This is a genomic window from Streptomyces sp. NPDC005303 (genome assembly GCF_040607335.1).
Lineage (GTDB): Bacteria > Actinomycetota > Actinomycetes > Streptomycetales > Streptomycetaceae > Streptomyces.
The window spans coordinates 112495-164816 of record NZ_JBEXGM010000001.1; the positions used below are offsets into that span (position 1 = coordinate 112495).

Here is a 52322-nt window from a genome sequence, read left to right on the forward strand (position 1 = left end):
CCATACCAACCGCAGGGGGGACCCGACCATGAGCGTGACCCGAAGACACTTACTGGCCGCCGGTGCCGGGGCGGCCGTCGCCGCCGGGGTTCAACAGGGCGCGAACGCCGCCGACCTGCCGCCTCTGGGGACGTACGACGTCGTCGTGATCGGTTCCGGTGCCGCCGGTATGACCGCCGCGCTGACCGCCGTGAAGCAGGGGCTCAGCACCGTGGTGCTGGAGAAGGCGCCCACCTTCGGCGGGTCCGCCGCCCGGTCCGGGGCCGGGATCTGGATCCCGAACAACCCCGTCCTCCTCGCCGCCGGTGTCCCGGACACCCCCGCCAAGGCGGCCGCCTACCTCGCCGCCGTCGTGGGACCGGACGTCCCCGTCGCCCGTCAGCGGGCCTTTCTCACACACGGCCCCGCGATGATCTCCTTCGTCCTGGCCAACAGCCCGCTGCGGTTCCGCTGGATGGAGGGGTACAGCGACTACTACCCCGAGCTCCCGGGCGGCCTTCCGGGCGGCCGCTCCATCGAGCCCGACCAGTTCGACGGCAAGCTCCTCGGCGCCGAACTCGCCCACCTGAACCCGCCGTACCTCGACGTCCCCGCCGGACTGGTCGTGTTCAGCGCCGACTACAAGTGGCTCGCCCTGTCCGCCGTGAGCGTCAAGGGCGCCGCCGTCGCCGCCGAGTGCCTGGCGCGGGGCACGAAGGCGGCCGTACTCGGGCAGACGCCGCTCACCATGGGACAGTCGCTGGCCGCCGGGCTGCGGAAGGGGCTCCTGGACGCGGGCGTGCCGGTCCGGCTCAACACGCCCCTCACCGAGCTCTACGTAGAGAACGGCACGGTCGCCGGGGCGGTGACCCCGGGCGGCCTCTACCGTGCCCGACGGGGCGTGATCGTCGGATCCGGCGGCTTCGAGCACAACGCGGCGATGCGGGCCCAGTACCAGCGCCAGCCCATCGGCACGGAGTGGACCGTGGGCGCGAAGGAGAACACAGGGGACGGTATCCGGGCCGGGCAGCGACTCGGCGCCGATGTCGCGCTCATGGACGACGCCTGGTGGGGACCGGCCATCCCGCTCCCCGGCGATCCGTACTTCTGCCTCGCCGAACGCACCCTCCCCGGCGGGCTCATCGTCAACGCGGCCGGCCGGCGGTTCGTCAACGAGGCCGCCCCCTACAGCGACGTCGTCCACACCATGTACGACCGGAACCCGACCGACCCCGACATCCCGGCCTGGCTGATCGTCGACCAGAACTACCGCAACCGGTACCTCTTCAGGGACATCGCGCCCACCTTCGTCCTTCCGGACGACTGGTACGGCTCGGGCGCCGCCCACAAGGCCTGGACCTTCGACGCCCTCGCCGCGTCCATCGGCGTCCCGGCCACCGCATTGCGCACCACCGTCGACCGCTTCAACTCCCTTGCTCTGAAGGGCGACGACACGGACTTCGGACGCGGTGACAGCGCTTACGACCACTACTACACGGACCCGTCCGTCCTCCCGAACTCCTGCCTGGCCCCGCTCTGGCTGCCCCCGTACTACGCCTTCCGGCTCGTCCCGGGAGACCTGGGGACCAAGGGCGGCCTGGTGACCGACGCCCGCGCCCGCGTCCTGCGGCCCGACGGTTCCGTCGTCCCCGGCCTGTACGCCGCGGGGAACGCCAGCGCGGCCGTCATGGGCCACGGTTACGCGGGCGCGGGCTCGACGATCGGGCCCGCGATGACCTTCGGGTATGTCGCGGCCCGGGATCTCGCCGGGGTGCTCTAGGGGCGGCGGACGATCAGGCACGCCTGTTGCGACACTTCCCCACGGTCCGGTTCGCGCACCGTCCGCGAGACGAGCGCGAACCCGGCCGCCCGGAGCAGTTCGACGACCTGCTCCGGCTGTCGCCTCTGGAACGTCAGCGCCACGGGGTGCCCCCAGGGCCCGTCGTGATGCCGGTCCTCGCCGCCGGCCTGGAAGGCGACGAGCAGGTGGCCGCCCGGTGCCAGGACCCGGTGGAACTCGGCGAAGAGACGCGGGAGTTCATCCACAGGGGTGTGGATGGACGAGTACCAGGAGAGGGCACCCGCGAGCGCCCCGTCGGGAAGATCCAGTTCCAGCATCGAGCCCCGTTCGAACCGCAGCCCCGGGTTTTCGCGCCGGGCGATCGCCAGCATCGACTCCGAGAGGTCGAGCCCGAAGACGGACAGCCCGAGTGCGGCGAGGTGTCCCGTGACGCGCCCGGGCCCGCACCCCAGATCGGCCACTGTTCCCTCGGTGCCCACGAGTTCGGCGAACCCGGCGAGCACCGCTCGGTCCAGTGGCGCGTCGTCGAGACCGTCACGGAACTGGGCGGCGTAGTCCTCGGCGACGGCGTCGTAGAAGGTGCGGGTGGCGGTGAGAAAGTCGGCGTCGGTCATGGCCGGGGACCCTAGTGGCCCCCACTGACACTCACGCGACTCCAGCCGACCGCAGTACGGCGGTTACGGCCGCCGCCCCCAGCACCACCACGACGAACGGCGCCCTCCGCCACGCCAGTACGGCCCCCACCAGGACCCCGGCCGGCCGCGCCCACCCCGCGAAACCGCCGCCCTCCGTCAGCGCGCCCGTGGCCAGCAGCGCCACCAGAAGGACGACGGCACCCGCGCTCAGCAGCTCCTGCACGCGCGGCGGCAGTTCGACCCGGCCGTGCAGCACCGGGCCGACCAGCCGGAAGGCGTACGTCCCGACCGCCAGTGCCAGGATCACGGCGGCCGTCGCGTTCACGCCGGCCTCCTGTCGCCGTGCAGGACCAGCCCGGCCAGCGCCACCAGCACCGGCACCCCCGCCGGGACCGCCGGTGTCACCGCGAGGGCCAGCCCGGCGCCGAGCAGCGCGGACCGGCGTGTCGCGGGGGAGTCGCGCAGCGCGGGCAGCACCAGGGCGACGAGCACGGCGGGGAAGGCCGCGTCCAGGCCGTAGGTGCCGGTGTCGCCCAGCGCGCCCCCGGCGAGGGCCCCGGCCAGGACGCCGAGGTTCCACACGGCGAACAGGCCGAGCCCGGAGATCCAGAAGGCCGCCCGGCGCCGGGCCGGATCCGGCTGGGCGAGCGCGAACGCCACGGTCTCGTCGGTGACCAGATGCGCTCCGAGGAGACGGGCGAGCCGGCCCCCGCCGAGGATGTCGGCGACGGCGAGGCTGAAGGCCGCCGTACGGGTGTTGAGGAGCAGGCCGGTGGCCGCAGCCGCGACCGGACCGCCCCCGGCCAGCAGGACACCCACCGCGCTGAACTGGGCGGAGCCCGCGTACACGACCAGGGACATCACCACCGGCACCCACACCGGCAGGCCGCCGGTGACGGCGATCGCGCCGAAGGAGACGCCCACGACCCCGCTCGCGAGCCAGACGAGCGCACTGTCACGGACCAAGGCTGTTCGCTCTGCCGTACGCATGTTCACTACAGTGGACGGTAGGAGTTGTGTTCGTCAAGGCGAACGATCGTACCGATGGAGCGAACAGCATGCCCGAACGCCCCCTGGACTGGATCGCCGCCGCGCTCCGCCGCGAACGCACGCGTGCCGGTCTCTCACTCTCCGAGCTGGCCAAGCGCGCCGGAATCGCCAAGTCCACGCTGTCCCAGCTCGAGGCGGCGAGCGGTAACCCGAGCGTGGAGACGCTGTGGGCGCTGGGGGTCGCGCTCGGGGTGCCGTTCAGCACGCTGGTGGAGCCGCCGGTGTCGTCCGTGCAGGTGGTCAGGGCGGGGCAGGGGCCGACCGTGGCCTCGGAGCGGGCCGATTTCGCGGCCACCCTGCTCTCCGCCAGTCCTCCCGGAGCGCGGCGGGACATCTACCACCTGCGGGCCGAGCCGGGGGCGGTGCGGGAATCCGAGCCGCACATTCCGGGGTCCGTGGAGCACCTGGTCGTGAGCACGGGGAGGGTGAAGGCCGGACCGGCCGGGGAGGAGGTCGAGCTGGATCCCGGCGACTACATGACGTATCGCGGAGATGTGGCCCATTCCTACGAGGCGCTCGACCCCGGCACGACGTTCGTCCTCGTCATGCAGCACATGTGAGGTCGAGTGCGGGAAAGGCAGGAGCCCCGCTGCCGTGCGGCGCGGGGCTCCTTGGGTACTGCATTCAGGTCCGGATCAGAGGCTGGAGCGCCTATGAGACGGGATCGCTCAGACGGGGGTGACGTTCTCCGCCTGCGGGCCCTTGGGGCCCTGGGTCACGTCGAAGGAGACCTGCTGGTTCTCCTCCAGCGAACGGAAGCCGCTCGCGTTGATCGCGGAGTAGTGGACGAAGACGTCGGGGCCGCCGCCCTCCTGGGCGATGAAGCCAAAGCCCTTTTCGGCGTTGAACCACTTCACGGTTCCGGTAGCCATAAGCCCTCCTTGGGCCCAAAAGGGTTGCCCTGCTCCAGAACCTGCAAGTGTGAAAACAGTGCCGCACAACTGCATTCTTCTGAAAACGACTAGAGCCCGCGGTTACATGCTCCGCAGGCTCTGTACTGCAAGGGAAACCAAACTGCAACTTGCGGCGAGCCTAGCACGCGGGCAGCCGAAAGCAATAGAGGCCAAGATCACGTCACCCGGATGTTTGAAGATCGCGGAGTGGTTGACTCAGGGGCCGAAGTCCGAAGCGTACCTCAAGGGGTCTAGTGTCGCGATGTGGACAATTCTCGCACCCGGCCGCGCGTCGGCCACATCCAGTTCCTGAACTGCCTGCCCCTGTACTGGGGGCTCGCGAGGACGGGCACGCTCCTCGACTTCGAGCTCACGAAGGACACCCCGGAGAAGCTCAGCGAGAAGCTGGTGCAGGGAGATCTCGACATCGGGCCCATCACCCTGGTCGAGTTCCTCAAGAACGCGGACGACCTGGTCGCCTTCCCCGACATCGCCGTCGGCTGCGACGGCCCGGTCATGTCCTGCGTCATCGTCTCGCAGGTCCCGCTGGACGAGCTGGACGGCGCGAGGGTGGCCCTCGGGTCGACCTCGCGCACCTCGGTCCGTCTCGCCCAGCTCCTCCTCGCCGAGCGCTACGGCGTCCGGCCCGAGTACTACACCTGTCCGCCCGACCTCAGCCTGATGATGCAGGAGGCGGAGGCGGCCGTACTCATCGGGGACGCGGCCCTGCGGGCGAACCTCCTCGACGGGCCGCGCTTCGGCCTTCAGGTCCATGACCTCGGCTCGCTCTGGAAGGAGTGGACCGGGCTGCCGTTCGTCTTCGCCGTCTGGGCCGCCCGCCGGGACTACCTCGACCGCGAGCCGGTCATCACCCGCAAGGTGCACGAGGCCTTCCTCGCCTCCCGGAACCTCTCCCTGGAGGAGGTCGGCAAGGTCGCCGAACAGGCGGCCCGCTGGGAGGCCTTCGACGAGAAGGTCCTGGAGAAGTACTTCACGACGCTGGACTTCCGCTTCGGTGGCCCGCAGTTGGCGGCGGTCACGGAGTTCGCGCGAAGGGTGGGGCCCACGACGGGTTTCCCCGGGGACGTGAAGGTGGAACTGCTTCAGCCCTAACCTGCATCTGAACCTTGTGGGGCCTTACGGGGGAGGCAGCATGCAGCCGCTCGGAGTCGACGAGCCCACCACCGTGGGCCCCTACCGGCTGCTCGGCCGTCTGGGCTCCGGTGGCATGGGCCGGGTCTATCTCGGGCGCAGTGCCGGGGGCCGCACGGTCGCGGTCAAGATCGTGCACCCGCACTTCGCGCTCGACGAGGAGTTCCGCGCCCGCTTCCGGCGCGAGGTGGACGCGGCGCGCAGAGTGGGCGGGGCCTGGACCGCTCCGGTCCTCGACGCCGACCCGGACGCGGCGGTGCCCTGGGTCGCCACCGGGTACGCGGCGGGCCCTTCCCTGACCTCGGCGGTCGCGGACGGGGGCCCGCTGCCCGAGCATTCCGTACGGGTCCTGGGCGCGGGGCTGGCCGAGGCGCTCACCGCCGTGCATGAACTGGGGCTCGTCCACCGGGACGTGAAGCCCTCCAACGTCCTGCTCACCGTCGACGGCCCGCTGCTCATCGACTTCGGCATCGCCCGCGCCACGGACGGCACCGCGTCCCTCACCTCCACCGGCGTCTCCATCGGCTCGCCCGGCTACATGTCCCCCGAACAGATCCTGAGCAAGGGGGTGTCGGGCGCGGCGGACGTCTTCTCCCTGGGCGCGGTACTGGCCTTCGCCGCCACGGGGGCACCGCCCTTCCCCGGGGACTCCTCGGCCTCCCTCCTCTACAAGGTCGTCCACGAGGAGCCCGAACTCGGATCGCTGAGCGGCGAGTTGCGGGAGGTCGTGGCGGCCTGTCTGGTCAAGTCGGCCCAGGAACGGCCGACTCCGGGCGAGGTGGCCCGGCGGCTGGCTCCGCAGGGCGCGGCGCGGTTGGTGGCGGCGGGGTGGCTGCCGGGGGCGCTGGTCGAGCAGGTGGGGCGGAGTGCCGTACAGCTGCTGAATCTTGACGCGGCGGGGGAACGGTCGGCGGAGCAGGCGTCCGGGCCGGTGGGGTTCAGCAGTCCTTCGGTGGGCGGCGGGCCGGCGGGCACGGTGGGCGCGTTCGGGCCCCCGCCGGTGATGCCGGCCGTGTCCGCGGGGGCGCCTCCGGCTGAAGCGGCCGGCCCCCCGGCGTATCCGGTCACGCCACCGACGCCCCTCGGTACTCCCTGCGGACCCTCCGGACTCTCTGTGCCCGAGCCCCGGGACGCGGTGCCGGACGAGACGGTCGTGCCCGCCGACAAGCGACCCGGGCGGCTCTCCGTCTCCGTGGCCGCCACCTCCGCACCCGGCACCAACGGGCGTGGCCGCCGGATGAGCTGCACCGTGGCGCTCGCGGTCGCGGGGGCGCTGGCCGCGGTGACCGTGGGCTCGGTGTTCCTGTTCGACCTGCTGCCGGGGCGGGGCCAGGACGACTCGGCGAGCTCCGGGCCCGGCAACGACGCGTACTCCTCGGCGCCCACCTCCGTACCGTCGGCCTCCCTGCCGTCGGCGTCCTCCCCGGTCTCCCCGTCGCTGTCGAGCGAGCCGTCGAGCGACGCTTCGAGCGAGCCGTCGAGCGGACCGGCCGGACCGTCCGAAGTCCCGGCCCGCTATCTCGGCACCTGGGAGGGCCAGGGCACGGGTCTCGGCGGGAGCCTGCCGATGGGGACCTTCCGGATCACCGTCAAGAAGGTGAGCGTCGGCGAGGAGTTGGGCCGTCTCCAGCAGACCGACGCGATCGGCGCGGTCTGCACCGACGTCCTCACCCTGAAGAAGGTCACGGACACGCAGCTCGTCACCACCGCCGTGGGCGCCGAGGACAACCACGCCGGCTGCAACCCCACCGCCCACACGGTCCGCCTCACCAGGGTGGGCGACGACCTGAAGTACACGTCGGAGAGCGAGGCCGAGGGATACCCCGAGGCACGGATGTCGAAGGTCGGGCGGTGACGCGGCTGCTCGTCGTCATCGCCGCCCTGTGGGGAGCGGCGGCGGGCGCCCTGCTGCCGCGCGCGGCCTACCGCTTCTCCGTCCCGCCCGAGGAACCGTGGCGGGAGGCCTGCCCCGGCGGGCACCCGTTGGGCGGATGGCTCGGCAGGGCGAGCTGCGGGGAATGCGGCCCACAGCGGTCGTACGGCCGGGGCGGCGCCCTCCTCCCCACCGTCACCGCTCTCCTCTGCGCGGCCCTCGCCGCCGCCACCGGCACCCGACCCGAGATCGCCGTCTGGCTGCTGCTCGCCCCCGTGGGCGTCCTGCTCGCCGTCGTCGACCTGCGGGTACGGCGGCTGCCCGACCCGCTCACCCTCCCCCTCGCGGCCGCCGCGCTCGCCCTGCTCGGGGCCGTCTCGTTCGTGCCGGAACACGCCGGGAGCTGGCTGCACGCCCTGTTCGGCGCGCTCGCGCTCGGCGTGGGCTACTGGGTGCTGTGGCGCATCAACCCCGGCGGCATGGGCTTCGGCGATGTGAAGCTGGCGCTCGGGGCGGGGGCGGTCCTGGGCTGGTACGGCTGGGACACCGTGCTGCTGGGAACCTTCGCCGGCTTCCTGCTGGGCGCGCTCTACGGCGGTGTCCTGGTCCTGGTGGGCAGGGCGGGCCGCAAGACGGCGATCCCGTTCGGGCCGTTCCTGATCGCGGGGGCGTACGCGGGGCTGCTGATCGGGGCGTACGCGGCCTGAGATCGGGAGCGGGGGCGGAGGCGCGGGCGGGAACGGGCGCGGGGGTGTACGGCGGCCCGGGCTGACACCCGGCCTGTCACAGGGCTGGCGTAGGCTGGCCGAGACCGCCCGAACCCTTGACGAAAGGCACGCCCCGGTGAGCGAGAAGGCCGACCTTCAGTCCGTCCTCGACCGTGCCGCCGAAGGTGGGCGTATCACTCCGGAGGAGGCGCTCGACCTCTACCGCGATGCCCCGCTGCACGCGCTGGGCTCCGCCGCGGACGCCGTGCGCCGCCGTCGGTACGCGGGCACGGAGCACATCGCGACGTACATCATCGAGCGGAACATCAACTACACGAACGTGTGCGTGACGGCGTGCAAGTTCTGCGCCTTCTACGCCCCGCCCACGGCCAAGGACAAGGGCTGGACCCGCGACCTGGACGACATCCTGCGCCGCTGCGCGGAGACCGTCGAACTCGGCGGCACCCAGATCATGTTCCAGGGCGGACACCACCCGGACTACGGCGTCGAGTACTACGAGAAGCATTTCGCCGCCATCAAGAAGGAGTTCCCCCAGCTGGTGATCCACTCGCTGGGCGCGTCCGAGGTCGAGCACATGGCCCGGATCTCCAAGGTGAGCGTGGAGGAGGCCATCCAGCGCATCCACGGGGCCGGCCTCGACTCCTTCGCGGGCGCCGGTGCCGAGATGCTCCCCGAGCGCCCCCGCAAGGCCATCGCGCCGCTCAAGGAGTCCGGCGAGCGCTGGCTGGAGATCATGGAGACGGCGCACAACCTGGGCGTGGAGTCCACGTCCACGATGCTCATGGGCACCGGCGAGACCAACGCCGAGCGCATCGAGCACCTGCGCATGATCCGTGACGTACAGGACCGCACGGGCGGCTTCCGCGCGTTCATCCCGTACCTCTACCAGCCGATGAACAACCACCTGAAGGGCCGCACCCAGGCCACGATCTTCGAGTACCTGCGAATGATCGCCATCTCCCGGCTCTTCATGGACAACATCGCCCACATCCAGGGCTCCTGGCTGACCACCGGCCAGGACGCGGGCCAGCTGACCCTGCACTACGGCGCGGACGACCTCGGCTCGGTCATGCTGGAGGAGAACGTCGTCTCGGCGGCCGGTGCCAAGCACCGTTCCAACCTCCAGGAAATGATCGACATGATCCGTACGGCGGGGCGGGTCCCGGCCCAGCGCTCCACGACGTACGAACACCTCGTCGTCCACGACGACCCGGCGAACGACCCGGTCGACGCGCGCGTCCAGTCCCACATCTCCTCGACGGCGATCGAGGGCGGCACGGCGCACCCCGAGCTGAAGATCCTCGCGTCCAACTAGGCCTGCGGTGCTGACGATCCACACCGCCGGCCTCCTGGTCCCGGGCGGCGAGAGGCCTTCGCTGCCCGGCGGGGCGGTACTGGTCGAGGGGCGGCAGATCGCGGCCGTGGAGGCGTACGAGGAGCTGGCGGCCGCCCATCCGACGGCACGAGTGCGCCGCTGGCCCGGTCGCATCACCCCTGGCCTGCTCCACCCGCACGGCCCGGAACTCCTGGAGCAGTCCTACCACCCGGACCCACGTGAGGACTTGGGCGACGAACCCCTCATAGGCGAGGCGCTGTCGGCCCTGTCCATGACGGACGCACGGTGGGGCGCGAGCGCGAGGCGGGGCGTACAGCGGTTGCTGGCGCAGGGGACGGTGGCGGTGGTGGGCCCACTGCGCCGCCCCACGGTGATCGACGCAGTGCACAGGTCGGGCCTGAGGATTCAGGACGCGGCCACGGAGGCGGTACTGCCCGCCTTGGTCCCGGGTGCGGACGCGACGTTCGCCGCCTTCGACACAACGGAATGCGTGGCCACGGTGATCAAGGGCCGCTTGCTGCACAGGCGCAGGTAGAAGCTGTCAGGGGCGCGGGGCTGTATCGATGTGCGGCTCCGCCGCGCGGACGCGACAAGCCCCCACCGAGCCGCACCCGGCACTCAACCCCCCAACGCCTCCCCGAACGCCCCCGAACTCTGAGAAACCCCACTGCAATTGGTCAACGGGTCATCCTCATCGGCATCCCCCGACTCACACCGCTGATCCCGAAACGTCGACCACATCGACACCCACGCCACCTCCTTCGACTCGGCGAACTCCCGCACCTGCGCCGCATCGGACAACGTGAACGTCTCCCCGTCCACATCATTCGTCCCGATCATCGAGGTGAGCGCCATGGCCCGCCACGCAGTGGAGTCGGACGTACCGAAGACCGACTTCAACTGGGCCTGCGCCGCCTTCGCCGAAGTGATCGCGTAATCCCCCATGTCCCCGTCGTACGACTCCCCGTAGTTCATCGTCATGATGTTGACCGTCGACACCTGGACCGACTTGTTGTTCGCGGACTCCAGCAACGCCACACTGTCGTCGTCGAGCCCGGACGGCATCACGGGAAGCGTGAACGAGACACGCAGATCGCTCCGTTCCTTCTGCAGCGACGCGATCGCCTCGGACCGCAGATCCACCGAGTCGGAGTCGGTCAGCGCGTCCCCCTCGATGTCGAAATCGGCGAGCGAGGAACCGGCGGCGTCCAGCGCCTTCCCGTAAGCGGCAGCCAGTTCCGCCGCACTGGAGCAGGTCTCGGCCAGTTCCTTCCCGGACGCCCCGCCGAAGGACACCCGCACTTGTGCGCCGTCCTCCTTGAGCGCGCTGATCCGGGACTTGACGGAGGAGTCGCCGACAGCGGACGTGCCGTTCCAGGACGGCGTGCAGTCACTCCCGTCGGCGATCACGAACGCGAGGTTGTACACCGAGGGCGAGCCCGCGGAGTCGTTGTCGGAGGACTCGGTCGCGCTGACGTAGGGCGCGTACGAAGTGACCGGCGCTGACGCCGACGCCGACGGTGACGTACTGCTCTGTTGCGGAGGCTCCGCGTCCGAGGTGCTGTCCGATTCGGCGGAACACCCGGCCGCCGTGGCCAGGGCGAACAGACAAGTGAGCCCGGTCATCGGCTTCAGGAAACTCCGCATTTCGCATGCACCCGCTCTCGTGATTCCGATTTCTGGAGAGCGAATGTCTCACACCCGCCTGAGGTTCATGAGGACAGTCTTTGAACAGCCCCCTCACAGACGAGACGGGTGGTAAAGAACGAACCGGTCGCGCAAGGCGGGCATTCGACCCTCTTCACCTCCCGGAGCGTCGCGCAGGGTTTCTGGGAACCTCTCAGGAAACAGACAGAATAAGAGGTTTCTCATATGCACCTCACAAGAACGCCAAAGGTGGGCACATAAAGTCTGCCTAACGTCTGGGGAATGCATTCCGAGCCTGCCACCGAAAACCGCGCCGACCCGCGCGGTCACCGCCGCAAACGCGGTAGTAACGGGTCCGCCGAGGGGCCCGTGTTCGTTGACAACTCCGGACGCCGCTCCAAGCTGCTGCGCCGGATCGGCCTTCTCCTCGGCGTCCTGTCCCTCGGGTACGCCGTCGTGCTGGGCCTGGCCTTCATGGGCATCGGCGTCTCCAGCACGACGCTGCTGCCCTTCGCGGGCGCCGGCCCCGGCGGTTCCTCGAACTCCGGTCCAGGCGGCATCCGGCCGCAGGGCGGTCTCGGCACCCCGCCGGCGCTGCCCACCGGTACTCCGCCCACCGGCACCGCCACGGGCGCTCCGCCGAGCGCCGCCCCGACCCCGACCGCCTCCGCGGCCTCCAACTGACCGGAACGGCCCACCACATGACCACGACGACGCCCTCCCGCGGCCGCCGGCGTGCCCCCACCCGCATCGAGCGGGCCGCGGGCAAGGCCGCCGCGCTGCAGAAACCGCGGGTCATCCTCGCCCTGCTGCTCCTGCTCGGCCTGACCAGCGTGATGCTGCTCGACGGCTATCTGCGCGCCGAGGTCGGCGGCGACGAGCGGGTGCGCGACGGCGCCAGCTCCAGCAAGGTCCCCGACAAGATCCTGGGCGGCGGGCCGATCATCAGCTTCCGGGGCGGCCGGGCGACCACGACCTCCGTACCGGCCAAGACGATCGCGCTCACCTTCGACGACGGCCCGAACCCGACGTACACGCCCCAGGTCCTGAAGATCCTGGAGAAGTACGACGTCCCGGCGACCTTCTTCCTGGTCGGCTCGATGGTCTCGCGCTACCCGGGGATCGTGAAGGACATGGTCGACCAGGGCAACGAGGTGGGTATCCACACCTTCACCCACGTCGACCTCTCCTACCAGAGCGACGCCCGCATCCGGCGCGAGATGACCCAGACGCAGCTCGCCCTCGCGGGCGCGGCCGGCATCACCACCACGCTGTTCCGGGCGCCGTACTCCTCGGAGACCGACGCGATCGACAACTACAGCTGGCCCGTCTACAAGAAGCTCGGCGAGGAGGGCTACACCAGCGTCTTCGTCGACACCGACAGCGACGACTGGAAGAAGCCGGGCGTCTCGAAGATCGTCAAGTGGGCCACCCCGTCCGGGACCTCGGGCGCCGCCGTACTGATGCACGACGCCGGCGGTGACCGCGAGCAGACGATCAAGGCGCTGCCGGAGTACATCGAGAAGATGCGGGCGAAGGGCTACACCTTCACCACCATCAGCGGGGTCATCGAGGCGCAGAACACGAACAGCGGCCCGGCGGACGGGCAGACGGGCGGGCAGCTCCGGGGGGCGGCGAACGGCCGGAACGCCGACGGCACCGACCGCCTCCAGGCAGCACACCGCGAGGCCACCGGCACGACCCTCTACGAGGGCAAGGCGCTCGTCGCGGCCGTCGCCGTCGCCGAGTACACCGTGCCCACGCTGTCGGTCGGCCTCGTGATCGTGGGCGTGGCCGTCATGGGACGGTTCGGGATGATGCTGATCCTCGCCCGACGCCACTACCGGCAGCGCAACAAGCGCCGCTTCAGCTGGGGACCCACGGTCACCCGGCCGGTGACGGTGATCGTCCCGGCGTACAACGAGAAGGAGTGCATCGCCAACACCCTGGAGTCGCTGGCGAGGAGCACCCATCCGATCGAGGTCGTCGTCGTCGACGACGGCTCCTCGGACGGCACCTCGGAGATCGCCCGCGAGGCGGCCCGCTCACTGGGCATGACGAACGTCCGGGTCATCCGCCAGGAGAACGCGGGCAAACCGGCCGCCCTCAACAACGGCGTGCGCAGCGCCGGCCACGACATCGTCGTGATGATGGACGGCGACACCGTCTTCGAGCCGGACACCGTACGGCAGCTGGTGCAGCCCTTCGCGGACCCGCAGGTCGGCGCGGTCGCCGGCAACGCCAAGGTCGGCAACCGCGACACGGTCATCGGCGCCTGGCAGCACATCGAGTACGTGATGGGCTTCAACCTCGACCGCCGGATGTACGACCTGCTGCGCTGCATGCCCACCATCCCGGGCGCGATCGGCGCGTTCCGCCGCGAGGCGGTCCTCCAGGTCGGCGGCATGAGCGAGGACACCCTCGCCGAGGACACCGACATCACCATCGCGATGCACCGCGCGGGCCGGCGGGTCGTCTACCAGGAGCACGCACGCGCTTGGACCGAGGCGCCGGGCTCCCTCAAGCAGCTGTGGTCGCAGCGCTACCGGTGGTCGTACGGCACCATGCAGGCGCTGTGGAAGCACCGGAAGTCCCTCACCGACAAGGGGCCCTCGGGGCGCTTCGGCCGGGTCGGCATGCCGCTGGTGGTGATCTTCCAGATCGTCACGCCGGTCTTCGCCCCGCTGATCGACGTGTTCACCGCCTACTCGATGATCTTCGTCGACTTCCGGGCGGCGCTGTACGCGTGGCTCGCGGTCCTCGGCGTCCAGCTCGTGTGCGCGGCGTACGCCTTCAAGCTGGACAAGGAGAAGTACCGCTATCTGCTGATGATGCCGCTCCAGCAGCTGGCCTATCGCCAGATGATGTACCTCGTCCTGATCCACTCCTGCATCACCGCTCTCACCGGCGGCCGCCTGCGCTGGCAGAAGCTGAAACGGACCGGCGAGGTCGGGACCCCGGCGGGGGTGGGCTGATGAGCTGGGAGCAGCAGAGCTGTGAACAGCAGGGGTATCAGCAGCAGAGCTATCAGGAGCAGGGGTACGGCTTTGAGTACGGGTACTCGGGCTACGCAGAGTGGCCGCAGCCTCAGTCGTATCCGCAGCAGCCGTATCCGCAGGAGTACGTCGACCACGGCCACCACGGACAGGGCACGGAGCTGGAACCAGAACCGGAGTCGCCGGTTCCCGCAGCCCCCGCTGACGCCGAGGCGGAGGAGGAGAAGCCTCCGTCTCGGCCCCCCGGTCGTGACCGCTACTTCGACACGCTGCGGGCCGTCGCCCTGATCCGGGTCGTCAGCTATCACACCTTCGGGTGGGCCTGGGCCGGCATGGTCTTCCCCTCCATGGGCATCATGTTCGGCCTGGCCGGGACGCTGATGGCGAGGTCCCTGGAACGCCCGGCGGCCAAGGTGATCAAGAGCCGGATGCGCCGTCTGCTGCCGCCGTTCTGGTTCTGGGGCGTCTTCGTGGTCCTCGCGATGCTGGTCCACGACTGGATGCCGGGCTGGCAGATCGTCTACTGGGTGGTGCCGCTCGGCGACCCGCCCGGCAACGCGTGGGGCGAGCAGGCCTGGGAGATCCTCTGGTACCTGCGGACGTACCTGTGGTTCGTCCTGCTGTCCCCGGTGCTGCTGAAGGTCTTCCGGCTCGCCCCGGTGCCGGTACTGCTGCTGTCCCTCGCCCCGATCGTGGCCTTCCACCTCCTGTGGGAGCCCCCGGACGACCGGCTCGGCAGCGCGCTGACCGACCTCGCGACCTTCCTGTTCTGCTGGCTCCTCGGTTTCGCCCACCGGGACGGGGTGCTGGAGCGGCTGAAGCCGGTGGCCGTCGTCCTGCTCTCGCTCGCCGCGATCGGGTTCGGCGGCTGGTACGCCTTCACCCAGGCCGAGACGGGCTCGTACGACCTCGACGACATCCCCCTCGCGCAGGCCTTCTGGTCCGCCGGGTACGTGACGCTGCTGATGTGGGCGAAGTCGTCCTTCGGGATCGACTTCGCCTGGCTCACCCGCTTCCGCCGGACCGACCGGGTCGTCACGGTCTTCAACTCCCGTGCGGTGACGATCTACCTGTGGCACGAGATCGCGCTGATCCTCGCCGTGCCGCTGATCGACCAGTTCTGGAACGTGCCCGCCTTCGAGAAGTGGCTGCCGCTGGAGAGCCAGTGGTTCATGTTCGGCGTCGGCTGGATCCTGATCGCGGTGTTCGTGCTGCTGTGCGGATGGGTGGAGGACGTGGCCGGGAAGAAGAAGCCGCAGCTTCTTCCGGGCGGGCGGCCTGCAAGAATGGGGACGTGACCCGCGCTTCCCTGAACAAGCAGCCGCACGAAGTCGCCTCGATGTTCGACGACGTGGCGGAACGGTACGACCTGACGAACGACGTGCTGTCGCTCGGCCAGGACCGGGTGTGGCGCAAGGAGGTCGCCAGGGCCGTCGACGCCCGCCCCGCCCAGAAGATCCTGGACCTGGCGGCGGGCACCGCCACCTCCTCGCTGCCCTTCGCCCGCACCGGCGCCTATGTCGTGCCCTGCGACTTCTCGCTCGGGATGCTCCAGGTCGGCAAGCGCAAGCACACCTGGCTGCCGTTCACCGCGGGCGACGCGACGAAGCTGCCCTTCAAGGACGACACCTTCGACGCCGTCACCATCTCCTTCGGGCTGCGCAACGTCCAGGACACCGACTCGGCGCTGCGCGAGATGTACCGGGTGACCAGGCCCGGCGGCCGGGTCGTGATCTGCGAGTTCTCCCACCCGACCTGGGCGCCCTTCCGTACGGTCTACACCGAGTACCTGATGCGCGCCCTGCCGCCGGTCGCCCGTGCGGTCTCCTCCAACCCCGACGCGTACGTCTACCTCGCCGAGTCCATCCGCGCCTGGCCGAACCAGCCGGCCCTGGCGGAGCGCCTCCAGAAGGCGGGCTGGTCGAAAGTGGCGTGGCGGAACCTGACGGGCGGGATCGTGGCCCTGCACCGGGGCGTCAAGGAGAGCTGAGCGGCTCGGCGCGCCGGCTCAGAGTCCCGTCACACAGCGGACCACATACGGATCGCCCGGCTCGTCCAGTTCGCGCTGGAGGCCACCGCTCGGGGGATGGGGGATACGGGGCTCCCGGCTGCCTCCGCCGCCCTCACCCGGGCCGAGGTCGAACCACACGTACACCACGGAGTCCCGCGGCACCTCCGCGCCGGCCTGCGGGTACTGGCGTACGACATAGTCGACGACGGCCTGGTGGAAGTCCCTGCGATCCGGCGCGTTGACGAACAGGCCCTGCGCCTGTGCCGTTTCGCGCGCGTCGATGGCCATGAGTCCGACCAGACGCGGTACGCGCACTTCGGGCGTCTTGGGTGTTATACGCACAGATGTCACCCCCAGCGGTACTGGCAGGGTAACTCCGTGCCGGTGGCGGCCGGAAGTGCCGGGTTTCTTTCTGTAGCAGACCGCTACTCCGGGTGACTGCCCTGCAGGGAGAGCCGGAAGCACAGCGCCTCTTCCGGGAGCAGGGGGTGCGGGAAGGTCTCCGAGAGTTCCATCCCGAGGCGCTTGGCGACCGCGATCGACCGTTCGTTGCCGGGTCTGATCATCGCCACCACGTTCGGGACGCCCGCCGCCCTGAGCCGCTCCAGCGTCATCTGCGCGGCCACCGTGGCGTATCCCTGCCCCCAGTACGCCCGCCCGAGCCGCCAGCCGATCTCGATCTCGCCCGTCGGCCCCCAGTCCCGCGGCCACGGCTGGGCACCGGTGAAGCCGATGACCTGACCGCGCTCGCCGACCATGGTCCACAGACAGAAACCGCGCTCGGCGTCGTGCCGGCGCTGCCGCGCGGTGAGCTCCTCGTAGACATACAGCTCCGCGGATCTGCCGCCGTGGAACTCCATGACGTCCGGGTCGTCGAAGACCCGGTGCCAGGCCACGGCGTCCTCGTCGGTGGGGACGCGCAGCCGTACTACGGGCAGAGCTCGGTTCACTGGGGGCAGCCCTTCAGCCGGGTGATCAATTCTGCTGAATAGACTGCCCATGTCCAGTGCCGGTCGGCACGCGGATTCAGAACTTGATTCCGAACTTGATTCCGAGCCTGGGGAGATCCCGCCGTGACCGAGCCCCTGTCCGAGAACACCGCCGATGTCATCGTCGTCGGCGCGGGGCCGGCCGGCTCCACGACCGCGTACCACCTCGCCAAGTCCGGACTCGACGTGCTCCTCCTGGAGAAGACCGAGTTCCCGCGCGAGAAGGTCTGCGGTGACGGCCTCACCCCGCGCGCCACCAAGCAGCTCGTGGCCATGGGCATCGACATCTCCGAAGAGGCCGGCTGGCTGCGGAACAAGGGCCTTCGCATCATCGGCGGCGGCGTGCGCCTCCAGCTCGACTGGCCGGAACTGGCCTCCTTCCCCGACTACGGCCTCGTCCGCAAGCGCGACGACTTCGACGAGCAGCTCGCCCGCCAGGCCCAGAAGGCCGGGGCGCGACTCTACGAGCGCTGCAACGTCGGTGCCCCGATCGTCGACGACCGCACCGGTCGCATCACGGGCGTCCACGCGAAGCTCGGCGAGGAGAAGCGCGAAGTCACCTTCCACGCGCCCCTCGTGGTCGCCGCCGACGGCAACTCCACCCGGCTCTCCCTCGCGATGGGCCTGCACCGCCGCGAGGACCGCCCGATGGGCGTCGCCGTACGGACGTACTTCGAGAGCCCCCGCCACGAGGACGACTACCTGGAGTCCTGGCTGGAGCTGTGGGATCGCCGCGGCCCCGGCGAGGACCGGCTGCTGCCCGGCTACGGCTGGATCTTCGGCATGGGCGACGGCACCTCCAACGTCGGCCTCGGTGTCCTGAACACCTCCGACTCCTTCAAGGAGCTCGACTGGCGCGAGGTGCTGAAGGCCTGGTGCGCCTCGATGCCGGAGGAGTGGGGCTACACCCCCGACAACATGACAGGTCCGATCCGGGGCGCCGCCCTGCCCATGGCCTTCAACCGCCAGCCGCACTACACCAAGGGCCTGCTCCTGGTCGGTGACGCCGGCGGCATGGTCAACCCCTTCAACGGCGAGGGCATCGCCTACGCCATGGAGTCCGGCCAGATCGCCGCCGACGTCATCGTCCAGGCCCACGCCCGCGCGACGCCCGCCCAGCGGGAGATCGCCCTGCAGCGCTACCCGCAGGTCCTCAAGGACACCTACGGCGGCTACTACACGCTGGGCCGCGCCTTCGTGAAGCTCATCGGCAACCCGAAGGTCATGAAGATCGCGGCCCAGCGCGGCCTGACCCACCCGCTGCTGATGAAGTTCACCCTCAAGATGCTCGCCAACCTCACCGACCCCACGGGCGGCGACGCGATGGACCGGATCATCAACGGGCTGAGCAAGGTGGCGCCGAAGGCGTGACGGGAGCCCTGCACCGGAGCACCGTGGAGGGATGGACGCAGGGATCGCGTTACCCGTGTTCGTCATCCTCATCGCGGTGTCGGTGTGGGCGCTGGTCCACTCCCTCAGGCGCTGACGGTGCCCCTCAGTCGTTGACGGTGCCCCTCGGGCGCTGACGGTGCCCCTCGGGCGCTGACGGTGCCCTGAGCGCCGTTCAGTGCCTGTCGAATGACGACGTGCCCGACACGCCGGACCCCGTCGTCGTCCACGCGGCGAGATCGGGCCCGAACTCGGTCACGTCCCGGCATCCAACCCCGCGCAGGAGAACGGAAGGGCCGCAGCCCCCGAGCGGCTGCGGCCCTTCCGTGCGTTCGTGCTGCCCCGGTGACCCATGTCCCCGGGTGTCCCGGTGTCAGAGCACCCGCACCGCTCCGGTCGGCGGGTCGTAGGACAGCGGCTTCTCGACGACGCCCGTCGAGGGGTTCTGCGCGCCGACGAACATGCCGTCGCCGACGTACACCGCCACGTGGTACGCGCTGCCCGCACCGCCCCAGTACAGGATGTCGCCCGGCTGGAGGTTGCTCAGCGAGACCTGGGTGCCCGCGGTCGACTGGTCCTGCGAGACGCGCGGCAGGTCGACGCCGATCTGGCTGAACGCGGCCTGCACGAGGCCCGAGCAGTCCCAGGAGTTGGGGCCGGTGCCGCCGGAGACGTAGGCGTCACCCACCTGTGCCTTGACGAAGGCGATGACGGCCGCGGCCGAACCGGTGGCCGTGGACGAGCTCGTGGAGACACTGGCGCTCGCCGAGGCGGACAGGGTGGTCCGCTCGGAGCTGCGCGAGGCGGCCTCCTCAGCGGCGGCCCTGCGTGCCTCCTCGGCCTTCTTCTTGGCCTCAGCCTTCTTCTTGGCCTCCGCGAGGTCCGCCTTGGCCTGCTTCGCGGCCTTTGCGGCGGCCGCGTCACGCTCGGCCTGCAGCTGGTAGTTGGCGGCCGCCTGCTGCATCGCGTCGGCGGACTCGGCGACCTGGCTGCCCAGGTCGGCCGAGAGGGTGGGCAGTTCGAGGGTCTGCGTCGTCGACTCGGCGGCGAACGCCGAAGCCGACGCGCCCGCCGCTGCCATGCTGAGCACGCCACCGGCGACTCCGGCACGCACGGCGATCGAAGTCGTCGCGCTGCGGCGGGGTTTCCGGTGGCTGCGTATGTGAGCGGTGTGGGACATGAGACCAACTGGTATCAGGGGCTCCTCCATACCTTCAAGAAACGTGGGCTGCGCCACAGTTGTTCAATCGGTGGCCCGAAAACCCGGTGGCTCACTCTTTATTGACGCCGTAACGGACATTGCGGACTCACGTGATCATGGCCGTGATCATGGCCTTTCGCTGTTACGCCCGAATTGCCCCGCAGCTACCACCGGTTGGGGCCGATGGCCAAGCCCCCTTCCTGGGAGGCTCCTGTGGATGTGGCGGAGGTCACGCAACGGTTACGGCGACGGCTGCGTCCGGAGCGTGCCGGCGCTCGTGAATGTGTGCACGCGTCCACACTCGTCCTCGCGCCTCCCTCTGACGTGTGAACGCGGTCCACTATCAAGCGGTCGCGCCCACCGCCAATTTGCATGCAGGGGAAGCTTCTTGATATGGAGACGCCTCTCCCGACCTGCGCCGACTAGCGAAAATGTCACCTCTGGTGATCACTCGGACGCTTCTCGTATGAAGATCACCGCTGATCCGACTTCATGATCCTTCGTCTGGTGGTGGAGATCACAAAGCTTGTGCAATACCCCGTGTCGCAGATCACAGACCGGCGGGCATAAGATGCGGGTCAGTTGGGCTTGTGACCTGCTTCACATGTTCGCGATCTTCGTCGGGACGGACGGAGGTCAGAGGGACGTATGAGCCGGGTGTGAGTCCGATGCCATCGCCAGCAGTCAGTGCCGACTGAGAGGAGCGAGGAGCGGTGAACGCTTATGCGCCCATCCTCGTACTGGGAGCCCTCGGGGCAGGCTTTGCGATCTTCTCCGTGGTCATGGCCACGCTGATCGGTCCGAAGCGGTACAACCGGGCCAAGCTCGAGGCCTACGAGTGCGGGATCGAGCCGACCCCCACGCCGGCCGGCGGCGGGCGCTTCCCCATCAAGTACTACCTGACGGCGATGCTCTTCATCGTCTTCGACATCGAGATCGTCTTCCTCTACCCCTGGGCCGTCACCTTCGACGCCCTGGGTGTTTTCGGGCTCGTGGAGATGCTGCTCTTCGTGCTCACCGTCTTCGTCGCGTACGCGTACGTATGGCGGCGCGGCGGCCTGGAATGGGACTGAGGGGCCTTTAACTCATGGGACTCGAAGAAAAGCTGCCGAGCGGCTTCCTGCTGACCACCGTCGAGCAGGCCGCGGGCTGGGTGCGCAAGGCGTCCGTCTTCCCGGCCACCTTCGGCCTCGCCTGCTGTGCCATCGAGATGATGACCACCGGCGCCGGACGCTACGACCTGGCCCGCTTCGGCATGGAGGTCTTCCGCGGCTCACCCCGCCAGGCGGACCTCATGATCGTCGCCGGCCGGGTCAGCCAGAAGATGGCGCCGGTGCTCAGGCAGGTCTACGACCAGATGCCGAACCCCAAGTGGGTCATCTCCATGGGGGTCTGCGCCTCCTCGGGCGGCATGTTCAACAACTACGCGATCGTGCAGGGCGTCGACCACATCGTCCCGGTCGACATCTATCTGCCCGGCTGCCCGCCACGGCCGGAGATGCTGATGGACGCGATTCTCAAGCTCCACCAGAAGATCCAGTCCTCCAAGCTCGGCGTGAACGCCGAGGAGGCGGCCCGAGAGGCGGAGGAGGCGGCGCTCAAGGCCCTGCCCACGATCGAGATGAAGGGGCTGCTGCGGTGAGCGACGCGAACGGCACCAACGGAGCCAACCCGGAGAAGGATCTGAGCGGCTCCAACCTCCCCGGCCAGCGCGGCGAGGGCGGTGAGGAGATCCGCGTCCAGCGCGGCATGTTCGGCGCCGACAACGGCGGCGACACCTCCGGCTACGGCGGCCTGGTCCGCTCCATCAGGCTGCCGGGGGAGGCCACCCGCCCCTACGGCGGCTGGTTCGACGAGGTCGCCGACGAACTGGAAGGCGCCCTGGAGGAGCAGGGACTGCTCCCCGGCAACGCGATCGAGAAGACGGTCGTCGACCGCGGCGAGATCACCTTCCACATCGAGCGCGAGCACCTGCTGCGCGTCGCACAGACCCTGCGCGACGACCCGGCCCTGCGCTTCGAGCTCTGCACCGGCGTCAGCGGGGTCCACTACCTCCACGACAAGGGCCGCGAGCTGCACGCCGTCTACCACCTGCGCTCGATCACCCACAACCGGCTGATCCGCCTGGAGGTCAGCGCGCCGGACGCCGACCCGCACATCCCCTCCCTGGTCTCGGTGTATCCGACCAACGACTGGCACGAGCGCGAGACCTACGACTTCTTCGGGATCGTCTTCGACGGTCACCCGGCCCTGACGCGGATCATGATGCCGGACGACTGGCAGGGCCATCCGCAGCGCAAGGACTACCCCCTCGGCGGCATCCCCGTCGAGTACAAGGGCGCCCAGATCCCGGCTCCGGACCAGCGGAGGTCGTACTCGTGAGCACTTCCCACGCCTCTCCTCGTGAGACCACCGAGGGCACCGTCTACACCGTCACCGGTGGCGACTGGGACGAGATCGTCCAGGCCGCGGCCCGTGCCGACGACGAGCGCATCGTCCTCAACATGGGCCCGCAGCACCCGTCCACCCACGGAGTGCTCCGCCTGATCCTGGAGATCGACGGCGAGACGGTCACCGAGGCCCGGTGCGGCATCGGCTACCTCCACACCGGCATCGAGAAGAACCTCGAGTTCCGCACGTGGACGCAGGGCACCACGTTCGTGACGCGCATGGACTACCTGACGTCCTTCTTCAACGAGACCGCCTACTGTCTCGCCGTCGAGAAGCTCCTCGGCGTCGAGGACCAGATCCCTGACCGCGCCACCCTCATCCGGGTGCTCCTGATGGAGCTGAACCGGCTCTCCTCGCACCTGGTGTGCATCGCCACCGGCGGCATGGAACTCGGCGCCACCACGATCATGATCTACGGATTCCGTGATCGTGAAATGATTCTCGACATCTACGAGCTCATCACGGGCCTTCGGATGAACCACGCGTACATCCGCCCCGGCGGACTCGCGCAGGACCTGCCGCCCGGCGCGGTGGACCACATCCGCGAGTTCGTGAAGAAGATGAAGAAGAACCTCCCGGAGTACGACAAGCTCGCCACCGGGAACCCCATCTTCAAGGCCCGTATGCAGGACGTCGGCTATCTGGACCTGGCGGGCTGCATGGCCCTCGGCGCCACCGGCCCCATCCTGCGCTCCACCGGCCTGCCGCACGACCTGCGCAAGGCACAGCCCTACTGCGGCTACGACACCTACGAGTTCGACGTGCCGACCGCCGACACCTGCGACTCCTACGGCCGCTTCCTGATCCGCCTGGAGGAGATGCGCCAGTCGCTCAGGATCGTCGAACAGTGCCTGGACCGGCTCCAGCCCGGCCCGGTCATGGTCGCCGACAAGAAGATCGCCTGGCCCGCCCAGCTCGCGCTCGGCCCCGACGGGCTCGGCAACTCCCTCGACCACATCAAGAAGATCATGGGCACCTCCATGGAGGCCCTGATCCACCACTTCAAGCTGGTCACCGAGGGCTTCCGCGTCCCGCCGGGACAGGCGTACGCGGCCGTCGAGTCGCCCAAGGGCGAACTCGGGGTGCACGCCGTGTCCGACGGCGGCACCCGCCCCTTCCGGGTCCATTTCCGCGACCCGTCCTTCACCAACCTTCAGGCCATGGCGGCGATGTGCGAGGGCGGCCAGGTCGCCGACGTCATCGTCGCTGTCGCGTCCATCGACCCCGTGATGGGAGGCGTCGACCGGTGACCACCAGTTCTTCCGAGCGGGGCGTCAGCCTGGGCATGCCCGAACTGCCCGCACCCGCTTACCCGGACGACGTCCGAGCCCGGCTGGAGACGGACGCGCGCGAGATCATCGCCCGCTACCCGGACTCCCGCTCGGCGCTCCTGCCGTTGCTGCATCTCGTGCAGTCGGAGGAGGGCCATGTCACGCGCACCGGCATGCAGTTCTGCGCGGACGTGCTGGAGCTGACCACGGCCGAGGTCACCGCGGTGGCCACCTTCTACACCATGTACCGGCGCAGGCCGTCCGGTGACTACCAGGTCGGGGTCTGCACCAACACCCTGTGCGCGGTGATGGGCGGCGACGCGATCTTCTCCGAGCTCCAGGAGCACCTGGGCGTCGGCAACGGCGAGACCACCGACGACGGCAAGGTCACCCTGGAGCACATCGAGTGCAACGCGGCCTGCGACTTCGCGCCGGTCGTGATGGTCAACTGGGAGTTCTTCGACAACCAGACCCCGGCCACCGCCAAGCGGCTCGTCGACGACCTGCGCGAGGGACGTCCGGTCGAGCCCACGCGCGGGGCGCCGCTGTGCACCTTCAAGGAGACCGCGCGGATCCTCGCCGGCTTCCCCGACGAGCGGCCCGGTGCCGTCGAGGCGAGCGGCGGAGCGGGACCCGCGTCGCTGGTGGGCCTCCGCCTGGCCAGGGGAGAGACCGCACCCGCGCGCGTGGTCCATCCGCGCGACGGCGCACCGCAGGGCCGCGACGGCGCACCGCAGGACCGGGACGTCCACGAGCCGTCCCCGAGGCAGCACCTGAGCTCACACGACGCGCCACAGGACACGTCGGCCTCCGACCCGGCCCACCCGGCCGGGCCCACCGCCGAGGAGGGGGAGTGATGACCTTGGCACCCGAACTGAAGGACACCAGTCCCGAGAAGCTGCTCGCACCCGTGCTGTCGGCCTTCTGGGACGAGGACGAGTCCTGGACGCTGGACGTCTACAAGAGGCACGAGGGGTACGAGGGGCTCCGCAAGGCGCTCGCGATGTCGCCGGACGACCTGATCGCGTACGTCAAGGACTCCGGTCTGCGCGGCCGCGGCGGCGCCGGATTCCCCACCGGGATGAAGTGGCAGTTCATTCCGCAGGGGGATGGAAAGCCGCACTATCTAGTTGTCAACGCCGACGAGTCGGAGCCCGGGACGTGCAAGGACATCCCGCTCCTCTTCGCGAACCCGCACAGCCTCATCGAGGGCATGATCATCGCGTGTTACGCCATCAGGTCTTCGCATGCCTTCATCTATCTGCGGGGTGAAGTCGTCCCCGTACTGCGGCGGTTGCACTCGGCCGTGAGCGAGGCCTACGCGGCCGGCTACCTCGGACAGAACATCCTGGGCAGCGGCCTCGATCTCGACATCACCGTGCACGCGGGCGCCGGCGCGTACATCTGCGGTGAGGAGACCGCACTGCTCGACTCGCTCGAAGGCCGCCGTGGCCAACCGCGGCTCCGTCCCCCCTTCCCTGCGGTCGCGGGCCTCTACGCCTGCCCGACTGTTGTAAATAACGTGGAGTCGATCGCGTCGGTTCCCGCGATCCTCCAAAGGGGGAAAGACTGGTTCAGGTCGATGGGCAGCGAGAAGTCCCCGGGCTTCACGCTCTACTCGCTCAGCGGCCACGTCGCGAGCCCCGGCCAGTACGAGGCCCCGCTCGGCATCACGCTGCGCCAGCTGCTGGAGATGAGCGGCGGAATGCGGCCCGGACACCGGCTGAAGTTCTGGACGCCGGGCGGTTCCTCGACGCCGATGTTCACCGAGGAGCACCTCGACGTCCCCCTCGACTACGAGGGCGTCGGCGCCGCCGGTTCCATGCTCGGTACCAAGGCCCTGCAGTGCTTCGACGAGACGACCTGCGTCGTCCGCGCCGTCACCCGCTGGACCGAGTTCTACGCCCACGAGTCCTGCGGCAAGTGCACCCCGTGCCGTGAAGGCACCTACTGGCTCGTGCAGTTGCTGCGCGACATCGAGGCCGGCAAGGGCGCCATGTCCGACCTCGACAAGCTGAACGACATCGCCGACAACATCAACGGCAAGTCGTTCTGCGCCCTCGGCGACGGTGCCGCCTCGCCGATCTTCTCCTCGCTCAAGTACTTCCGCGAGGAGTACGAGCAGCACATCACGGGCCGCGGCTGCCCCTTCGACCCGGCCAAGTCGACGGTCTGGGCCGACTCCCGCACGGAGGTGAACGCATGACTGTGACCACCAGCACTCCCGCGGGAGGGGGAGAGGCGGCGGTCCCGCCGGAGGATCTCGTCTCGCTGACGATCGACGGCGCCGAGATCAGCGTGCCCAAGGGCACCCTGGTCATCCGGGCCGCCGAACAGCTCGGCATCGAGATCCCCCGGTTCTGCGACCACCCCCTCCTCGACCCGGCCGGCGCCTGCCGGCAGTGCATCGTCGAGGTCGAGGGCCAGCGCAAGCCGATGGCCTCCTGCACCATCACCTGCACCGACGGGATGGTGGTGAAGACCCACCTCACCTCGCCGGTCGCCGAGAAGGCCCAGCACGGTGTGATGGAGCTCCTCCTCATCAACCACCCGCTGGACTGCCCGGTCTGCGACAAGGGCGGCGAGTGCCCCCTGCAGAACCAGGCGATGTCCCACGGGCAGTCCGAGTCCCGCTTCGAGGGCAAGAAGCGCACCTACGAGAAGCCCGTCCCGATCTCCACCCAGGTGCTGCTCGACCGCGAGCGGTGCGTGCTGTGCGCCCGCTGCACCCGCTTCTCCAACCAGATCGCGGGCGACCCCATGATCGAGCTGATCGAGCGGGGAGCGCTCCAGCAGGTCGGCACCGGCGAGGGTGACCCCTTCGAGTCGTACTTCTCCGGCAACACCATCCAGATCTGCCCGGTCGGCGCGCTTACCTCGGCGGCGTACCGGTTCCGCTCCCGCCCCTTCGACCTGGTGTCCTCCCCGAGTGTGTGCGAGCACTGCTCCGGCGGCTGCGCCACCCGCACCGACCACCGGCGCGGCAAGGTCATGCGCAAGCTCGCGGCCAACGACCCCGCGGTCAACGAGGAGTGGATCTGCGACAAGGGGCGCTTCGCCTTCCGGTACGCGCAGCAGCGGGACCGGCTGGAGCACCCGCTGGTGCGCAACCCCGAGGGCGAGCTGGTGCCGGCGTCCTGGCCGGAGGCGCTCCAGATCGCGGCCCAGGGGCTGCTCGCCTCGCGCGGCCGGGCCGGAGTCCTCACCGGCGGCCGGCTCACCATCGAGGACGCCTACGCGTACAGCAAGTTCGCGCGCGTGGCGCTCGACACCAACGACATCGACTTCCGCGCGCGCGTGCACAGCGGCGAGGAGGCCGACTTCCTGGCCGCGCGGGTCGCCGGCCACGGCCGTGACCTCGACGGTACGGGCGTCACGTACACCGCTCTGGAGAAGGCGCCGGCGGTCCTGCTGGTCGGGTTCGAGGCCGAGGAGGAGGCGCCCGGCGTCTTCCTGAGGCTCCGCAAGGCCTGGCGGGGACACGGCCAGAAGGTCTTCTCGCTCGCCACCCACGCCACGCGCGGTCTGGAGAAGGCGGGCGGCACGCTGCTGCCCGCCGCCCCCGGCACCGAGACCGAGTGGCTGGACGCGCTGGCCGGCGGAGTCGGCCTGGAGGACGACGGCAGCAGGGCCTCCGAGGCGCTGCGCACCGCGGGCGCGGTGATCGTCGTCGGCGAGCGGCTGGCCGCTGTGAAGGGCGGACTGACCGCCGCCGTACGGGCCGCCTCCGCGACCGGCGCGCAGCTGGTGTGGATCCCGCGGCGGGCCGGAGAGCGCGGCGCCCTCGAAGCGGGCGCGCTGCCCTCGCTGCTGCCGGGCGGGCGTCCGGCCACCGACCCACGCGCGCGTGAGGAGGTCGCCTCGGTCTGGGGCGTGGCCGAACTCCCGCACCGGTACGGCAGGGACACCGGTCAGATCGTCGAGGCCGCGATGTCCGGCGAGCTCCAGGCCCTGGTGGTCGCGGGCGTCGAGGTCGCGGACCTGCCCGACCCGGCACGCGCGCGTGAAGCGCTCCAGGAGGTCGGGTTCGTGGTGTCGCTGGAACTGCGTCCCGGTGAGGTCACCGAGCACGCGGACGTCGTCCTGCCGGTGGCCGCGGTCGCCGAGAAGGCCGGCACCTTCCTCAACTGGGAGGGCAGGGTGCGCTTCTTCGAGGCCGCGCTCAAACCCGACCAGATGACCCGCCGACTCGCGCCCACCGACGCACGGGTGCTGCAGATGCTGGCCGACGCCATGGACGTACACCTGGGTCTGCCGGATCTGCGCACCACGCGCGCGGAGATCGACCGGCTCGGCCCGTGGGACGGACCGCGCGGTACCGAACCCTTCGAGACCGGGGCCCAGTTGCCGCGGCCCGCCGTCGGAGAGGCCGTGCTGGCCGGACACCGGCTGCTGCTCGACCAGGGTCTGCTCCAGCAGGGCGACGAGGCGCTCGCCGGGACCCGGCACGCGGCACGCGCGCGGGTGTCGGCCGCGACAGCCGCCGAGGTGGGCGTCAAGGAGGGCGATCTCCTCGCCGTGACCGGCAAGACCGGAGTCGTCGAACTGCCGCTGCAGGTCACCGAGATGCCCGACCGCGTGGTCTGGCTCCCGCTGAACTCCACCGGCGCGGGCGTCGCCTCCGACGCCGGGGTGGTGCCCGGCTCCCTCGTCCACATCGGCCCGGCGACGCTCGCTGCCGAAGCTCCCAAGGAGGTGGAGGCATGAGCCCGTACCGCGCCGCGGAAGACCTCTCGATGTTCGGCACCGACCCCTGGTGGCTCGTCGTCATCAAGGCCGTCTTCTGCTTCGCCTTCCTGATGGTGACCGTGCTGTTCTCCATCGTGTGGGAGCGCAAGGTCGTCGCCTGGATGCAGCTGCGCATCGGCCCCAACCGACACGGCCCCTGGGGCATGCTCCAGTCGCTCGCCGACGGCATCAAGCTGATGCTGAAGGAAGACGTCATCGTCAAGCGCGCGGACAAGGTCGTCTACGTCCTCGCGCCGATCGTCGCGGCCATCCCGGCCTTCATGGCGATCGCGGTGATCCCCTTCGGCCCCTCCGGCAACGAGATCTCGATCTTCGGCCACCGCACCGCGATGCAGCTCACCGACCTGCCGATCGCGATGCTCTACATCCTCGCGGTCGCCTCGGTCGGCATCTACGGCATCGTCCTGGCGGGCTGGAGCTCCGGATCGACGTATCCGCTCCTCGGCGGCCTGCGCTCCTGCGCGCAGATGATCTCGTACGAGATCGCCATGGGTGCCGCCTTCGCCTCGGTGTTCCTGTACTCCGGGTCGATGTCGACCTCGGCGATCGTCGAGGCGCAGCAGGACCGCTGGTACATCGTCCTGCTGCCGGTCTCCTTCATCATCTACGTCATCACCATGGTCGGCGAGACCAACCGCGCCCCCTTCGACATGCCGGAGTCCGAGGGCGACCTGGTCGGCGGCTTCAACACCGAGTACTCGTCGATCAAGTTCGCGATGTTCATGCTCGCCGAGTACGTGAACATGGTGACGGTCTCGGCCGTGACGACCACGCTCTTCCTCGGCGGCTGGCGGGCCCCCTGGCCCATCAGCACCTTCTGGGAGGGCGCGAACCACGGCTGGTGGCCGCTGCTCTGGTTCGTGATCAAGGTGCAGCTGCTGCTGTTCTTCTTCATCTGGCTGCGCGGCACACTCCCGCGGGTCCGCTACGACCAGTTGATGAAGCTCGGCTGGAAGGTCCTCATCCCGGTCTCCGTGGTGTGGCTGATGCTCGTGGCGACCGTGCGGACCCTGCGCAACGAGAACTACGACTTCGCCGACATCGCGCTCTACGTCGGCGGCGGAGTCCTGGTCCTGCTGCTGCTCTCCTTCGTCGTGGACATGTTCCGCGAGAAGTCGACGGCGGCCGCGGAGCCCGCCGGACAGCCGGCCGGATTCGACCCGATGGCGGGCGGATTCCCCGTCCCGCCGCTGCCCGGACAGGAGTTGCCGTCTGCGCCCAGGCGCCGCTCGCGCCAGGAGCGGGAGCTGATTGTCAGTGGCGGGCCCGATACTCACAGTGACGGACCGCCGACTGGTTCTACGGATGGAAAGGAGGCGTCCGATGGCTGAGGAGCCCAAGGAGACCAAGCCCGGTTTCATGAACCCCGTCGCCGGCTTCGGCGTGACCTTCAAGGCCATGTTCAAGAAGCGGCTGACCGAGCAGTACCCGGAGCAGCAGAAGACCACCGCTCCGCGGTTCCACGGACGGCACCAGCTCAACCGCCATCCGGACGGCCTGGAGAAGTGCGTCGGCTGCGAGCTGTGCGCCTGGGCCTGCCCCGCCGACGCCATCTATGTGGAGGGCGCCGACAACACCGACGAGGAGCGCTACTCGCCGGGCGAGCGGTACGGCCGCGTCTACCAGATCAACTACGCCCGCTGCATCCTGTGCGGGCTGTGCATCGAGGCCTGCCCCACGCGCGCGCTGACGATGACCAACGAGTTCGAGCTGGCCGACAGCAGCCGCGCCAACCTCATCTTCACCAAGGAACAGCTGCTCGCCGGCCTCGAAGAGGGCATGGTCGACTCGCCCCACGCCATCTACCCCGGCACGCACGAGCAGGACTACTACCGGGGCCTGGTCACCGAGGCCGCGCCCGGCACCGTGCCCCAGGTCGCCGTCTCCAAGGGCGAGGTGGTCCAAGAGGCCGACTCCACCTTCGGTGCGGACGAACCGGCGTCGGAGAAGGTGATCGGGCGATGACCGCACCTCTCCAGCTCGCCGCCGCGGCCACCCTGGCCGCCGACACCTCCACCGGCGAGGCCTTCCAGTTCTGGGTCCTCGGCACCGTCGCCGTGATCGGCGCCCTGTGCACCGTCTTCATGAAGAAGGCCGTGCACAGCGCGCTCTGTCTCGCCGGCACCATGATCATCCTGGCGGTGTTCTACCTCGCCAACGGCGCCTACTTCCTCGGCGTCGTCCAGATCGTCGTCTACACCGGCGCGATCATGATGCTGTTCCTGTTCGTGGTGATGCTCGTCGGCGTGACCGCGGCGGACTCCCTCAAGGAGACCATCAGGGGCCAGCGCTGGCTGGCCCTGGTGTGCGGGCTCGGCTTCGGCATCCTGCTCTTCGCCGGCATCGGCAACGCCTCCCTCAAGCAGTTCAACGGCCTCACCCAGGCCAACTCGGGCGGCAATGTGGAGGGTCTGGCGACCCTCATCTTCACCAAGTACGTCTTCGCCTTCGAAATCACCGGCGCCCTGCTGATCACCGCCGCCGTCGGCGCCATGGTGCTCACCCACCGCGAGCGCACCGAACGCGCCCTGACCCAGCGCGAGATGGCCGAGAAGCGCGTCCGCGAGGGCAAGCACGTCCCGCCGCTGCCCGCCCCCGGCGTCTACGCCCGGCACAACGCGGTGGACATCGCGGGCCTGCTGCCCGACGGCACCCCGTCCGAGCTCACGGTCAGCAAGACACTGCGCGAGCGCGGCCAGATCAGGGACGTGTCCGCCGAGGCGCTCAACGACCTCAAGGCGCTGGAGCAGCGCGCCGAGGAACGCCTGGAGCGGACCGAGATCGAACCGGCCACCTTCAAGAGGGAGGCGTCGAAGTGAACCCGGTCAACTACCTCTACCTCGCCGCCCTGTTGTTCACGATCGGCGCCACCGGCGTGCTGATCAGGCGCAACGCAATCGTCGTGTTCATGTGCGTCGAGCTCATGCTCAACGCCTGCAACCTCGCGTTCGTCGCCTTCTCCCGGATGCACGGCAATCTCGACGGCCAGGTCATCGCCTTCTTCACGATGGTCGTCGCCGCCGCGGAGGTCGTGGTCGGGCTCGCGATCATCGTGTCGCTGTTCCGTTCCCGCCACTCGGCCTCGGTCGACGACGCCAGCCTGATGAAGCTGTAAGGGGTCGCTGAACCGTGACTAACGCTGAGAACCTGATCGCGCTGCTCATCGCGGCGCCCCTGCTCGGAGCGGCGGTGCTGCTGACCGGCGGCCGGCGGCTGGACGCCGTCGGCCACTGGATCGGCACGATCCTCGCCGCCGCTTCCTTCGTGTTCGGCGCCATCCTCTTCGCCGACCTGCTCGGCAAGGACGCCGAACACCGCACGCTCATCCAGCACCTGTGGACCTGGATCCCGGTCGAGGGCTTCCAGGCCGACGTCACCTTCCGCCTGGACCAGCTGTCGATGACGTTCGTGCTGCTGATCACCGGCGTCGGCTCGCTGATCCACCTGTACTCGATCGGGTACATGGAGCACGACGAGCGGCGCCGCCGCTTCTTCGGCTATCTGAACCTGTTCCTCGCGGCGATGCTGCTGCTCGTCCTCGCCGACAACTACCTGCTGCTGTACGTCGGCTGGGAGGGCGTCGGTCTCGCCTCCTACCTGCTGATCGGCTTCTGGCAGCACAAGCCCAGCGCGGCGACCGCCGCGAAGAAGGCGTTCCTGGTCAACCGCGTCGGCGACATGGGCCTGTCGATCGCGATCATGCTGATGTTCACCACGTTCGGCACCTTCGCCTTCGGCCCGGTCCTCGGCAGCCACGAGAAGCCCGGACTCGTCGAGGGCGCGTCCGGGGCGACGCTCACCGGCATCGCCCTGATGCTGCTGCTGGCCGCCTGCGGCAAGTCCGCCCAGGTGCCGCTGCAGTCCTGGCTCGGGGACGCGATGGAGGGCCCGACCCCGGTCTCGGCCCTCATCCACGCGGCGACCATGGTGACCGCGGGCGTCTACCTGATCGTCCGCTCCGCCAACATCTTCAACCTCGCTCCGGACGCCCAGCTGGTCGTCACCGTCGTCGGCGCGGTCACGCTCCTGTTCGGTGCGATCGTCGGTTGCGCGAAGGACGACATCAAGAAGGCGCTCGCCGGTTCGACCATGTCGCAGATCGGCTACATGGTCCTCGCCGCGGGCCTCGGCCCCATCGGCTACGTCTTCGCGATCATGCACCTGGTGACGCACGGCTTCTTCAAGGCCGGGCTCTTCCTCGGCGCCGGTTCGGTCATGCACGGCATGAACGACGAGGTCGACATGCGGAAGTACGGCGGCCTCAGGAAGTACATGCCGGTCACCTTCGTGACGTTCGGTCTCGGCTACCTCGCGATCATCGGCTTCCCGGGCCTGTCCGGCTTCTTCTCCAAGGACAAGATCATCGAGGCGGCCTTCGCCAAGGGCGGCACCGAGGGCTGGATCCTCGGCGCCTGCGCCCTGCTGGGCGCGGCCATCACCGCCTTCTACATGACGCGCGTGATGCTGATGACATTCTTCGGGGAGGAGCGCTGGAAGAACCAGGCGACCCGCTCCCCGGAGGCCCCCAGTGCGGAGCCCGCGGCCGAACACCACGGCGAACACGCAGAACCGCACCCGCACGAGTCGCCCAGGTCCATGACGATCCCGATGATCGTGCTGGCCTTCGGATCGGTCTTCGCGGGCGGGTTCTTCAGCATCGGCGACCGCTTCCTGCACTGGCTGGAGCCCATCACCGGGCACAGCCACGGAGACGCGCCGATCAGCGCGGCCACGGTCACGGCGGCCACGGTCACGGTGATGGTCATCGGCGTCGCCATCGCCTGGCTCCAGTACGGCAGGCGCCCGGTCCCGGTCGTCGCCCCGCGCGGGTCGCTGCTCACCCGGGCCGCCCGGCGCGACCTGCTCCAGGACGACTTCAACCACGTCGTCCTGGTCCGAGGCGGAGAGCACCTCACGCGGTCCCTGGTGTACGTCGACCACACCCTGGTCGACGGAGTGGTCAACGGCACGGCGGCCTCGGTCGGCGGTCTGTCCGGGCGGATGCGCAAGCTGCAGAACGGCTTCGCGCGGTCGTACGCGGTCTCGATGTTCGGCGGCGCGGCGATCCTCGTCGCCGCGACCCTGCTGATGAGGGCGGTCTGATACCGATGTCCTTTCCTCTGCTGACAGCGACGGCGGTGCTCCCGGCGATCGGGGCCATCGCCACGGCCGCCGTGCCGGCCGCGCGGCGCACCGCCGCGAAGTGGCTGGCGCTGCTCGTCTCGGTCGCCACACTCGCCCTCGCGATCGCCGTCCTGGTCCGCTTCGACCCGGACGGCGCCCGCTACCAGCTCACCGAATCGCACGCCTGGATCGCGGACTTCGGGGTCAGGTACGAACTGGGCGTGGACGGCATCGGGGTGGCGCTCCTCGCGCTGACCGCCCTGCTGATCCCGTTCATCATCCTGGCGGGCTGGCACGACGCCGACCCGCTGGAGACCGGAAGCCGGCGGTGGCGGCCGACGCAGGGTTTCTTCGCCCTGATCCTGGCCGTCGAGGCGATGGTGATCATCTCCTTCGAGGCCACCGACGTCTTCCTCTTCTACATCTTCTTCGAAGCCATGCTGATCCCGATGTACTTCCTCATCGGCGGCTTCGGGGACCGCGCCCACGCGGGCTCGGACGAGAACGCGGCGGCCCAACGCTCGTACGCCGCCGTGAAGTTCCTCCTCTACAACCTGGTCGGCGGTCTGATCATGCTGGCCGCGGTGATCGGCCTCTACGTGGTCGCGGGGAACTTCAGCCTCCAGGAGATCGCCGAGGCGCGGGCCAACGGCTCGCTCCACATGGCGACCAACACCGAACGCTGGCTGTTCCTCGGGTTCTTCTTCGCCTTCGCGGTGAAGGCGCCCCTGTGGCCGCTGCACACCTGGCTGCCCAACGCGATGGGGGAGGCCACCGCCCCGGTCGCCGTCCTCATCACGGCGGTCGTCGACAAGGTGGGCACCTTCGCGATGCTCCGCTTCTGCCTCCAGCTCTTCCCGGAGGCCAGCAAGTGGGCGACGCCCGCGATCCTCGTCCTGGCGGTGATCAGCATCATCTACGGGGCGCTGCTCGCGGTCGGCCAGCGGGACATCAAGCGGCTGGTGGCCTACGCGTCGATCTCGCACTTCGGCTTCATCATCATGGGCATCTTCGCGATGACGAGCCAGGGCCAGTCCGGCGCGACGCTCTACATGGTCAACCACGGGATCTCGACGGCCGCGCTGATGCTGGTGGCCGGCTTCCTGATCTCGCGGCGCGGCTCGCGGCTCATCGCCGACTACGGCGGTGTCCAGAAGGTCGCCCCGGTGCTCGCCGGCACCTTCCTGATCGGCGGCCTCGCGACCCTGTCCCTGCCGGGCCTCGCACCCTTCGTGAGTGAGTTCCTGGTCCTGGTCGGCACGTTCGCGCGCTACCCGGCCATCGGCATCATCGCGACCTTCGGCATCGTGCTCGCCGCGCTGTACACCCTCGTCCTCTACCAGCGGACGATGACGGGCCCGGTGAAGCCGGAGGTCTCCGCGATGCCCGACCTGCGGATGCGTGAGCTCGTGGTCGTGGCCCCGCTGGTCGTCCTGCTGATCTTCCTGGGCGTCTACCCGAAGCCCGTCACGGACATCGTGAACCCGGCGGTGAAGTCGACCATGTCCGACGTACACAAGAAGGACCCCAAGCCCGAGGTGGAGGCGGCCAAGTGAGCGCAGTAGCCGTCCACAGCCTGTGGACAACCGCGGCCGACCCGATCTCCAAGATCGACGCGCCGAAGATCGAATACGGGCAGTTGTCACCCACCCTGATCGTCGTGGGCGCGGCGATCATCGGAGTGCTGGTCGAGGCCTTCGTCCCGCGCAAGTCCCGTTACTACGTCCAGCTGTTCGTCTCCGTCGTGGCCCTGTGCGCCGCCTTCGCGGCGGTCGTCGCCCTGGCCGCCGACGGATACGCCACCACCAAGGCGGGCATCGCGGCCATGGGCGCGATCGCCGTCGACGGACCGGCCCTGTTCCTTCAGGGCACGATCCTGCTGGCGGGACTGGTCGGCCTGTTCACCTTCGCCGAGCGGCGGCTCGACCCCGAGACCCACGGCAACCGCGTCGACTCGTTCGCCGCGCAGGCCGCCTCGGTGCCGGGCAGCGACAGCGAGAAGGCCGCCGTGAAGGCCGGGTTCACCACCACCGAGGTGTTCCCGCTGCTGCTCTTCGCCGTCGCCGGCATGCTGATCTTCCCGGCCGCCAACGACCTGCTGACGCTGTTCGTGGCCCTGGAGGTCTTCTCGCTCCCGCTGTACCTGCTGTGCGCGCTGGCCCGCCGCAAGCGGCTCATGTCGCAGGAGGCCGCGGTCAAGTACTTCCTGCTCGGAGCCTTCGCCTCCGCGTTCACCCTGTTCGGCATCGCGCTGCTGTACGGCTACGCGGGCTCGGTGTCGTACGGCACGATCGCGAAGGTCGTCGACGGCACGATCACCACCGTGGACCCGGCGCTCGCCGACACCATGGGCAACGACGCGCTGCTGCTGATCGGCGCCGCGATGATCCTCATGGGCCTGCTGTTCAAGGTCGGCGCGGTGCCCTTCCACATGTGGACGCCTGACGTCTACCAGGGCGCACCCACCCCGGTCACCGGCTTCATGGCGGCGGCGACCAAGGTGGCCGCCTTCGGCGCGCTGCTCAGGCTCCTCTACGTCGTCCTGCCGGGCCTGCGCTGGGACTGGCGGCCGGTCATGTGGGCCGTCGCGATCGTCACCATGCTCGGCGGTGCGATCGTCGCGATCACACAGACCGACATCAAGCGGCTGCTGGCGTACTCGTCGATCGCGCACGCCGGGTTCATCCTCGCCGGTGTCATCGCGACCACGCCGGACGGAGTGTCGTCGGTCCTGTTCTACCTGGCCGCGTACTCGTTCGTGACGATCGGCGCGTTCGCCGTGGTCACTCTGGTCCGCGACGCCGGGGGCGAGGCGACGCACCTGTCCAAGTGGGCGGGACTGGGCCGTCGTTCGCCGCTGGTGGCCGCCGTGTTCGCGGTGTTCCTGCTGGCCTTCGCCGGTATCCCGCTGACCTCCGGCTTCGCCGGTAAGTTCGCCGTGTTCAAGGCGGCGGCGGAGGGCGGCGCGGCACCGCTCGTCGTGGTCGGTGTGATCTCGTCGGCCATCGCCGCGTTCTTCTACATCCGGGTGATCGTGCTGATGTTCTTCAGCGAGCCGCGCCCGGAGGGACCGACGGTCGCCGTGCCGTCGCCGCTGACAATGGCGGCGATCGGGGTCGGCGTGGCGGTCACCCTGGTGCTCGGTGTGGCGCCGCAGTACTTCCTGGACCTGGCGAACCAGGCGGGAGTGTTCGTGCGCTGACCTGCGATGCCTGAACCGTGCTCATACGGCGGGCCCCGGCTCCCTCGAAGGGAACCGGGGCCCGCCGCATGCGGTCACATGTCCAGATCCAGATCCAGATCCAGGTCCAAATCCGACGTCGGGTCCGGGTCCGGGTCCGCGGTCGCCGAGCACGTCACATCGGGGTGGGTGGGGCTGAAGAGACCGCTGGGGTTCGTCCTGTAGATCCAGGCACGCAGGGTGTAGCTGGAGCCCAGATCCGGCAGGTCGACCGGCTGCTGGAAGTTCTGACCGAACATCGCCGGTGCGGTGGCACCCGACTCGGCCCTCGCGATCCACTCCACCGCGATGAGCCTGCGCCCGTCCGGGCCGTCCTCGTAGAGGAGAGCCGCGGGCTTCTCGGGGTCGGTCCGCCCGACGTTCTGCTCGTTGACGTAGCGGTAGCCCACGCCGGGCGCACAGGCCGTCGGGGTGAAGCCGTCGGCCACGGCGTACGGCTCGTAGGCATACGCGCCGGTGACCCCGTACGTCCTGGACACCTCCGTCCAGACGGACAGGTCCGGGTCGGCTGCCTGTGCGGGGACGGTGGTCAGGGAGAAGGCCGCTGCCGCCGCGACGGTGAGCACTGCCTTCAGGGGCCGAGAGGCCATCGTGGTTCTCCTTGAGGCGCTTGAGGGCGGGAGACGGGCGCGCGCGAGGCGCCGGCTGTCGGGACGGGGCGGGCCTCCCCAGCCCGCTCCAGCAGCCTGTCCCGCCTCGAACGTGTGCGCCATGTGACATCGGCCGATCGAATGACCACCCAACGTCACCGGCCCGGCCTGTGGATAACTCCGACGCTGTCGGTCCCGGCCCCTATCGTGGAGGCAGTGGTCGAGGGACGACGTACGGGGGACGGGACTATGGGCGGGATGGGCGGTATCAGCGAGATGCCAGGGATCACCGGGACACCGGACGCGAGCGACAGCGAGGCACTGGCCACGCTGCACCGGGTCTTCGGATACGACGCCTTCCGCGGCGCGCAGGAAGAGATCATCGAGCATGTGGTGGCCGGCGGGGACGCCGTCGTCCTCATGCCCACCGGCGCCGGCAAGTCGCTGTGCTACCAGATTCCGTCCCTGGTCAGACCAGGCACGGGCATCGTCGTCTCACCGCTCATCGCGCTGATGCAGGACCAGGTGGACGCGCTCAGGGCGCTCGGCGTGCGCGCCGGGTTCATGAACTCCACGCAGGACTTCGACGAGCGTCGGGTGGTGGAGGCCGAGTTCCTGGCCGGGGAGCTCGACATGCTCTACCTCGCGCCGGAGCGGCTGCGCCTCGACGCCACACAGGACCTGCTCTCCCGCGGCAAGATCGCCGTCTTCGCCATCGACGAGGCGCACTGCGTCTCCCAGTGGGGCCACGACTTCCGCCCCGACTACCTGACGCTGTCGGTGCTCGGCGAGCGCTGGCCCGACGTCCCGCGGATCGCGCTCACCGCGACGGCCACCCGGGCCACGCACGAGGAGCTCACCCAGCGGCTGAACATGCCGACGGCCCGGCACTTCGTGGCGAGCTTCGACCGGCCCAACATCCAGTACCGGATCGTCCCCAAGGCCGACCCCAAGAAGCAGCTCCTCGCGTTCCTGCGCGAGGAACACGCGGGCGACGCGGGCATCGTGTACTGCCTCTCCCGTAAATCGGTGGACGCCACCGCCGAGTTCCTCTCCCGCAACGGCATCGAGGCGGTCCCGTACCACGCCGGGTTGGACGCGGGCACCCGCGCCGCCCACCAGTCCCGCTTCCTGCGCGAGGACGGCCTGGTCGTGGTGGCGACCATCGCCTTCGGCATGGGCATCGACAAGCCCGACGTCCGTTTCGTGGCCCACCTCGACCTGCCCAAGTCGGTCGAGGGCTACTACCAGGAGACGGGCCGCGCGGGGCGTGACGGACTGCCGTCCACGGCCTGGATGGCCTACGGCCTCAACGACGTCATCCAGCAGCGCAAGATGATCCAGTCGAGCGAGGGCGACGAGGCCTTCCGGCGCCGGGCCGCCGCCCACCTGGACTCGATGCTCGCGCTGTGCGAGACCGCGCAGTGCAGGCGCGGACAGCTTCTGAAGTACTTCGGCCAGGAACCGGACCCCGCGGGCTGCGGCAACTGCGACACCTGCCTCACCCCGCCCGAGACCTGGGACGGCACCGTCGCGGCCCAGAAGGTGCTCTCCACGATCGTGCGGCTGCAGCGGGAGCGCGGGCAGAAGTTCGGGGCCGTGCAGATCGTCGACATCCTGCTCGGCAAGCGCACCGGCAAGGTCATCCAGTTCGACCACGACCAGCTGTCCGTGTTCGGCATCGGTGAGGAGCTGTCCGAGGGCGAATGGCGCGGTGTCGTACGGCAGTTGCTGGCCCAGGGGCTGCTCGCGGTCGAGGGTGACTACGGCACGCTGGTGCTGACCGACGCGAGCGGTGCGGTGCTGCGGCGGGAGCGGGAGGTACCGCTGCGCAAGGAACCGAAGAAGCCGGTGAGCGCCAAGGCCTCCTCGTCCTCCTCCGGGCGGGGCAAGGCCAAGGCCGCGGTGGCGGAGCTGCCCGAGGCACTGGTGCCGGCGTTCGAGGCACTGCGGGCCTGGCGCGCAGAGCAGGCCCGTGAGCAGGGGGTCCCCGCGTACGTCATCTTCCATGACGCCACGCTCAGGGAGATCGTCACCGTGTGGCCCACGTCGGTGACGCAGCTCGGGGGCGTCGGCGGGGTCGGTGAGAAGAAGCTCCTCACGTACGGGGAGGGTGTGATCGAGGTACTCGCCGGGCTGGCTGACGGCGGTGCGGCCGCCAGGACACCGGACCGGGCCGGCGACGGGGATCCCGGCACGGACCACTGGCCCGAGATGGACGCCGAGCCGGCGCCCGAGGACGACTGGATATAGCCGCCGCCGGGCTCCGGCACCGGCCCGGGGCGCGACGACAGTGTCGCGCGGGCCTTACGTCACGTCACAAGGCCCGCGCCGCATACGCCCTGACGTCCGCGTCCGAGTCCGTCGTCGCCGTGGCCAGGGCGGCGCGGGCGTCGTCGGTGCCCGTGTGCCGGGTCAGGGCGAGGACGGCGGCCTTGCGGACATCGGCGTTCGGGTCGGCGAGGGCCTTGGCGAGGGCGGGGACGGCCATGTCCGGGTCGGCGGCGGACAGCGCCGTCGCGGCGCCCGAGCGGACCTGCCAGGCGGAGGCCGACAGGGCGGTGACGGCGCGGGCGGCGAGGGGCGCGGGGCAGCCGGTGGTGCCCAGTGCTCCATAGGCGGCCCCCTGCACCAGGGCGTCGGGATCCTCGGTGAGACGGGCCAGGGCGTCGAGGGTGACGTCCAGCGGGCGTTCCGCCGACACCGTCGCCAGTGCCTTGGCGATCGTCACGCGGACCTCGCGGGACGGGTCGGTGGTGGCCGCGCGGGCGAGTTCCTCGGCGGCGTCCACCGAGACGAGGGCACGGACGGCCTCGATGCGGACGGGGATGACGGAGTCGGTGAGGGCCCCGGCGAAGAGTTCCGTGTCGCCGAGGCGCAGGGCGCGCAGGACGTCCAGGGCGGCGGCGCGGACGACCGGGTCGGACTCGGCCAGGGCGGCGGCGAGGCCCTCGCGGAGGGCGGGTTCGGGCGGGAGGGTCTCCACCAGCTCGCGCAGTGAGGCGGCCGCGGTGGCGCGGACCTCGGGGGTGGGATCCCGGAGCGCCTCGGCGAGGGCGGGGCCGGTGCCCGGGGGCAGGGTCTCGGTCAGCACAGCCACGGCCCCGCGCCGGACGGCGGGCGCGGTGTCGGTCAGGTAGGGCCGCAGGGCGTCGAGTTCGGGCTCGTCTTCGGCGAGGGCGACGAGTTCGAGGAGGCGGGCGGAGGAGTTCTCGGGGGTGGGGTGGGGAGGGGGGAGGGGCCCCCTCCCCGTCAGCAGTGAGTTCGCTCCCGCGCCGACGCCCACCCCGGCCGCCACCGGGGCCAGCTCCCGTGCCCCCGCCGTCGCCACCTCCTCGGGGTGCACCTCGCCGAGGTGCCGGGAGGGGCCGCCGACCGGGGTGAACTCGTCGATCGGGACCAGATAGGGAGCCACGGGCCGGGCCGTGAACTCCATCGCACCGGAGGGGGACTTGTGCAGGTCGAGGTGGTGGAACCAGGAGGCGTCGTCGCGATGGGGGTGGTCGAGACGGTCGTGGTAGAGGCCCCAGCGGGACTCCGTGCGGGCCAGGGAGGCGCGCGCGGCCATCTCGGCGCAGTCGCGGATGAAGGAGACCTCGGCGCAGCGCATCAGCTCGTGCGGGGTGCGGGCGCCCATCGCGGCGATGTCGTCCCGCATCCGCTCGAAGGACTCCAGGGCCAGCGAGAGACGGGCGCCCGACTTCGGCGGGGCCACGTAGTCGTTCACGAAGCGGCGCAGCTTGTACTCGACCTGGGGCTGCGGAGGGCCGTCCGGGTTGCGCAGCGGGCGGTAGATCAGTTCGTGCGCCTCGCGGAGCTGGTCGATCGGCAACTCCCCTTCGTACGGCGCGTACCGGGAGGCGTCCGCGCCCGCGAGGTCGCCGAAGACGAACGCGCCGATCATGTAGTTGTGCGGGACGCAGGCCAGGTCGCCGGCGGCGTAGAGACGGGGGACGGTCGTACGGGCGTGGTCGTCGACGCGGACGCCGGAGGCCGAGTGGCCGCCGCACAGGCCGATCTCGGAGATGTGCATCTCGATGTCATGGGTGCGGTAGTCGTGGCCGCGGTTCTCGTGGAAGGTGCCGCGGGTGGGCCGTTCCGTGGAGTGCAGGATCGACTCCAGGGACGAGATCGACTCCTCGGGCAGGTGGCTCAGCTTCAGGTACACCGGGCCCCGGTCGGAGGCGACCTCCGCCGCGAACTCGGCCATCATCTGGCCGGACCAGTAGTCGGAGTCGACGAAGCGTTCACCGTGCCGGTTGACCTGGTAGCCGCCGAAGGGGTTGGCGACGTACGCGCAGGCGGGGCCGTTGTAGTCCTTGATCAGCGGGTTGATCTGGAAGCACTCGATGCCGGTGAGCTCGGCGCCCGCGTGGTAGGCCATGGCGTAGCCGTCGCCCGCGTTGGTGGGGTTCTCGTACGTGCCGTACAGGTAGCCGGAGGCGGGCAGGCCCAGGCGGCCGCAGGCGCCGGTCGCGAGGATCACCGCGCCCGCGCGGACGGTGACGAACGCGCCGGTGCGCGTGTTGAAGCCGACCGCGCCCACCGCGCGCCCGTCATCGGGAGCCGTCAGCACCCGTACCGGCATCACCCGGTTCTCGATGCGGATCCGCTCCCGCATCTCGCGCCGCCGCAGCTGCCGGTACAGCACCTTCTTGACGTCCTTGCCCTCCGGCATCGGCAGCACGTAGGAGCCGGAGCGGTGGACCTGGCGGACCGCGTAGTCGCCGTGCTCGTCCTTCTCGAACTTCACGCCGTACGACTCCAGGCGCTGCACCATGCCGAAGCCGCGGGTGGCGGTCTGGCGGACGGTGGACTGGTCGACGATGCCGTCGTTGGCGCGGGTGATCTCGGCGACGTAGTCGTCGGGTTCGGCGCGGCCGGGGATGACCGCGTTGTTGACGCCGTCCATGCCCATGGCCAGGGCGCCGGAGTGGCGGACGTGGGCCTTCTCCAACAGCAGCACGTCCGCGCCGTGCTCGGCGGCGGTCAGGGCGGCCATGGTGCCGGCGGTGCCGCCGCCGATGACGAGGACGTCGCAGCGGATCTCCTCGGCGTCGGTGAGGGCGGGGATCTCGAGCGGCGTGTTCAAGGAGGGCGTGGTCACCAGGGGGCCTTTCAGGTTCCGAGCGAGGTTCCGAGCGAGGAGAGGACGTCGCGCCGCAGCGCCACGCGCGCGGGATCGTCGTGCGCCGTACGGTCGCGCGGGCGCTGCACAGCGCGTACGGCGGTCAGGCGGCCGCCCCCGAGGAGCGCCACGCGGTCGCCGAGGAACAGCGCCTCGTCCACGTCGTGGGTGACGAAGACGACGGTCGCGCCCGTGCCCCGGAGCACCTCCACCAGCAGGTCCTGCATGCCGGCGCGGGTCTGGGCGTCGAGGGCGCCGAAGGGTTCGTCCATCAGGACGGCGCGGGGTGCTCCCGCGAGGGCGCGGGCCAGTTGGGCGCGCTGGCGCTGCCCGCCGGAGACGCGGTGCGGCAACTGCCGGGTGTGGTCGGCGAGTCCGACGCGGGTCAGCCAGGACTCGGCCTGTGCGCGGCGCTCGGTGCGCGACAGGCCCTTGATGGCCAGCGGGAGTTCGACGTTGGCGCGCAGGGTGCGCCAGGGCAGGAGGGCGTCCTCCTGGAAGACCAGGGCGCGTTCGGCACCGGGGCCGGTGAGGGGCCGGCCGTCCTGGGCGACCTCGCCCGAGAGCAGGGGGAGGAGGCCGGACAGGGTGCGCAGCAGCGTGGACTTGCCGCAGCCGGAGGAGCCGACGACGGTGAGGATCTCGCCGGGGGCGATGTCCAGGTCGACGCCGGTGACCACGGGGGCGTCGGAGCGGCCGAGGGTGGCGTCGCGCAGGGCGAGGCGGGTGCCGCGCGGCGCGGACGGAGCCTGGGCCGCCGTATCGGCGACGGTGTCAGACGAGGTGCTCATCGCGTGTCTCCTCGGCCTTGGATTCGGGTCCCTCGCGAAGGGGCGCGACCGCGGCACGCGGTGTCCTGGGCCGGGTCGCGGCGACGTACGACGTCCTCGGCAGCCACCGCGTCAGGCGGTGGCCCAGCAGTTCCACGGCAGTGGAGGTGAGCCAGCCGAGGACGCCGATGGTGACCATGCCGACGAAGACGCCCGCGTAGTTGACGACGGTGTAGTCCTGCCAGGTGCGGTAGCCCACGCCGTACTGGCCGGAGATCATCTCGGCGGAGATCACACAGATCCACGAGACACCGATGCCGACGGACAGTCCGCCGAAGATGCCGGGCAGGGCGCCCGGCAGGACGACCGAGGCGAGGATCCGCCACCGGCCGCCGCCCATGGTCAGCACCGCCTCCTCCCAGAGCGGGGTCAGGGCGCGGACCGCGTGCCGGGTGGAGACCAGGACGGGGAAGAAGGCGGCGGTGAAGGTGATGAAGACGATGCCCTGCTCGTTGGAGGGGAACAGCAGGATCGCGACGGGGACCAGGGCGATTGCCGGGATCGGGCGGACGACCTCCAGGACCGGGCCGAGCAGGTCCTCGGCGAGGCGGGAGCGCGCGACGAGCACGCCCGTGGCCACGCCGAGCACCGCGGCGAGCAGGAAACCGGTGAGGATGCGGGTGAGGCTGTCGGTGAGGTCCGTCCAGTAGTCGGGACCGGTGAGGCGGTCGGCGAAGGCGCGGGCCACGTCGGCGACCGTGGGGAACTGCGAGAAGCGCAGCCACAGGTCGATGTTCAGGCTGGTCAGCAGCTGCCAGAGGCTGAGAGCGACCGCCAGCGAGGCCGCTCTCAGCGCATACCGGTTCACGACGCCCGCTCCAGCGCGTCGGCATATGTGACGACCCGGGCGCCGCCGTGCGCGGAGACGTACGCCCGCGCGGTCTCCGGCGCGACGAAGGGCAGGAGCTTCTCGCCGTCGGCCACCCAGACCGCCTTGTCGGCGAACCAGAGGGTGCCGGTGGTGGCGTCGGGGACGTAGGCGGCGCGAATGCCGGTCCGGTGCGCGGAGACGTACCTCAGCAGCTGGGAAGGCGTCCTGAAGCTTTGTGTCGTGGAGGCGCCCTTGGGCCACACCTCGCTCGCGGAGGCGGACGGCTTCGAGGCGAGGCGGGCCGCGTAACCCGCCCCGAGGGCCTTCTTGACGTACTGGTCGTCGACGAAGGCGTCCACGTCGATGTCGCCGGTCAGCTTGGCCGCCTTCAGCACCGAGACGTCCTGCTTCAGCGCGGAGATCAGCTGGGGCTTGACGGCCGGGTCGAAGGTGGCGATGCCGTGGGCGCCGTTGTAGAGGTAGACGACCTCGGCGGGCAGGCCGGTGGCCTTCGCGACCGACTCGGAGGCGGCCACCGGGTGGTCGTTCAGGTAGTCGGTGGCCTCGGCCTGGGCTTTCAGGAAGGCATCCAGGACCGCCGGGTGCTGCTTGGCGAAGTCCTCGCGGGCGGTGACGCCGTGGAAGGTGGGCAGGTCCAGCTCGGCACCGTCGTACAGGGCCTTCGCCTTGCCCTGGTAGGCGAGCAGTCCGGGCCAGGCGACGAACTGGGAGAGCGCGTCCGTACTGCCCGCCGACAGGGCCGAAGCGCCCACCGCGGGCTGCTGGTTGAGCTTCTCGATGCCCTTGTCCGGGTCGATGCCGGCGCGCTGGAGGGCGCGTACGAGGGTGCCGTCGGCGGCGGAACCGACGCTGGTGGAGACCTTCTTGCCGCGCAGGTCCTGGAGCGAGGCGAGTTTCGAGTCGGGGGAGGTGACGACGGTGTTGAGGCCGCCGCGCAGGTTGTAGCCGGTGACCGAGACCAGGCGGGTGGGCTTGCCGAGCTGCTTGCCCCGGGCCGCGTTGATGAGGAGAGGGAAGTCGCCCATCGAACCGATGTCGATCTTCCCGGCGGTCATCTGGGCGGTGATCGGGGCGCCCGTGGCGTAGTCCTGCCAGTCGACCTTGTAGGTGTGGCCGTCGTGCAGCGAGTCGAGCTCCTTCTCGAAGTAGCCGAGGGAGCGCAGCAGGGTGCCTGCCGTGACCGTGTTGATGGTCTTGGACTGGTAGCCGACGGTGACGGTGACCGTGGAGCCGTCGCCCGCCTGGGCGCTGCCGCAGGCCGTCAGCGGCGCCAGCAACAGCAGGGCGGCGACAACTGGTTTGTGATTCACGGGAGTTCGGGACCTCTCACCGGAGCAGATAGGGCATGTTGACCGTGACGGCTCCGGTGGGACAGCGGGCCGCGCACGGGCCGCAGTACCAGCACTCGTCGACGTGCATGTAGGCCTTGCCGCTGGTGGTGTCGATGGCCAGGGAGTCCAGCGGGCACATGTCCACGCAGAGCGTGCAGCCGTCGATGCACTTCGACTCGTCGATGGTCACGGGCACGTCGGCCCGCTGGGGCGCCAAGGGCATGGCTGTCTCCAGGAAACTGCTCGGAAAGAGGTCAGAGGGAGCGGTGCAGCAGGCCGCTCATGGTGATGCGGTCGCCGCGGAAGCGGATGAACTCCAGGTCGACAGGTCGGCCGTCGGCCAGGTGCGTGAGGCGTTCCAGCATGAGGACGGCCGCGCCGCGCGGGGCTTCCAGTACGGCGGCGGAGTGGGCGTCCGCGTTCACCGCCTCCAGGGTGATCTCGGCGTGGCCGAGGCCCTGGCCGGTGATCGCCTCCAGGAGGCGGAAGACGTCGGTGTTCTCCAGGTCGGCGCCGAGCAGGGCGGTGCCGAGGTCGAGGGGGATGTAGGTGAGGTCGAGGGAGAGGGGGAGGCCGTTCAGGCGGCGCAGGCGTTCTATGTAGAGGACGTCGGTGCCGGGGTCGACCTGGAGGCGCCGGGCCACCGGGTGGGGGGCGGGGGCGGGGCCCATGGTGCGGACCTCGTTGGTGACCGTGCCGTGTTCGCGCAGGGTTTCCGCGAGACCCATCAGACGGTCCAGGCCGTGGGGGTACTTCTGGCCGACGACCACGGTGCCGACGCCGGGGAGGCGTTCGACCAGGCCTTCCGCGCGGAGCAGGTCCAGGGCTTGGCGGACCGTGTTGCGGGAGGCGCGGTAGTCGGCGGCGAGGGTCGCCTCGTGGGGGAGGGTGCCGGTCTCGAAGCCGCCGGTGAGTACCTGGTGGCGCAGGAGGTCGGCGAGTTGCCGTGCCTGGTCCGCGCGCAGCCGGCGCCGGGCCCGGGCGGCGACGGTGGTCGCGCCCTGGCCGGCGTGGTCCGGGATGCGGTCGGTGGGTGGCATGGCTGGAACCATACCGACGTGGTAGGAAAAGCTGTGTTGCCGGATTGTTGCGCCACCTGACGAGGTGACGGATTAGGGGCTGACCTGCGGTTTCTCCTGCTGTGGGGCGAGATGTGCCACCTGGCGAGGCCAGCAGGCGTGAGTCCACCTACCCAGGGGCGCGGGGCTGTATCAACATGCGGCTCCGCCGCGTGGGCGCGACCAGCCCCCACCGGCCCGCAGACGACGCACTACCCCTACGCCAACGCCGACAACCCCGGCCCGAAAACGATCAGCAACGGCAACAACGGCACCAGCGCGGCCGTCGCAGACGTCAGCGCCCGCTGCCTGCGCAGCAACCGCGGCGGCGGCTCCAGCAACCGATCCACCCGCTCACCCAGCAACCGATGACTGGACGCGCACGACAGCACCCCCCGATGCTGGTTCAGCTCGATCAGCGCCAGGGCCGTCGTCAGATGCCCGCACCGCCGCGACGCCGTGTCGTCCGCCGCCAGCTCCACCAGCCGGTGCGTCTGGTCGCAGAAGTGGGCGAACAGCGGCACCCGGGGGAACCCCGTGGCCAGCGCGGTCGACAGGTGGAGCAGCCAGTCGTGGCGGGCCCGCGCGTGCCCGCGCTCGTGGGTGAGGACGGCGTCCAGCTGGTGATCGGTCAGCCGGTGCAGCGCACCTGTCGTCACGATCAGCTGCGGCGGACTCCCCGGCATCCACCACGCGTCCGGGTACTCGTCCTCCAGCACCAGCAGCGGACCGCGCGTCGCCGTCCCCAGCCCGGCCGGCAGATCCGGCGCCCGTTCCCGCAGATGCTCACGGGCGACGCCGCGGCGCCGCCGTGCCTCGACCAGTTCACGGGCCAGCATCGCCGTGGTCCACGCGGCGCCGGCGGCCAGCAGGAGGGTCGACGCGACCGCCCAGACCGGCGCGGCCGACAGGTCGTACGCCGCGGTCACGGCCGGCGGCGCCGGGGCGAACACATGGTCGCGGACCGTGTGGAAGACCGCCGCGGCCCCGAGGACCAGCGCCGTCAGGCAGCACAGCAGCACGGTCGCGACCAGGCACTGCCACACCCACAGCCCGACCACCGGTTCCCGTTCGGGCCACGCGGCCCGGGTGAGCGCGCGCGGTACCGGCACGGCGGCCGCGACGGCGACGGTGCTCAGCAGGAGCAGGCAGAGAGTCATGCCACGGGCTCCGGATCCTGATCGGAGGCAGGGGAGGTGGGGCTGTGTGGTGGGGCGCTGCGGGGCGGCCGGTACGTCGTCCCATGTATGCCGCCCGCCGCCAGTATGCCGTGAGCCACGGCCCCGCGGCAGGACTCGAACAGCTCCGGATGCCTCACACGCCCCCGGACACCACCCGTCCCACCACGTCCCCCAGCCCCACCCGGACCCCGTCCGGGCCGGGAGCCCACGCCGACAGTGTCACCACGTCCCCGTCCTCCAGGAACGTCCGCTTGCCGTCCGGGAGTTCCAGAGCGTCCCGTCCGTTCCAGGTCAGCTCAAGGAGCGATCCCCGCTCGCCCGCCGAGGGCCCGCTCACCGTCCCCGAGCCGTACAGGTCGCCCGTCCTGAGCGAGGCCCCGTTCACCGTCATGTGCGCCAACTGTTGGGCCGCCGTCCAGTACATGGTGGAGAAAGGCGGCTCCGACACCACGTGACCGTTGATCGCGACGGAGATCCGCAGGTCGTAGCCCCCCGGCTCCACGTCGGAAGCGGAGTCGTCCAGATACGGCAACAGCTCGTGCGTCCGCTCCGGCGGCGCCACCCGAGCCTCCTCCAGCGCGTCCAGCGGAGTGATCCACGCCGACACCGACGTGACGAAGGACTTGCCGAGGAACGGGCCGAGGGGGACGTACTCCCAGGCCTGGATGTCCCGCGCCGACCAGTCGTTGAGCAGGCACAGTCCGAAGACGTGCTCGCGGAAGTCACCGAGCCCGACCGGCCGGCCCAGCTCGGACGGCGCCCCGACGACGAAGCCGACCTCCGCCTCGATGTCGAGCCGTACGGACGGCCCGAACACGGGAGCCGCGTCGGCGGGAGCCTTCCGCTGCCCGGAAGGCCGTACGACATCCGTCCCCGACACCACCACCGTGCCCGAGCGGCCGTGGTAACCGATCGGCAGGTGCTTCCAGTTGGGGGTCAGGGAGTCCGCGGCGTCGGGGCGGAAGATCTGGCCGACGTTTCGCGCGTGGTTCTCGGAGGCGTAGAAGTCGACGTAGTCCGCGACCTCGAAGGGGAGATGGAGGTCGACCGAGGACAGCGGGTGGAAGAGGCCCGCGATCGCCTCCTGGTGCGCCGGTACCGTCACCCATGCGGTGAGCGCGCGCCGCACGTCCGACCAGGCCGTGCGGCCGGCGGCCAGCAGGGGCCCCAACGACGGCTGCGCGAGAAAGGAGACGTACGGGGAGCCGAGGGCGGCCGCCGCCGCGCCCGCGTCCAGCACGTGATCGCCGAGCCGGACGCCGACGGACCGGTCCGACGAGCCGGAGGGCGAGAAGACGCCGTACGGAAGGTTGTGCGGGCCGAAGGGATCGCCTTCGGGCAGGTCGAAGGGGACATCGAAGGGGGGCATGGGGTGCTGCCTCACTCTCGCGCATGCCGGGCGGACCGGAAGGTCGCGGCACACGTTGCGGTCCGGGTGGTCGGGCCACACGTTACGGCCGAGTCGCCGGTCACGGGAGTGTCTGAAGGGTTGGCGATGTGACTAAAGAGTTAGCAATGTCCTGTTAAGGGACGGTCGGAGGCTTCCATTCCGGCTTAGCGTCCTTTGCGAGCACGGACGGGATGGGTGGGGTCGCGTCCGTGGGGGGACGCGTGGGGGGACCGTGGCCAAGAGCGCGAGCAGTGTGCCATTCGTGGCCGACCGTGAGGTACCGGCCTTGATCGTCAAATTCGGCGACTATCCGCTGCACCACGGCGGAGTGGGCGCGATCCGCAGTCTGGGGCGCCTCGGCGTGCCGATGTACGCCATCACGGAGGACCCTTACACACCCGCGGCCGCCTCCAGGTACCTCACCCGCGCCTTCGTCTGGCCGACGACCGGCACCGAGGACCCGGGCCGGCTGGTCGAGGGACTCATCCGGATCGGGCGCCGCATCGGCCGTCCCGCCGTCCTCGTGCCGACCGACGAGGAGGCGGCGGTCCTGATCGCCGAGCACCAGAACGACCTCTTCGGCCGGTTCCTCTTCCCGCGCGTGGAGCCCGGCCTCACCCGCCGACTGGCCAGCAAACAGGGGCTGCACGAACTGTGCGTGGAACACGGGATCGCGAGCCCGCAGGCCGCCTTCCCGCAGTCGTACGACGACATCGTGGCCTTCGCCGAGAAGGCTCGCTTCCCCGTGGTGGCCAAGAACCGCGAGGCGTTCGTACGGCGCCGACGGCCCGCGGTGGGCGGCACCACGCGTATCACCACCCGTGAAGGGCTGCTCGCCCTCGCCCGTGACTGGGGCGAGCGGCCCGGGGTGATCCTCCAGGAGTACCTGCCACGAGAGGAGGCCGAGGACTGGATCGTGCACGCCTACTTCGACGCCAACTCCGCCCCGCTGGCCCTGTTCACCGGCGTCAAGGTGCGCTCCTGGCCGCCGCACGCGGGCATGACGGCCAACGCGTACGTCGTCGACAACCCGGAACTCGCGGACCTCGCCGCACGTTTCGTCAAACAGATCGGCTACACCGGCATCATCGACCTCGACCTGCGCTTCGACCGGCGCGACGGTCAGTACAAACTGCTCGACTTCAACCCCCGCATGGGCGCCCAGTTCCGGCTCTTCGAGAGCGAGTCGGGGGTGGACGTCGTCCGCGCCATGCACCTGGACCTGACCGGGCGGGCCGTTCCGGAGGGGGAACAGCGGGCCGGTCACCGCTATGTCGTGGAGAACATCGACCTGCCCGCCCTGCTCGCCTACCGCCGCAGCGGCTATACGACCCCGCACGCGCCGACGCGGCCCAGCGGGACCGAACTGGCCTGGTTCGCGGGTGACGACCCGCTGCCGTTCCTCACCATGCTCGGCCGCTTCGTGCGGCCCGGCGCCAAGCATCTCTACCAGCTGTGGCGCACCAACCGCCGTGGCAGCACCACCAGTTGAACAGCGGGACCGTGAACAGCGGGACCGTGAAGGGCGGCACCACGAACAGCCGCACCACGAACAGCCGCACCACCACGAAGTGACGAAGTGAACGTCCTGGGGAGGGACTTCGTGATCCAACCGGTAGCAGTCATCGGCGCCGGGCCCTTCGGCCTGTCGACCGCGGCCCATCTGCGGGCCCGCGGCATCCCTGTGCGCGTCTTCGGCGACCCCATGGTCAGCTGGCGCGACCACATGCCCGCCGACATGCTCCTCAAGTCGACCCCGGCCGCCTCCAGTCTCGACGCGCCTCAGCGCGGGCACACCCTCGCCGACTACTGCGACGCGGCGGGCATCCGCCGGCTCGTGACGGACGAGGACATCATCCCCGTGGAGACCTTCATCTCCTACGGCCAGTGGTTCCAGCAGAAGCTGGTGCCCGAGCTGGAACAGGTGCGGGTCGTCTCCGTGGACCGCAGCGAGCGGGGCGGCTTCCAGCTCAAGCTCGACTCCGGGGAGTCGTTCACCGCGCGGGCGGTCGTGGTCGCCACCGGTCTCTCGGGGCTCTCCCACCTGCCCCCGGAACTGGCCGCGGCCGCACCCGACGGACCCGCCCCCACCGGCCCGGTCTCCCACAGCTCCCAGCACCCCGACCTCACCCGCTACTCCGGCAAGGAGCTGATCGTCGTCGGCGCCGGCCAGTCCGCACTGGAGACGGCAGCCCTCGCGGCGGAGGCGGGCGCCCAGGTCAGGGTGGTCGCACGCGGACGCGGCAGCGTGGACTTCGGCGCACCGCCGTGGAAGCAGCCGAGGCTGCGGCCCGAGTCGCCCTTCGGCCGCGCCTGGTCGCTGTGGGCGCTGACCTACTACCCGCACCCCTACCGCCGGCTCCCGGCGAGCGCCCGCCACTACCTGGTCCGACGGGTCCTCGGCCCCCTCGGCGCGTGGTGGCTGCGCGACCGCTTCGAGGGCAAGGTCCAGGTCACCGAGGTGGACCGGATCCTCAGGGCGGACACGGCCGACGGCCACCCGGCGCTGGACGTCCGCACCCACACCGGCACGACGGACCGCCTCGCCGCCGACCACGTCATCGCCGCCACCGGCTACCGCGTCGACCTCGCCGCGATGGACTTCCTCGGGCACGAACTGCGCACCGCGCTCGCCGTCAGCCGGGGCACGCCCAGGCTCGGCGCCGGATACGTCTCCTCCGTTCCGGGCCTGTACTTCACCGGCCTGCCGGCGGCGGCCTCCTACGGTCCCGTGATGCGCTTCGTGTGCGGCACGGAGTTCGCCTCACCGAGGCTGGCCCGGCACCTGGCGGCGGCCCACGGCTAGCCTCACGGGGCGCAGAGGTCCTTCAGCCTGTCGGCGGCCGCGTCGATCCTGCCGGAGTCCGGAGTGGTGTCCCCGTCGAGGACGGACCTGTTGTAGTCCTCGATCGCCTTGTCGAGGTCCTTGACGGCCTGGTCGACCTTGCTGTCGCCCGAGTCGTCCTGGAGCTTGTTGATCCTGTCGACGTTCTTGTCGATCGTGGCGATGGACTCGTCGGTCTTCGAGGGGTCCTTCACCGCGTCCCAGCCGGCCTCGTGGATGGCCTTGACGCTGTCCGCGATGGTGTCGGCGCTGGAAACGCAGTCCAGGGAGCTGTCGACGTCCTTCGGGTCGCAGCCGGTGGCGAGGACGGCGGTGAGGGCGACCGCGGTCAGGGCGGTGACGAGGGTGAGGCTACTGCGAGGGCGCATGGCTGTGGCCAACCGTTTCTCGTGACGGGATTCGATGCCCTCCACGATTCCGCCGCCCGACCCGCACCACGAGGGAGCTGCCCGGCGTGTGCGGGGTGTAGCCCGCTACACCCCGCGGTTCTCGGGTCCGGGCGACAGAGCTCGGTGTCCCGCGACGGGCAGCCCGCCCGCCCCAGCGTCCCTCGACGGGCAGCCCGGTCCGTCCCCGCGTCCCGCGACCGGTAGCCCCTTCCCCCCTCGCGTCCCGTGGGGT

General features: G+C 70.2%; 47 protein-coding genes. 29 read left to right on the forward strand and 18 right to left on the reverse strand.

The features are described 5' to 3' along the window. Window positions 1-28 precede the first annotated feature (28 nt). Entirely contained in the window at window positions 29-1759 is a 1731-nt protein-coding gene (kstD, locus tag ABZT93_RS00555) for a 3-oxosteroid 1-dehydrogenase (RefSeq protein WP_356096837.1), read from the forward strand. Here the strand turns inward: kstD and ABZT93_RS00560 are convergent. Genes ABZT93_RS00560 through ABZT93_RS00570 form a run of 3 tightly spaced genes read right to left on the reverse strand, consistent with a single transcriptional unit; the run spans window position 1756 to window position 3405 of the window. Next, the gene (locus ABZT93_RS00560) at window positions 1756-2394 is read right to left on the reverse strand and encodes a class I SAM-dependent methyltransferase (RefSeq protein WP_356096840.1); all 639 of its coding nucleotides are present in this window, start codon (window positions 2392-2394) and stop codon (window positions 1756-1758) included. The two genes, kstD and ABZT93_RS00560, sit on opposite strands and share 4 nt — an antisense overlap. Before the next feature lie 31 nt (window positions 2395-2425). Then, on the reverse strand, window positions 2426-2740 hold the full coding sequence (locus ABZT93_RS00565; protein ID WP_356096843.1) for an AzlD domain-containing protein: 315 nt from the start codon (window positions 2738-2740) through the stop codon (window positions 2426-2428). Continuing rightward, the gene (locus ABZT93_RS00570) at window positions 2737-3405 is read right to left on the reverse strand and encodes an AzlC family ABC transporter permease (protein WP_356096846.1); all 669 of its coding nucleotides are present in this window, start codon (window positions 3403-3405) and stop codon (window positions 2737-2739) included. The genes ABZT93_RS00565 and ABZT93_RS00570 overlap by 4 nt, the downstream gene beginning before the upstream one ends. 68 nt (window positions 3406-3473) lie before the next feature. On the opposite strand from ABZT93_RS00570, the gene ABZT93_RS00575 reads away from it, so the two are divergent. Further along, complete coding sequence (locus ABZT93_RS00575; protein ID WP_356096848.1) at window positions 3474-4025, forward strand: XRE family transcriptional regulator; 552 nt, start codon at window positions 3474-3476, stop codon at window positions 4023-4025. Window positions 4026-4133: 108 nt separating this feature from the next. Here ABZT93_RS00575 and ABZT93_RS00580 read toward each other — a convergent pair whose 3' ends face one another. Further along, window positions 4134-4337 carry a cold-shock protein gene (locus tag ABZT93_RS00580; protein ID WP_003992177.1) on the reverse strand — a complete coding sequence of 68 codons (204 nt, stop codon included), beginning with the start codon at window positions 4335-4337 and terminating at the stop codon, window positions 4134-4136. A 285-nt stretch (window positions 4338-4622) separates the two neighbouring features. Between ABZT93_RS00580 and ABZT93_RS00585 the strand changes: the two genes are divergently transcribed. From ABZT93_RS00585 to ABZT93_RS00605, 5 genes are all read left to right on the forward strand, one after another. Next, window positions 4623-5471 (forward strand): menaquinone biosynthesis protein, encoded by an 849-nt coding sequence (locus ABZT93_RS00585; protein ID WP_356096851.1) that lies wholly within the window; start codon window positions 4623-4625, stop codon window positions 5469-5471. A gap of 40 nt (window positions 5472-5511) precedes the next feature. Next, window positions 5512-7365 (forward strand): serine/threonine-protein kinase, encoded by a 1854-nt coding sequence (locus ABZT93_RS00590; RefSeq protein WP_356096853.1) that lies wholly within the window; start codon window positions 5512-5514, stop codon window positions 7363-7365. Next, window positions 7362-8090, forward strand: coding sequence for an A24 family peptidase (locus ABZT93_RS00595; protein WP_356096856.1), 729 nt, complete (start codon window positions 7362-7364; stop codon window positions 8088-8090). Before ABZT93_RS00590 ends, ABZT93_RS00595 begins: the two co-directional genes overlap by 4 nt. 136 nt (window positions 8091-8226) lie before the next feature. After that, window positions 8227-9426 (forward strand): cyclic dehypoxanthinyl futalosine synthase, encoded by a 1200-nt coding sequence (mqnC, locus tag ABZT93_RS00600; protein ID WP_356096858.1) that lies wholly within the window; start codon window positions 8227-8229, stop codon window positions 9424-9426. 7 nt (window positions 9427-9433) lie between these two features. Continuing rightward, window positions 9434-9982 carry a hypothetical protein gene (locus tag ABZT93_RS00605; RefSeq protein WP_356096861.1) on the forward strand — a complete coding sequence of 183 codons (549 nt, stop codon included), beginning with the start codon at window positions 9434-9436 and terminating at the stop codon, window positions 9980-9982. An 83-nt stretch (window positions 9983-10065) separates the two neighbouring features. On the opposite strand, the gene ABZT93_RS00610 is transcribed toward ABZT93_RS00605, so the two are convergent. Further along, window positions 10066-11094, reverse strand: a complete 1029-nt coding sequence (locus ABZT93_RS00610) for a chitinase (protein WP_356096864.1) — start codon at window positions 11092-11094, stop codon at window positions 10066-10068. A 369-nt stretch (window positions 11095-11463) separates the two neighbouring features. Here ABZT93_RS00610 and ABZT93_RS00615 point away from each other — a divergent pair, with 369 nt between their 5' ends. The 4 genes from ABZT93_RS00615 to ABZT93_RS00630 are packed head-to-tail and all read left to right on the forward strand — an operon-like array spanning window position 11464 to window position 16080. Beyond that, window positions 11464-11778 (forward strand): hypothetical protein, encoded by a 315-nt coding sequence (locus ABZT93_RS00615; protein ID WP_356096866.1) that lies wholly within the window; start codon window positions 11464-11466, stop codon window positions 11776-11778. Between the two features lie 17 nt (window positions 11779-11795). Next, entirely contained in the window at window positions 11796-14069 is a 2274-nt protein-coding gene (locus ABZT93_RS00620; RefSeq protein WP_356096869.1) for a bifunctional polysaccharide deacetylase/glycosyltransferase family 2 protein, read from the forward strand. Continuing rightward, a complete protein-coding gene (locus tag ABZT93_RS00625; protein ID WP_356096871.1) occupies window positions 14069-15388 on the forward strand; it encodes an acyltransferase in 1320 nt (439 codons plus the stop codon). The genes ABZT93_RS00620 and ABZT93_RS00625 overlap by 1 nt, the downstream gene beginning before the upstream one ends. Next, window positions 15385-16080, forward strand: a complete 696-nt coding sequence (locus ABZT93_RS00630) for a demethylmenaquinone methyltransferase (RefSeq protein WP_356096874.1) — start codon at window positions 15385-15387, stop codon at window positions 16078-16080. Before ABZT93_RS00625 ends, ABZT93_RS00630 begins: the two co-directional genes overlap by 4 nt. A gap of 18 nt (window positions 16081-16098) precedes the next feature. Here the strand turns inward: ABZT93_RS00630 and ABZT93_RS00635 are convergent, their stop codons facing one another. Together ABZT93_RS00635 and ABZT93_RS00640 are read right to left on the reverse strand one after the other, a co-directional pair. Continuing rightward, complete coding sequence (locus ABZT93_RS00635) at window positions 16099-16416, reverse strand: PASTA domain-containing protein (RefSeq protein ID WP_356098368.1); 318 nt, start codon at window positions 16414-16416, stop codon at window positions 16099-16101. A gap of 110 nt (window positions 16417-16526) precedes the next feature. Further along, window positions 16527-17051: a GNAT family N-acetyltransferase gene (locus tag ABZT93_RS00640; protein WP_356096877.1), complete on the reverse strand. Its 525-nt coding sequence runs from the start codon at window positions 17049-17051 to the stop codon at window positions 16527-16529. A 123-nt stretch (window positions 17052-17174) separates the two neighbouring features. Between ABZT93_RS00640 and ABZT93_RS00645 the strand changes: the two genes are divergently transcribed. Further along, complete coding sequence (locus ABZT93_RS00645) at window positions 17175-18461, forward strand: geranylgeranyl reductase family protein (protein ID WP_356096880.1); 1287 nt, start codon at window positions 17175-17177, stop codon at window positions 18459-18461. A 391-nt stretch (window positions 18462-18852) separates the two neighbouring features. Here ABZT93_RS00645 and ABZT93_RS00650 read toward each other — a convergent pair whose 3' ends face one another. Continuing rightward, window positions 18853-19659, reverse strand: coding sequence for a C40 family peptidase (locus ABZT93_RS00650; RefSeq protein WP_356015366.1), 807 nt, complete (start codon window positions 19657-19659; stop codon window positions 18853-18855). Window positions 19660-20393: 734 nt separating this feature from the next. Here ABZT93_RS00650 and ABZT93_RS00655 point away from each other — a divergent pair. The 14 genes from ABZT93_RS00655 to nuoN are packed head-to-tail and all read left to right on the forward strand — an operon-like array spanning window position 20394 to window position 36477. Continuing rightward, window positions 20394-20753: an NADH-quinone oxidoreductase subunit A gene (locus ABZT93_RS00655; protein ID WP_007383963.1), complete on the forward strand. Its 360-nt coding sequence runs from the start codon at window positions 20394-20396 to the stop codon at window positions 20751-20753. A gap of 14 nt (window positions 20754-20767) precedes the next feature. Beyond that, window positions 20768-21322: an NADH-quinone oxidoreductase subunit B gene (locus tag ABZT93_RS00660; protein ID WP_007383964.1), complete on the forward strand. Its 555-nt coding sequence runs from the start codon at window positions 20768-20770 to the stop codon at window positions 21320-21322. Next, window positions 21319-22062, forward strand: a complete 744-nt coding sequence (locus ABZT93_RS00665; protein ID WP_356096883.1) for an NADH-quinone oxidoreductase subunit C — start codon at window positions 21319-21321, stop codon at window positions 22060-22062. The genes ABZT93_RS00660 and ABZT93_RS00665 overlap by 4 nt, the downstream gene beginning before the upstream one ends. After that, window positions 22059-23381, forward strand: coding sequence for an NADH-quinone oxidoreductase subunit D (locus tag ABZT93_RS00670; RefSeq protein ID WP_356096885.1), 1323 nt, complete (start codon window positions 22059-22061; stop codon window positions 23379-23381). Before ABZT93_RS00665 ends, ABZT93_RS00670 begins: the two co-directional genes overlap by 4 nt. Continuing rightward, window positions 23378-24259, forward strand: coding sequence for an NADH-quinone oxidoreductase subunit NuoE (gene nuoE / locus ABZT93_RS00675; RefSeq protein WP_356096888.1), 882 nt, complete (start codon window positions 23378-23380; stop codon window positions 24257-24259). The genes ABZT93_RS00670 and nuoE overlap by 4 nt, the downstream gene beginning before the upstream one ends. Next, window positions 24256-25608, forward strand: coding sequence for an NADH-quinone oxidoreductase subunit NuoF (gene nuoF, locus ABZT93_RS00680; protein ID WP_356096890.1), 1353 nt, complete (start codon window positions 24256-24258; stop codon window positions 25606-25608). Before nuoE ends, nuoF begins: the two co-directional genes overlap by 4 nt. Beyond that, complete coding sequence (locus tag ABZT93_RS00685; protein ID WP_356096893.1) at window positions 25605-28109, forward strand: NADH-quinone oxidoreductase subunit G; 2505 nt, start codon at window positions 25605-25607, stop codon at window positions 28107-28109. The genes nuoF and ABZT93_RS00685 overlap by 4 nt, the downstream gene beginning before the upstream one ends. Then, window positions 28106-29482 (forward strand): NADH-quinone oxidoreductase subunit NuoH, encoded by a 1377-nt coding sequence (nuoH, locus tag ABZT93_RS00690; protein ID WP_356096895.1) that lies wholly within the window; start codon window positions 28106-28108, stop codon window positions 29480-29482. Before ABZT93_RS00685 ends, nuoH begins: the two co-directional genes overlap by 4 nt. Continuing rightward, complete coding sequence (nuoI, locus tag ABZT93_RS00695) at window positions 29475-30116, forward strand: NADH-quinone oxidoreductase subunit NuoI (RefSeq protein WP_356096898.1); 642 nt, start codon at window positions 29475-29477, stop codon at window positions 30114-30116. Before nuoH ends, nuoI begins: the two co-directional genes overlap by 8 nt. After that, a complete protein-coding gene (locus tag ABZT93_RS00700) occupies window positions 30113-30970 on the forward strand; it encodes an NADH-quinone oxidoreductase subunit J (protein ID WP_356096901.1) in 858 nt (285 codons plus the stop codon). Before nuoI ends, ABZT93_RS00700 begins: the two co-directional genes overlap by 4 nt. After that, window positions 30967-31266: an NADH-quinone oxidoreductase subunit NuoK gene (gene nuoK, locus ABZT93_RS00705; protein WP_037929353.1), complete on the forward strand. Its 300-nt coding sequence runs from the start codon at window positions 30967-30969 to the stop codon at window positions 31264-31266. The genes ABZT93_RS00700 and nuoK overlap by 4 nt, the downstream gene beginning before the upstream one ends. A 14-nt stretch (window positions 31267-31280) precedes the next feature. Further along, window positions 31281-33254, forward strand: coding sequence for an NADH-quinone oxidoreductase subunit L (nuoL, locus tag ABZT93_RS00710; RefSeq protein ID WP_356096904.1), 1974 nt, complete (start codon window positions 31281-31283; stop codon window positions 33252-33254). Window positions 33255-33259: 5 nt separating this feature from the next. Beyond that, window positions 33260-34831, forward strand: coding sequence for an NADH-quinone oxidoreductase subunit M (locus ABZT93_RS00715; RefSeq protein WP_356096907.1), 1572 nt, complete (start codon window positions 33260-33262; stop codon window positions 34829-34831). Continuing rightward, window positions 34828-36477, forward strand: a complete 1650-nt coding sequence (gene nuoN, locus ABZT93_RS00720) for an NADH-quinone oxidoreductase subunit NuoN (protein ID WP_356096910.1) — start codon at window positions 34828-34830, stop codon at window positions 36475-36477. The genes ABZT93_RS00715 and nuoN overlap by 4 nt, the downstream gene beginning before the upstream one ends. Window positions 36478-36551: 74 nt before the next feature. Here nuoN and ABZT93_RS00725 read toward each other — a convergent pair whose 3' ends face one another. Further along, complete coding sequence (locus ABZT93_RS00725) at window positions 36552-37106, reverse strand: hypothetical protein (RefSeq protein ID WP_356096912.1); 555 nt, start codon at window positions 37104-37106, stop codon at window positions 36552-36554. 249 nt (window positions 37107-37355) lie between these two features. Here ABZT93_RS00725 and recQ point away from each other — a divergent pair, with 249 nt between their 5' ends. After that, complete coding sequence (gene recQ, locus ABZT93_RS00730) at window positions 37356-39359, forward strand: DNA helicase RecQ (RefSeq protein WP_356098371.1); 2004 nt, start codon at window positions 37356-37358, stop codon at window positions 39357-39359. Between the two features lie 64 nt (window positions 39360-39423). On the opposite strand, the gene ABZT93_RS00735 is transcribed toward recQ, so the two are convergent. From ABZT93_RS00735 to fahA, 8 genes are all read right to left on the reverse strand, one after another. Further along, window positions 39424-42213, reverse strand: coding sequence for a fumarate reductase/succinate dehydrogenase flavoprotein subunit (locus ABZT93_RS00735; RefSeq protein WP_356096915.1), 2790 nt, complete (start codon window positions 42211-42213; stop codon window positions 39424-39426). A gap of 11 nt (window positions 42214-42224) precedes the next feature. Further along, entirely contained in the window at window positions 42225-43025 is an 801-nt protein-coding gene (locus ABZT93_RS00740) for an ABC transporter ATP-binding protein (protein ID WP_356096918.1), read from the reverse strand. Beyond that, complete coding sequence (locus tag ABZT93_RS00745; RefSeq protein ID WP_356096921.1) at window positions 43009-43872, reverse strand: ABC transporter permease; 864 nt, start codon at window positions 43870-43872, stop codon at window positions 43009-43011. Before ABZT93_RS00745 ends, ABZT93_RS00740 begins: the two co-directional genes overlap by 17 nt. Next, a complete protein-coding gene (locus tag ABZT93_RS00750) occupies window positions 43869-45206 on the reverse strand; it encodes an ABC transporter substrate-binding protein (protein WP_356096924.1) in 1338 nt (445 codons plus the stop codon). The genes ABZT93_RS00745 and ABZT93_RS00750 overlap by 4 nt, the downstream gene beginning before the upstream one ends. Window positions 45207-45222: 16 nt before the next feature. Further along, the gene (locus tag ABZT93_RS00755) at window positions 45223-45450 is read right to left on the reverse strand and encodes a ferredoxin family protein (RefSeq protein ID WP_356096926.1); all 228 of its coding nucleotides are present in this window, start codon (window positions 45448-45450) and stop codon (window positions 45223-45225) included. 31 nt (window positions 45451-45481) lie between these two features. Beyond that, window positions 45482-46267, reverse strand: coding sequence for a GntR family transcriptional regulator (locus ABZT93_RS00760; RefSeq protein ID WP_356096928.1), 786 nt, complete (start codon window positions 46265-46267; stop codon window positions 45482-45484). Window positions 46268-46503: 236 nt separating this feature from the next. After that, on the reverse strand, window positions 46504-47445 hold the full coding sequence (locus tag ABZT93_RS00765) for a M56 family metallopeptidase (protein ID WP_356096930.1): 942 nt from the start codon (window positions 47443-47445) through the stop codon (window positions 46504-46506). Between the two features lie 154 nt (window positions 47446-47599). Further along, a complete protein-coding gene (gene fahA, locus ABZT93_RS00770) occupies window positions 47600-48835 on the reverse strand; it encodes a fumarylacetoacetase (protein ID WP_356096932.1) in 1236 nt (411 codons plus the stop codon). 274 nt (window positions 48836-49109) lie between these two features. Between fahA and ABZT93_RS00775 the strand changes: the two genes are divergently transcribed. Beyond that, on the forward strand, window positions 49110-50348 hold the full coding sequence (locus ABZT93_RS00775) for an ATP-grasp domain-containing protein (RefSeq protein WP_356098374.1): 1239 nt from the start codon (window positions 49110-49112) through the stop codon (window positions 50346-50348). Window positions 50349-50459: 111 nt separating this feature from the next. Next, entirely contained in the window at window positions 50460-51662 is a 1203-nt protein-coding gene (locus tag ABZT93_RS00780; RefSeq protein WP_356096934.1) for an FAD-dependent oxidoreductase, read from the forward strand. A 2-nt stretch (window positions 51663-51664) separates the two neighbouring features. On the opposite strand, the gene ABZT93_RS00785 is transcribed toward ABZT93_RS00780, so the two are convergent. Then, window positions 51665-52069 carry a hypothetical protein gene (locus ABZT93_RS00785; RefSeq protein WP_356096936.1) on the reverse strand — a complete coding sequence of 135 codons (405 nt, stop codon included), beginning with the start codon at window positions 52067-52069 and terminating at the stop codon, window positions 51665-51667. Between the last annotated feature and the right edge of the window lie 253 nt (window positions 52070-52322).

Excerpts from the sequence above, each read along its gene's own strand:
- kstD (WP_356096837.1), top strand. The coding sequence starts at position 29 with ATGAGCGTGACCCGAAGACACTTACTGGCCGCCGGTGCCGGGGCGGCC.
- ABZT93_RS00560 (WP_356096840.1), bottom strand. The coding sequence starts at position 2,394 with ATGACCGACGCCGACTTTCTCACCGCCACCCGCACCTTCTACGACGCC.
- ABZT93_RS00570 (WP_356096846.1), bottom strand. The coding sequence starts at position 3,405 with ATGCGTACGGCAGAGCGAACAGCCTTGGTCCGTGACAGTGCGCTCGTC.
- ABZT93_RS00575 (WP_356096848.1), top strand. The coding sequence starts at position 3,474 with ATGCCCGAACGCCCCCTGGACTGGATCGCCGCCGCGCTCCGCCGCGAA.
- ABZT93_RS00580 (WP_003992177.1), bottom strand. The coding sequence starts at position 4,337 with ATGGCTACCGGAACCGTGAAGTGGTTCAACGCCGAAAAGGGCTTTGGC.
- ABZT93_RS00590 (WP_356096853.1), top strand. The coding sequence starts at position 5,512 with ATGCAGCCGCTCGGAGTCGACGAGCCCACCACCGTGGGCCCCTACCGG.
- ABZT93_RS00610 (WP_356096864.1), bottom strand. The coding sequence starts at position 11,094 with ATGCGGAGTTTCCTGAAGCCGATGACCGGGCTCACTTGTCTGTTCGCC.
- ABZT93_RS00620 (WP_356096869.1), top strand. The coding sequence starts at position 11,796 with ATGACCACGACGACGCCCTCCCGCGGCCGCCGGCGTGCCCCCACCCGC.
- ABZT93_RS00625 (WP_356096871.1), top strand. The coding sequence starts at position 14,069 with ATGAGCTGGGAGCAGCAGAGCTGTGAACAGCAGGGGTATCAGCAGCAG.
- ABZT93_RS00650 (WP_356015366.1), bottom strand. The coding sequence starts at position 19,659 with ATGTCCCACACCGCTCACATACGCAGCCACCGGAAACCCCGCCGCAGC.
- ABZT93_RS00660 (WP_007383964.1), top strand. The coding sequence starts at position 20,768 with ATGGGACTCGAAGAAAAGCTGCCGAGCGGCTTCCTGCTGACCACCGTC.
- ABZT93_RS00685 (WP_356096893.1), top strand. The coding sequence starts at position 25,605 with ATGACTGTGACCACCAGCACTCCCGCGGGAGGGGGAGAGGCGGCGGTC.
- nuoH (WP_356096895.1), top strand. The coding sequence starts at position 28,106 with ATGAGCCCGTACCGCGCCGCGGAAGACCTCTCGATGTTCGGCACCGAC.
- nuoI (WP_356096898.1), top strand. The coding sequence starts at position 29,475 with ATGGCTGAGGAGCCCAAGGAGACCAAGCCCGGTTTCATGAACCCCGTC.
- ABZT93_RS00700 (WP_356096901.1), top strand. The coding sequence starts at position 30,113 with ATGACCGCACCTCTCCAGCTCGCCGCCGCGGCCACCCTGGCCGCCGAC.
- ABZT93_RS00715 (WP_356096907.1), top strand. The coding sequence starts at position 33,260 with ATGTCCTTTCCTCTGCTGACAGCGACGGCGGTGCTCCCGGCGATCGGG.
- ABZT93_RS00725 (WP_356096912.1), bottom strand. The coding sequence starts at position 37,106 with ATGGCCTCTCGGCCCCTGAAGGCAGTGCTCACCGTCGCGGCGGCAGCG.
- recQ (WP_356098371.1), top strand. The coding sequence starts at position 37,356 with ATGGGCGGGATGGGCGGTATCAGCGAGATGCCAGGGATCACCGGGACA.
- ABZT93_RS00740 (WP_356096918.1), bottom strand. The coding sequence starts at position 43,025 with ATGAGCACCTCGTCTGACACCGTCGCCGATACGGCGGCCCAGGCTCCG.
- ABZT93_RS00755 (WP_356096926.1), bottom strand. The coding sequence starts at position 45,450 with ATGCCCTTGGCGCCCCAGCGGGCCGACGTGCCCGTGACCATCGACGAG.
- ABZT93_RS00760 (WP_356096928.1), bottom strand. The coding sequence starts at position 46,267 with ATGCCACCCACCGACCGCATCCCGGACCACGCCGGCCAGGGCGCGACC.
- ABZT93_RS00765 (WP_356096930.1), bottom strand. The coding sequence starts at position 47,445 with ATGACTCTCTGCCTGCTCCTGCTGAGCACCGTCGCCGTCGCGGCCGCC.
- fahA (WP_356096932.1), bottom strand. The coding sequence starts at position 48,835 with ATGCCCCCCTTCGATGTCCCCTTCGACCTGCCCGAAGGCGATCCCTTC.
- ABZT93_RS00785 (WP_356096936.1), bottom strand. The coding sequence starts at position 52,069 with ATGCGCCCTCGCAGTAGCCTCACCCTCGTCACCGCCCTGACCGCGGTC.